Consider the following 57,027-nt stretch of genomic DNA (forward strand, 5'->3'; position numbering starts at 1 on the left):
ACCACCAATCACTAGGCTCGCTCTTACCCAGGACAACCTGTTGAGGCTCCACATCTAGTCGCTGCCGGAGAGGATTGAGTGCTAGGTCAGCGGGTCCACTGATCGAGGTTTTTCGCCAGACTCTGCTGTCGTGGGCCAGCAAGTCTTTTGGGGTGGGACGCACTGCCAACAGCTGCTTTTCCGGTGGTCAGCTGACCACAGCTACAACACTCTGAAAAGAAGCGACATTTTCGGGCGCTACTATGGACGGCGCATGACCCGCTCCTCGCGCCACCTCTCACAAGATCGGTTGTGTAGAGATAGGTACCGTCCTGTCGCCGCCATGGGTCGCGGGGTCTTGGCGGTCATTTTTGATCGTACATGACGTTCTAAGGGCATTGGTCATGGTTGCCCGGGTAGAATGGCCGACAGCCCTTCTATGCGGCTGGTGTAGTAAGGTCAGTTGATGCACGGAGCCGATTGAGCGGCTTCGTGTTCGAACGAACAATCGCGGTGTTTGTCACGACTGAAAGGAGACATTGCTTTGTAATCTTAACGGCGGTCTCCGCAGGATGCTTCAGGACGAAGACCTCCCAGGCTTCGAGGACAGTCGAAATTTGCTGGTCGTAAAACGAATGTTTGCAGATCTTCGGCCGTAATCATTCTTGTAGGAAATATAGCTGGCGGCGCGGACAAATGGCTCAATCAAATTGTCGAGCATCCTTGAAAGAACGCCGAAACGCGGACGGATTGTAAAAGAAACAAATACTGTCTGACTGAGTTCCGGCTCGCGCCCGAATTCGTCGTGCAGCCGAGACGGCTTTTTGGTAGCGAGGGGAGCGGCTGTCCTCTGCTTTTACCCGCGCCGCCGAGGGTCATGGCCCGCGCGCCTCTGCGGATCATAATCACCGCGGCTGAAGCCTTCAGCACGTTCCGGGGGAGGGGGCGAGCAGGCGGAGGAAGCCGGCTCCGCGGCGAGGATGTAGGCGCTGAGCTGAAACCGCGGAGCGATAGCGACTAGCGGTCCTGGCGCTACAGATCCCCAAAGGCCGGACCTGACGGCTATGCAGTCGAATAGCGACAAGAAAAGACTCTCTGCCATCGGGCGTCGGATGAACCATGCCCTCAACGGCGAATGAGGCCAAATCGGTGGGCTTCGTCCAGCAGGACCCGCACCGAGGACGGTTGCCAGTTCTTGCCGCTGCGCACAGGCCGTTCTCCCATCTGGTCCAGTTGCGCGGCAATGTCGCGCAGCGACAGGTTGGGATCGGCAATGGCAATTGCCGCCACCAGCTTCATCAGATAGTCTTCGGGAGCCCGGCGAGGGGATCGAGCAAGGAGTTCCTTCTCCGCGAGCTTTTCGCGTACCATGCGATGAACAGCGCGACGAAGGCGTTCGACGGTCCAGTCGTGGCCACGGCGATTGAGAACCCGCACGACATTGTCCCAACTGTGCTGCGGCCGGAGTTGACGCACCATCGGCAGCCACGTCTGCGCCGATGCAATGAGTTCATCGAGATAGAGCTTCTCCCGTGCCTGCGAGATTGCCTTGATCGCCTCCGGCCGTCGTTCTCGCAGACCGGGATTTCCAGGAAGCTTGCCGCGTGCCTTCGCCGCCTTAATGCCGGCTTTGGTACGCTCAGCGATTAGCGCCCGCTCGAGCTGCGCGACGGCGCCGAGGACCTGAAGGGAAAACATGCCCTGCGGGGTCGACGTATCGATTGGATCGCGGATCGACCGGAAATGCACGCCGCGGGCCTCGAGGTCCTCGATCACCGACAAGAGATGACTGACGGATCGGGCCAGTCGATCGAGGCGCACGACAATGAGGACGTCGCCGGCGCTAAGTTCAGCGAGTAATCGCGTCAGCACCGGTCGAGCCCGCGATGCTCCGGAACCATGCTCCTGATGGATCCGATCGCAGCCGGCTGCACGCAGCTCGTCCAACTGGGCATCGTGGACCTGTTCATCCGTCGACACCCGGGCATAACCGATCAGCCGCTTGGGAGATTGTTGGTTGTCAAATGTTTGTGGCTTTGCCATCGCGCTTGTAACGGCCCTGTCTCGAAGTAGTTTGTACAGATAAGGCATGCGTTAGAAATCGAATAGTTGCAAGCGTGTTTTAGCCATTGAATAGCGGCCCGTCAGACTCAAAATGCTACCGCGGACGAGCAACGGAGCGTCCGCGGTGGCAAATGCGCGTCAGCGGGCTTCCAGGGCGGAAATGCTGGAAAAACAGCGGCTTTGGTGATGGCTGCGGGCGGAGAAGCCTGCTGAAGGGCGCCGGCGCTCAATTCCGGAAATGAGGACCGGCCATGTGTGCCGACGGCGGCCGTCGAATTTTGCGATTGAGAGTCCGGTCATCCCGGGCGAAATTGCCCTAAATGCCCGGATTTCCGGGCGAATCCGCCGATCCAGGACGACCGACATCGCTGATTTGCGGCGTTATAGCAATCGCTTCCGATAAGCAATACTTATCGGAAGTGAAGCGCTCAACTTTCGACCATACCAAGTGAGGAACCATAATGTTTTGATAGAGTTCGTGTAAGAAATCATTTACCATGATTTCAATGCCTTACGATTTTGCAAGATTGCCGATATCGAGCTTGATGGACCCGGCTTTTCGAGCCGGCATCGAGTTGGCGCGTCTCGACGAGCGCATCGCCCGCTCGCCGGTCGGACAGGGGTGGATCGAACGATCGCACTTTGCCGACGCCTGCGCCTCGCTGTGGATCGACGGCGAACTTGTTCACCTTGAAGACCTCGTGCTCCACGACGCTTTCCGAGACACCCGCACCCCAACCCACGAACTCACCATCGCCCGCGACGTGCTACACAGCCGCCGGCGCATTTCTGGCCAGCAACCGCACTGGGCGCTGTCGGCCGACGGCATCCGTACACTGCGGCAGACCTCGGAGATCATGCCGGCTGACGCGGCGGAGGCGACCGGCGCCAAGCAGCCTGTCGATGTCGAGCCGATAGGGGAGGGGGACGATGCTGGCGGCGGCGAAGGCCTTCCCGGTGTCGACTATGCAGCCATCGATGCTGTACTGGCCCGGTCGGAAGCGGCGATCGAGAACGCACGGTCCGGACGAGCCGGCGCGCAAGAAAAAGATCCGATGATCTACGATCTCGACTGGGACGAGGACGAGCGGCTCGACGAATGGCGTGGCGTCCTGCGTCAGGCCGAACACCTGCCGGCGATGCTACAGGCGATCGTCGCCCTCGACGCCTGGAACGAATTGTCTGTGCTGCAGCATGCGCCTTGGCTCGGCCGGCTGTTTGCCGCTTCGATCCTGCGCCAGGCCGGTGTCACCACCGGCGCCCATCTCGCAGCCATCAATCTCGGCCTGAAAACCATTGCCGTCGATCGGCGCCGTCATCGTCACCGGGAAACCCGGTTGCTCGCCATCGCCCACGGCCTGATCGTGGCCGCCGAGATCGGCATGAAAGAGCATGACCGACTGGCATTGGCCCGAACCATGATGGAACGTAAATTGTCGGGAAAGCGAACGTCTTCAAAACTGCCGGAGCTGGTCGAGCTGGTCATGGCAAAACCGCTGGTCTCGGCAAAAATGGTTGTGAAGACGCTCGGCGTCACGCCGCAGTCGGCGCGGCGGATTGTGGGCGAGCTGGGGCTGCGGGAGATGACGGGGAGGGGGAGGTTTCGGGCGTGGGGGGTGACCTGAGATCACCGGCGAGTGTTGGCATTCGTTGCAGGGTGCGGGGCGCTATTGTGAGCGACTGAGCCTGTTTACTCCTGGCGAGACCGTCGGTCCCTAAAATGTCAAACCGATCATCGGCAGGATGATGCTCGTGCGACAACGCGGGTACGGCAAAGGCCGATGTGGAAGACGAGGCCGGTGTTGCGAATGTTACAGCGTAAAGATTCCAGGTGGACACGCGTCGTGAGCGACCGAGGCAAAGGAGGAATGGAGTGCGTCTAACAAAGGCAGATGTCATCGAGTGCTTCGAAAAGCGCGATAGATCTTATCGGCTGGCACTCATGTGCACTCACTGGCTACGCGATAGTTCGCAGTATGCTCCATGTGCAATTGAAGAGGCAAAGAGCTTACAGATGGAAGCTCGCGGCCTCTGGATTTCCTACTCGGACCTCGCCCAGGCGCTCGAGCAGCAAGATCTGCGCGAAGCCCTTTTGGCAGAATTTGCCCTTACACATCTCTATGCGCTGATTTGCCCTCCGTTCGAATTTCTCAACGACTTTTGCGAAGACTACGACAAGGAGAGCCCAAAAATTTCATTGTTGCGAGATCTGAAAGCGGCGGGATGGTACCAGTTTGCCAGAATCGTAAGAAACACGCTCTCACATAATTTCCGCTTCGACTTTGATGCTGGGACTAAGGCAAGGCTGCCGATCAGCTGGAACGGGATGACGATATCGGAAGCAATGAACGGGCAAGAAATTACCTACCTGACCCTGTGGCACAAGACAGGGTACGACCTCTTTCTGGAGATGAGGGCATTCGCCGAGGCGTTGCCGACTGATCATTAGGCGCTGCGAGGGGTAGTGAAATGGAACAACGCGTTAGGGAATTCCTTGAAAGTCGTCAGGCGGCTCATCCCCGCTCGCTTGCTTATTATCTTCAGCTTTGGGATGGCCATTTGTCCGCGGGCTTGGCGAATAACCACTTCATCCTTGAACTGACAAGCGGGAACGATTCAAAGTTTTTTCAGCGCGTCTGGGAGATGTTGCTCGCGCGGCACCTGCTCGCTTGCGGCCACACCATTAGCTCCCGTCCGGAGGGAGAGCCGGACTTTCGATTTGAAAGTGGCGGCCGGGTCGTGTGGGTGGAGGCCGTTTCACCCGAACCAGGTCCGGACCTATCTAGGGATCCACCCATCACCGGTCCAAAAGTTCCACATAGGGAAACGCTACTGAGATGGACCACCGCCTTCGCTGCCAAATCGAAAAAAGGTCTGGAGTATCGGAGCAAGGGCGTTGTGAAGCCCGATGACGCTTACGTCGTTGCGATTGATGGAAGTCAACTCGGATGGTTTCCTCTCACGCATGGGGCGTCCCAGCGCATGCCCTACGTGGTGGAGGCCACCTTCGCCGTAGGCCCGTTGGCATTCAGGGTGGATGAAGAATCTAGTCGATTTCTTGGAGCCACCACGACAGTAAGTCCCGCAGTGCTCAACCGCAACAGCGCCTCAGTTCCGACGGCAGTGTTCTTTGACCCAAGTTACTCCCACGTAAGCGCTGTCATCGGGTGTGTGCCGCCAATGTTCTGTCCTCCGGAATTGCCGGTTCAAATCGCCTATAATCCGCTGGCGGCTGTTCCGGTGGAGCCCGGATTGTTTGGACGATTGGCTGAAGAGTGGGGCGCGGTGCTCGTGGAAAGCGACGCGGAATGGCAGGACTGGGATCTTGTGCGCTGGGATTCGCGTAACGGCTGAAAGTGCGTCTTTGGTTGCCGGAACTGGTCGAGATCGTCAGGGAAAAATCGCTGATGTCGGCCGGCATGGTGATCGGTACACTTGAGGTAGGTGCCCAAGCGGTGGGGCGGATTGTCTTTGAGCTATCTAGGCCTTCGCAAGACGATGGGAGGTTTCAGATGCGGCACGAGTATTGAGTTGGCAAGCTTGCATTTTTGGTCCTTTCTATTCTAGATAGTTATTGCGGGGGAACATCACACGCTACGAATCTTGATTGTAAGCTCGAGGCAGCTGTCGCGCCCGCGACCGGACAAATAAATCGACAGGCGCTCATGCTTCTTTTGCATATATCTGACATTCACTTCAGATCGCCGGATTGCCTCAATCCGGACCTCGATCCCGATCGCCCTTACCGAACGCGTCTCATTCATGACGTCCGAGACCGCGTTGCAGAGCTTGGCTCCGTTGGGGCAATCCTGATTGGTGGTGACATCGCGTTCAAGGGCGCGCCCGAAGAATATTCTACGGCGATGATTTGGATAAAGGAATTAGCTGCTGTGGCCGGCTGTCCTCCAGAGCGGATATTCGTTATTCCAGGCAACCACGATGTCGACCGATCGCTAATCGGCCGGACGCCGGCCATTCGCAACGCGCAGTCGGCTATTTCGAAAGCAGAACCTCAACGGCGAGAACGCGAATTTAGAACGCAAATTAGCGATGCTGATACGGCGAGATCGCTCGTCACCCCGATTTCTGCTTACAACGATTTTGCGAAAGTCTTCAATTGTCAGGTTTACCTTCCTGATCACCTTTATTGGAAGCAAGATCTTGATCTTGAAGACGGTGTAACTCTCCGCATCTTTGGCATGACTTCAACCATATTGTCGGGCGAGGGCGGGAGGGATGATACTCGGGAAAGCCTGTATCTAAGCCCGCTTCAGACGGTGCTCGATCCCCTCGACAACGTAGTGAACCTCGCGTTCTGCCACCATCCTCCGGATTGGTTGATGGATCAGGACGACGTTAACGACGCGATCTGCGGTCGATCCACAATTCATATGTTTGGTCACAAACATCGGCAGCGCATCACGCGTGAAGAAGGATATATCAGGTTCAGCGCAGGTGCGGTGAATCCAGATCGCAATGAACAAGGCTGGATGCCTGGTTACAACCTTGTAAGGGTGAATATATTAGGGTTCGGCCAAGACCGCCGCATCGCCATAGAAGCTCACCTGCGCCAATGGCAATCGAACCCCGACCGGTTCCGCGCGGTATTGACTGCTCAAGATGAGAATGTCTTCAGTCACTCCATCAGATTCCCTGGTGATGCCAGAGGAAAAGTTCATTTGTCGGAGACTTCCGTAGGAGTAACCTCGCAGGCGAGTGCAGTTGCCGCGGCAACAGCCGAGACTGTCAACGAAGTCGATGCGGAGGCCGCCATGGGTGACCCAAGCACACGAAATCTGGTTTTTCGGTTCTGGGGTCTCACATCCAGCGCCCGCCGCGAAATTACAATGAAGCTGGGGCTTATCACCAAGGACGAGCTAACTATCCCCGAGCCAGAGCGATACGGCCGAGCACTTATTCGCGCAGGCGAGAGAGATAAGGTGGGTGAACTGGCCACTGAAATTGCCAAGAGGGAGACTAAGTAGGGTGGATACCGGGACAATGCACACAGATTTCCCTCGGTGGTATAGCTCTCTCGAGATTGGCAACGATCAATCTCGGCGCCAATCTCGATGGGAAGCCATCTACAAGATCGCAACTGAAGCGGCCACGGAGATGATCGAGCCACTCCTTCGATTGGCTTTCAAGACGAGGGTCGCGCCCCAGGCTTCATTGGAAGCCGAGATCCGAAAGTTTTTCAAAGCGACCGACGATACTTTCGAAATGCAAGGCAACGATCGAGAAATTCAAATACTCGCCGCTGCTTGCCTGGCGGTGATGATGGAAGTCAATGAAGATCTAGGGGCGAGAGCGGCGCTCTCCGTTACAACCGCCGAATTTGGCGGGGCCCGGAAACCGAAATTACCAATTGACCTCGGAAATCTTGGTGAAGCAGCGATTGCTCAATGGGCAAAATCCAACAGTGACCGGCCAAACCTGAACAAGTATCGATCTTCCGATGCCCCGAAATTCGATTTCGAAAAAGCGACGGCAAAGATCACTGAAACCCCAGATTTCAGTAGTGTGATAGCCGCGTTTACCCTCGCAGCTGATGCCACGAGAGGAGCGTTGAGGCAGCTTGCCATTCGCCAATCTAACGCCCTCTATGCCGTGGATCGATTTCTGAAGGTGCAGGATGAGGAATTGCAATTGCTTTGGTGGCTGACTGGACAGCGAAGCTTCGATTATGATTGCAGCTTCGATGCTGTACCTACTGATGCCCAACCTCTTGTTCTCGCGCATGAAGTCGCTGGCATGACCGAGTTTTCTCCCGGCCCTGTATCCGTAAAAGCGATTCTTTCGCGCGCTGGATTGAAGGAGCGCAAGAAACTCGCTGTTGTCACGGCTATCAATGCGGTAGACGGCGAGTGGCTCAAAAGGACAGTAGGGGAGACGGATCCTTCTCCTCTGGCGACCCCTCTTCACGCTGCAGCAAAACGGCAGCTCGAGACGGGCGCGGGTGATGCGTGGGTGGCAGGATGGGCCGCAGCAGCCTCTGTTGATGCCGAACATAGCTTGACGCCGTTATCTCTAGCGATGCAGTTTTATCGTGAGCGATTGCTCATCCGGTTTGCGTGATAAAATGACGGCGGAAACCGACGTTCAAATAATCTGCGCGAATCGCGATTGCCGTATTGCGGAAGGTGGGCGATGCGTGGAAGGTCTCGAATCCGCAAACTGTCCTTATTTCGGCAGGATAGCCCAAGAAGAAGAGGCCGAGACTGAAAGTGGCGCGACCGACGACGAGGAAAGCGTTTATTTGCCGGCCTCTGGTTTGCTCCGAGCCTTTGATGCCAACCGGTTTTTGCGTGCCGGTGACGCCCGCCTCATAGCGATCCTCGGCCCAGGTGATACTGGCAAGACAAGCCTGATCGCAAGCCTGTACGATTTGTTTCAGATGGCTCCCATCGCGACGCTCGATTTTGCGGGGTCAGATACGCTCCACGCGTTCGAACAGGCATGCCACGACGCGCGAGCAGAATCGCGAAGAGACGTTCCCTTTACAGAGCGCACACCCCGCGGGGACGTGCGATTCTATCACATTGATCTCGCGACAGCTCATGGTGAAAAGACTGCAATATTGCTTGGAGATCGTGCTGGCGAAGAATATCGGGAAGCTGCAGACGATGTTGGCCTCACGGTCAATTTCAAAGAAGTTTCGCGTGCGGATTGTCTCACTATCCTCGTCGATGGCGAACGACTTCTGGACTCAGGACATCGTCACAACCTCAAAAGCAGCATTTTGATGATGATGCAGGCGATGCACGACGGCGGCATTCTCCCAATCGGCGTCAGTCTTGCAATCGTGCTAACCAAACTCGATCTTATTAAGGGGGCGGAGAAGCAGCTCCGAGTCGAGCGTGATTTCCAGAACTTATGTCAGACGCTACAAGAGACCTTTGGCGAAATTTTTTCTCGTGTAGGAATATTCGAAGTTGCTGCTGCTCCTAAATCGACGGCGCTACCGCGAGGAACCGGAGTTTCCGCTCTCTTACAGTTTTGGATGTTGCCGACCTATCAGGCTGCTATTGTCACCCCACCAACGCTAACGTTCGGAAGAGCTTTTTCTCGACTTCGGGTGTATGATGATGGGAACGAATAGCCGATGAACGAACACTCAGTTGTAATCATCGGCTTGCCAGGGTCCGGTAAAACCACTTTCCTTGCTGCCCTATGGCATCTTGTCACCTCGCGAGAAGTGGCAACGCTTCTTCGTTTCGCCAATCTGCGGGTGGGAGACGCTACACATCTTAACGCCATTGCAGCTCGATGGCGCGACGCCGTGGAGCAAGACCGGACCGGACTGACCGGAACTCGGCTGGTGAGCATGAATTTGGGTGACGATACCGGACAGCAAATCCGAATTTCCTTTCCAGACGTCCCCGGAGAGGCATATCGACGTATCTGGGAAGACCGCGAGTGCAGCCCCGCAGTTGCTGATCTCCTTCAAGCAAATGGGGTCATGCTTTTCATTCATGCAGACACCATCCGGGCCCCAAGTTGGGTCGTTGACGAAGTTGATCTTGCTCGCAAACTTGGGCTTGAGGTTGATCAAAATACCCCGGTTTCCTGGCATCCTCGCTTGGCGCCGACCCAGGTTCAACTCGTGGGGTTGCTGCAATCGCTGCTGGCTTCGCCGCTTGACGTCGGTGAGAGGCGACTGGCCGTGCTTTTTTCTGCTTGGGACAAAGTTGATGCGGAGGGTCTCGATCCAAACTCATTCCTCCACCAAAAGCTGCCATTGCTCGCGCAGTATCTTCGGCAAAGTCCAAAGTGGCTGACGAGGGTTTACGGTATTAGCGCACAGGGCGGCGACTACGACTCGGTCGAGGTTGGTGCTCTTCCAAGAGAAGAAGCGGAAGAATTGAGGAACCTCGATGATGCCTCCACCCGGATTAAACTGGTCGGGCCAATCCCTGCTACACACGACCTAACCGAGCCGTTGACATGGCTGGGAGGTTCGACATCCTGAAACTCGATCAAGCGTTACATGGATACGCAGACGGGCACCGCGAACTTGCCCTCTCGGCAGCGCTGAAGCCGCGTGACCAAAAAACGCTTCTTTCCTTGAGTGACATTTCAGGGCCCGGCGCGAAACTCGATGAAATCGGTTATCTCACCGGTTACCCGCTGACCGAGTCTGGATTCTACGCCTTGGCGCGCACCTGGCCAGCACCCGAAATGCCTCGGCCCGGATGCGTCTGGACGCACACTCTCCTCATCGATTTCGCAGACCTGGCTTCGCTTAGCCAACCCGAACAGCTTCTGGAGTTGTTCCATCGGCCGGAAGGAAGCTTTCCGATTGCGAAGTACTCGAAGCGTATGTCCCGGCTTTCGTTGGGCGGTGGCGGCACCGTCGACGTCGATGATAGCTGGGTCCGACCGATTCTTGCTGCACTTTACGGTCACGCGCCTAAAACGGTAGTGGCACGACGTCCTGATGACGCCACTTGTGATCGCACTGTCGTTGCGCTTTGGGGGCAACAGTGGCCACGGTTGAGGAGATCGTTCCGTTTTTGCACTCTGTCTTTTAGTGATCGGTCGTCTGATAACAATGTGTTCGATCTTCAGCTTGTTCCGCCCCATGACCGAAGCGGCAGGACCCGCTTTTCCGGGGCTTTAAATGTCGAGATAATGCCCCCGTCGCAAGAATCTTGGATCGACGACGCCGTAACGGACTTGCGGCGGCCAAACTCCGACGGGCTTCGGGATTTTCTTCTCCGCTCTGGATCTGACGTCACTTCGGGTCGCAAAGGCTTCTCCGCGCTCTGCCGTCTGTTTCGCGCGCTCGGTGTTGTTGATAGCGAGGTTTCGATCGAGAGGGCGATTGCAATTCTGCAAAACGAGCTTGGGACCAACGAGGCGGGTTCACTGCGAGCCGCTGTGATCAACCAGGCATTTACTCACGTCGATAGCCTTAACGATCAAACTTTTGAGTTTCTTTGGTCACAGAGGGCAGCAATCGAACATGGCGCTGTCCGATCACATGCAGCTGCCTTTGGCTCTGCGATATGGCGGCGGAATCCTGCTCTTCTCCAGACGCTCTCTAGTGAGCCAGGAATCTTCAATGAAGTCGTGGATCGTACCATCGGCTCGATCGACATTTCGCAACTGATCGGAGGTCTTCCGGCCGCACCCAAGTTGCTGAACCAGGCGCTAATGACTCGCCCAGAAATAGTTCGAGTACCAGCGTTCTGGAAACAAAACGATGAACCGCTCGCGTTCGAGTGCGCGTTGACGAACAAGATAGAAGCCTCCGCCGTCGAGGCGATGATGCGAACTACTCGGACTGATCTCGCCGGCCGCGCAGTGGCTAATTTCGGCGCAAGGACCGTCCTGGATCAAGTTCGCATCCGAACCGAAATCGGAGATAGCCCCGATCCTGCTTGGGTTCGAGCCTGTATTCAGGACCCGGTTGCGATCGCAGAGTTTCTTTCAGGCACCAGCGGTATACCGCGAAATATCCTTGTGCAGCTTGCTCGATATCTCGCGCCTGATACTGTGCCTAACGAAATTGGAGTAGATCCTTGGGTGATGGCGCTTGAAAGCGCCGTGGGCACGATATCGCCAGAAGAGGAGCTGTCGCTCAGCGCTTTCCTTCTCAGCCGTGCGCTTGGCAGCCGGTCACGTGCGAAAGCCCAGCTAATGCGCATGAGTTTGCAGCGAGTTTACGAGGCCGCAGCAGAAAATCGGCTGACAGCCAGTGAGTGGCAACTTTTGGAAGGCCGACTTCCGGCTTCGTTGTTCTGGTTTAGCTGGGACCGCTGCAAAAGATTGCGCGCCGGTGCAGCAGACCTTTTTTTGGATGGCGTTGTCAACCCCGAGGCTTTCGCGTGGGTCGTTCGGGATAATCAGCTGTTTCACCTTCTAGCCGAAGAAATCGCCAGCAAGGCCGGTGGACGTCGTTTCCTAAAGGGTGTTCGGCAAGTACTGAAAACTGCCGGAAACGACCTCGGTAGGCACCGACTTGATATTATAGACCGAATCCTTGACTGAATGGCTGCCCATCTCGTCTTTGGCCGCTGCGGCTGGGCGTTGCATGCGGGCCAAGATCAGCGCAGCGGGCATGTCACTTCTCGCCCTTCTGGAAGCACTCCTCCAGAACACACCGCGGGTTGGTACGGTGAATTGTGGTCGAGCCAACTGAGGCCGTGCAAGGAGCGACGGAATGATCGCGTGCTCTCACCGGCTGCGAGTGTAGTCAATGAGCTGATTGGTGAAGCCATCCTTGGCGTTATCGGCTTGTGGGATATCCGTCGTCGGATCGAAGAAGGCTTTTAGCACATAGTAGCTTATCTCCAGGGCGAGGCTCTCTGTCGGGATGTTTCCAAAATTGTTGAAGGCATCGGCGAAGCGCTGGGCGGCGGGCGGATGAGTAGACGTGGCCCGCCGAACGTCGTCGATAAGCCCGATCCAGATGAACGCTACGCAAATCGCCAGCGTTCGGAACTCGCGATGGGTACGGCTTGGTACTTTCTCGAGAATCCAAGAGACTGCCCACGCGTCCGCCTCGCGCTCTTGCTGGTGCATTAGCGCCGTAAATTCCTGATGCCCAAGTGCAAGGTGCGCGCATTCGTGTAGAATTACGAAACTCGCCGCTGCAAGAAATAGATTGTTGGTCAGGCCACCCTGAGAAGAGGCATCGGCCGTCGGGTCTGGCTCCATGGGAGCATCGCTCCACGAAAATCTCTCGTTTCGTATGAGCGCCAAGGCAGCGTTCTTCAGTTCGATCGCCGCTGAGCCGGGGCCACCCGGTTTGATGACCACCCGTGAAAGGTTTGTTTCGGCGGCCGTTTGTGTAAGGGCCCATAGGTCACGTACGGAAGCAGCAACGGCCCAAAGGCTTAGCAACGCCGCGTAGGTGCCCTCAATCTCTTTGATTTTCGGAAAGGCCTCGAAATTTGCCGGCCCATCGACAATTTCAAGGACCCATGTCTCTCCTCCCATTTGCGCCAACAATTCATCAGCGCGCTCCGGCGCAATTTTGAAGGGACTTTCCCGGAGCGAGGGGACAAAACCAAGCATTAGTCGTTCGGCATCGGTCATTCATAGAAGCTCCGGTTGTCGACGCTGATGTTGAGATTATCAGCCCGAATTGCCATGGGCCTAGCCACGGCACATGTGACGGTCACGACGTAGGGGTAGGAATCGTCCTGCACGAGTCCAATGTCGTTTCTTATGTCCGAGCTGGATCCATATTGCAGCTCGACCTCAACCTCGCCTTCAACACGATAGCTAATCTCGTGCGAATCCAATTTGGTTACGCTCACGCTGTTGATGTTGTGCCCATCGACCGTCGTGTGGGTCGAAAGCTCGTCAAGTTCATCAATCGTCTCCGAAATGAGCTTATCGAAAACCGCTTCTTGCATCACGTCAGCCACGGCATGGGTGATAGCCTCGCGGTTTTCAACTGCGGCTTGGAGCAACTGATCAAGGCCGAGCAAAACGTCCTGGATCATCACACGGATCTTCCGTCCTTTGGAGAGGATGGTTTCGGCGCGAACATGCGTTGCCTTGTTGAGACCATCCATCACTTCGATGACGGGATCGGTATAGTCGCGCACATCTATCCTGAGAGTGTCGCTGACGAAATCATCCGGCAGCCCTGCCTTTACGATGTAGCTTGCACGCTGCTGTCGAGTGACAGTCTTGGTGTCCTTGGCCTGCACGAACCAAACGCAGGCTCGAACTGCCTCATCAGGAGCGAGGCTGTGGAGTACATGCCCAATCGCTTCCCGCAGGCCGCTTGCCACGAAGTTTCCCCGCAACGGGTTATCTCGATCTCGAGCCACGCGGAAACAGCCTTCGAGCACCGTATCGAAGAACTTGTCCATCGGCATTCGTGCCTGGAGTTCGCGACGGATCTTCCTGAGTTGGCTCCAACGTGGGGGATTGTTATCCGATGTCATGTAATTCCGAAAGTCATTGTGGCCGGGGGATTCGTTCCCTTGCAGATATTGGATACGGAACTTGAATGTCAGAAAAAGATGCACTATTTTCTGACATATGAAAAGCTCTATGACATCAGTACCGGATCAGATTATGAAGCGTGCCCGCACTGGCGGGCGCGGCGGCGTTTTCACACCTAGTGATTTCCTGAGTATCGCTGGACGCGCCGCGGTTGATCAGGCGCTGTCTCGACTGGTGAAAGGCGGCAAGCTCCGGCGCCTCGCGCGAGGCCTGTACGATTTCCCGAAGGTCCATCCCCAGTTCGGGATGCTTTCGCCCGCCCCAGATGATATCGCGCAAGCATTAGCACGTGAGACTGGTTCCCAGCTGCAGATTTCTGGCGCGCGCGCTGCGAACGCGCTGGGCCTCTCCACTCAGGTTCCGGCGAAGAACACCTACCTCACGGATGGTCCCTCCCGCCGTGTCGTTTTGGGCAAGCGGGTCGTCGATCTCCGTCATGCATCGCCCAAGCATTTGATCGCTCCTGGCAGTGCGGCGGGCACAGTCGTACAAGCGCTTCGCCATGTTGGAGCGATGCGTGCCGGCGACGTTGCACAGATCGCAGCGCGTCGCCTGTCGGCCAGTGACAAGAAGACGCTCGCTTCCTCTGCGGTCCAGGCCCCAGCTTGGATGAGGCCGACGCTCGTATCAATCGCCAACACAGCGTCCGGTGAAATCGATGGATAGGGTAGCTCTTCTTCCGGTCGAGGATCGAGCTGCCCTTTTTGGCGAAACAGGAGCCGTCCGAGGGGTCGCCAATACAATCATCGAAAAGGACTTCTGGGTCTGCTGGACCCTGAGGCGTCTTTTCGGCCTGCAGGAGAGGGATGCAGCCACTCTTGTCTTCAAGGGCGGAACGTCCCTTTCCAAGGCGTTCGGCGCCATCCGACGATTTTCCGAGGATATCGACCTTTCGTTCGATCGAGCGGAGCTTGGCTACACGGGCGATCGCGATCCCGAGAAGGAAGGCATCAGCAAGAAACAGGCGAACAAACTCATCGAGGCCCTGGTTGGGGATGTCGAGAGGCATATTGCCGAGAAGTTGCTTCCCGCGCTTCGGCTCGCCATCATCGAACAATTGGATGAGCCGGCCAAAGGCAATTGGTCGCTGGAAATAGACGCCAACGACGCGCGGACGGTGAACTTTCATTATCCGACGGCGCTCCCCACCTCCGAATATCAAGGTATGGCCTACATCACCCCTCGCGTGAAGCTGGAGCTCGGCGCACGCGGTGATCCATGGCCTACCGAGCGGAAAGTCATTCGTCCTTACGCGGCGGACGATTTTCCGGACTTTTTCCAAGATCCGGAAAGCACCGTGACTGTTCTCTCGGCGCAGCGAACCTTCTGGGAGAAGGTAACTGCGCTTCATGCCGAGGCGCACCGTCCTCAGGAAACAGCCACCCCTCAATATTTCTCACGGCACTATTATGACCTCGCGATGCTTCTCGACACCGCGGAGGGAAAAGCCGCAGCAAGCGATTTCGATCTTCTGGCAACCGTGGCAAAGCACAAGGCAACGTACTTTCGGTCCAGCTGGGCCAGCTACGACACAGCGAAGCCTGGTACTTTGAGCTTGATGCCGAGCGAATCTCGTATCAAAGATTTGCGCGGCGACTATCGTGCCATGGCGCCGATGATGTTTGATGAAAAGCCGCTTTCATTCGACGACATACTTGCCAAAATCAAAGAGCTCCAAGAAACAATTAACAGCTAACTCGTTGCTGCATGCCGGGGGGAAGTCATTAGTTCGATACGGTCCATCGATCTACGTCTCGTAGATGATCTCGTTGACTTCGTCCGGGGGCAGGGCTTCGTGCTGGACTTTTCCGACAAGAGCTTTTCCGACTTCTTCGCCTCGGAGCTCAAGGTCAACATCGACGACCCTAAATATGCCGTGAACGGAGGTTCGAAGGGAAAACGACTTCGCTATTTCCTGCAACACTGCGACGATACCACCGCCGTTCGTACTCTCGCGGCGCTTTGGGAACATCGTTCGGAATATCTCGCGCGCACCGCCAGCAAAGACCCGGTCGTCAATGCTGAAACCCGCTACCAAGGGCTGATCAATCGACTTTCGGGCAATTCCGCTCCGCAAGCAGCCGCACCCGGAGCCACGGCAACCGCCATCGATCGTCAGAAAATCGAGAGGGCCAAGTCTGATCTTCTGCAAATCACCGCGCTCACCGCACAGGCGCGTGGTTATGCCTTCGAGGGTTTTCTCAAGGACCTCTTCGATGCCTTTGGATTAGCCGCCCAGGAACCCTTCCGTCTCCGTGGCGAACAGATCGATGGCAGCTTCCAGCTTGGCAGTGAAATCTATTTGCTTGAGGCCAAGTGGCAGAGTCAACCCATCGGTGTTGCCGAGCTGCACACCTTTCATGGCAAGATCGAGCAGAAGGCAGCGTGGACTCGCGGACTATTCGTCAGCAACAGCAGCTTCACCGAAGATGGCCTTGTTGCCTTCGGACGAGGCAAGCGGGTCATTTGTATGGATGGTCTCGACCTTTATGAGATGCTGGATCGCGAGCTTCCGCTCACCCAGGTTCTCGAGCGCAAAGTTCGCCGTGCCGCGGAGACGGGCTCGCCGTTCATCCGCGTGCGTGACCTCTTTCCGCGTTGATCAGGGGAGAAGTCGCAAATGGTACAGTTCAACGATTGGTGCGATTCTGCCGACGGCGAAGTTGGGGCGCACTTTCGCAGGGTGATAACCGGAAGAGCAGCCGACCTCGGCACCGGTATACAAGCAACAGCGGCAGTCGTTCCCACCCACTACGCTTCTGAAGAACATGTCGCCCGAGCCCTACGCCGACTTGGAAAACCCGCTGCTGCGGCTTTGATCGAGGGCAAACTTCCGACAACCAAGGCAATTCGCTCCGGCGACCTCGGCGAAATTTATGCGACCGAGTGGATCGATGCCCATAGCGGCGGCTATCACGCGCCGATCAAGAGACTGCGTTGGAAGGACCATCGCAACATGGCCATGCGCGGTGAGGATGTCATCGCGCTCCTCCAGGATGCGGAGACGCAGCGGTTGCGGTTCTTGAAAACCGAAGCCAAGAGCCGTGCGGCCCTGACGGCGCAGGTCGTCGCCGAAGCGCGCGAGAATCTGAACAAGGATGGTGGGCTGCCTTCCGGTCATGCCCTTTCGTTCATTTCGGCACGCCTGCTTGAACTCGGCAATGAACCTTTGGCCGACGCAATCGACGACGCGCTTTTGAAACACGGAATTCCACCCGCGAGCGTGAAGCATCTTCTTTTCACATTCTCTGGAAATTCACCGGAGGCAATGTTGACCGCCTCGTTGCAAGCCTATCCCGGTGAGGTTCATCAGTGGGGGATCGGTCTTCGCGTGGATGGCCATGCCGCCTTTATCGGCGCCGTCTATGATCAGGTGATCGTCAATGCCAACAACGCCTGAAGCGATAATCGCCGATATCAACGAAGCTGCAACCGCGGGGTTTCGCGGGCGCCTGATCGCCCGCGGCCAAGCCAGGGCGATTATATGGCGTGATGGCGTATTGCCTCCGGATGCGCCAGCGTTCGCGCCCCAACTGACCTATGATTTGCACACCTACGGATACGCCCTTCTCGGGCTCGGCCTACGTCTCCTCGAACTCGGCGGCGACGCGGCGCAAGCGCGTATCGCATTCGAGCAGGCGGCAACCGCTCTTGAAGCTGTCATAGCCAAGGGTAATCCTGTGGAGGTCGATCGCGATTTCCACTTTGTCATGGCAGCCGCCAGTTATCATCTCGCGCATCTTTCCGCCCGCGCCTACTCTCTCCTTTCAGTTGTCAGCACAGACGAGAACTTTTCGTTGATCGAACGGGTGCTGGCGCAGTTGATGCGGCGGGATTTCAGTGCTCTTCGCGCTGCAGTGTTCGACTACAGGGCTTCCGGCGAGGGCAGCGATGCCCGAATCGCGACCAATGTTCAGGTAGGTCTCGATCAGGCCGAGCTCGCGGCGGTCCCGAGTGACGGCGGCAACGACTTCTTGTTCGATGGTCTCGACACTGCGCTAATAGATGCTTTTCTTGCGGCCATGTCCCTCTTTCTTCTCGCGCTCGAAAGAGGCGAGCGGCCGCTGCTCGATCAGGCGCTGGAGCGGCTCCGAACAAGCCTCTCCATTTGCAGTGAGCTGAATTTGCTACCACAATGGTGGGCGCACCGCATTGCTATCCATCTCCTGTCGGATCTGTGGTCGAGTACGTTTCACGAGAAGGTGCCGCTCCAACCGGCGGGCGGGGAAGCCGCCGACTGGCCGCGTCTTCGCGAGCTGTTCATCGCCTTGCTTCAGCGCCGCCCCAAATCGGAGATCGACCTTTGGCCGTCGCAGATTGAGGCTGCGGCCCGCGCCGCCGATCAGTCTGACGACCTCGTGGTTTCTCTGCCTACTAGCGCCGGAAAGACGCGCGTCGCCGAGCTGTGTATCCTGCGATGTCTTGCCGGCGGCAAGCGGGTGGTCTTTGTCACACCTCTGCGTGCCCTCTCTGCTCAGACAGAGACCAACCTACAGAGAACCTTCGGGCCTCTCGGCAAGACGATTTCTGCGCTCTATGGCAGCATCGGGGTGAGCGGCTTCGACGAGGACGCGATCCGGGAGCGCGATATCGTGGTGGCAACCCCGGAGAAGCTCGACTTTGCGCTGCGCAACGATCCCACTCTTCTCGATGATGTCGGCCTACTCGTCTTCGACGAAGGCCATATGATCGGTCTCAACGAGCGCGAAGTTCGGTATGAAGTGCAGATCCAGCGGCTTCTTCGCCGCCCGGATGCGCACGAGCGGCGGATCGTATGCCTGTCGGCAATTCTACCCGATGGAGATCAGCTTGACGATTTTGCTGCATGGCTCCGACGCGATCACCCAGGAGGCCTTATCAAGAATGACTGGCATCCAACCCGGTTGCGGTTCGGCGAGGTGGTGTGGACTTCGTCCACCGCGCGATTGAATTTGCGCGTCGGTGAGGAACGTCCATGGGTGGCCCGCTTCCTCACTGGTGCCGAGCCGCCGAGGTGGGTCCCGCCAAAGCGTCGCCGAACACGTCTCTTTCCTGACAATCAACGCGAGCTCTGCCTTGCGACGGCTTGGCGGCTGGCCGACGAGGGACAGACGGTCTTGATCTTCTGCCCGGAGCGGCGGAGTGTCGAGCCGTTCGCGGACGTGATCGTCGACCTTCATGAGCGCGGGGCACTGCGCTCCCTGCTTGACGCCGATCCAGCGGTCCTCAACACCGCGATTGCGCTTGGAGAGGAATGGCTGGGGCCGAACAGCGCAATCCTCAAATGCCTTCGCCTAGGCGTGGCGCTGCATCATGGCGCCTTGCCGACGGCCTACCGCAAGGAGGCTGAGCGATTGTTGCGCGAGAACGTGCTGAAGGTGACCATCTCGTCGCCGACTTTGGCGCAGGGACTCAACTTATCCGCTACCGCAGTCGTCATGCACTCGCTTTATCGCAGCGGCGAGATGATCGAGATTTCTGAGTTCAAGAACGTCATCGGTCGCGCCGGCCGGGCCTATGTCGATGTCGAAGGCATTGTGCTTTTCCCGATGTTCGACGACATCGCCAAGAAGCGGCGCAACTGGGAGAAGCTCATCAACGATCTCGGTGCTAGAAACATGGAAAGCGGTCTAGCGCTTCTCGTTTCGGCGCTTTTATCTCGGATGCACGCGTGCATTGGCGGCGATCTCAATCAGCTCATCGACTATGTCGTCAACAACGCGGCCGCCTGGAATTTCCCGGAAATCGCGAACGAGAATCCCGAGGATCGGGAACGTGCGCTTGCCGACTGGGAGCGGCATGTTGCGACGCTTGACACGGCGATCCTCAGCCTGATCGGTGAAAATGACGTTCCCGACGAGGGAATCGAGGCGACGCTGGACACGATCCTTCAATCGTCCCTCTGGCACCGGCGCCTCTTGCGCCAGAATGAGCAGGTCCAGCAGGTCTTGAAGGCCGGCCTCCTTTCCCGAAGCCGGCTGATCTGGAGTCAATCGACGGCCGCGCGCCGGCGTGGTTACTTCCTTGCCGGAGTTGGACTGACGACCGGGCATGCCATCGATGCGATAGCGGCAGAGGCCAATCTTCTCCTGATCCAGGCAAACGGAGGGATTCTCGAAGGTGACGCAGAGGCGACAATCGCCGCAATCACAGCCATCGCCGAGCGGGTTTTCGCGTTCTTTCCTTTCTCCCCCGACCCGATGCCCGCAAACTGGCGAGACGTCCTGCGGACATGGCTTCTGGGCCAGCCAGTCGCCGATATCGCCGCCGGACAGGAGTCAGAAACGCTGCAATTCATCGAGGGAGGTCTAGTTTATCGCCTTCCTTGGGCTATGGAGGCGATCCGCGTGCGCGCAGCCGCGAACGGCGATACGATCGGCGTCTTTGGTGCTCTGCTCGATGACCATGAGCTGGGCCTCGCTGTTCCCGCCGTCGAAACGGGTACGCTCAATCGCTCGGCTTCGATCCTTATCCAGGCGGGCTTCAATTCGAGGCTAGCGGCAATCAAGGCCGTCGTTGACACAGGCGCGGCCTTCCAGACCGGCCAAGAGCTTAGGCAATGGCTCAGTTCGGAGGCTGTCACGGCGTGGAGCGCGTTGCCAGACTGGCCGACTCTTGAGACGAAGGCAATGTGGACGGAATTCGTGCAGAGCTTTACGCCGCGCGAAAACCGCACTTGGGCAGACCGTCGATATTGGGCAAACGTGGCGTGGTTCGGTGAGCCACCACCACCAGGCACTCTCGTGCAGGTTCATCATTGGGAAGGTCAACCTCGGGTGCTTGCCGCCGACGGTACCATGCTCGGCAATTTGCAGGCCGCACTTAATCCTGGGAGAGCGGGCCTGTTGCGCGCCCAGGTCGCCCAGGACGTCGGCCGAATCGACATCACCTATCTAGGGCCGGCCGACCTGTCTGGCGCATGACCTGCTTGACGGAACGGGTTCGGGCCGAATGAGGACCGGGCCGTTAAGACGTGTACCTTTACTGATCGAAAGCCGGGGCCGAATGACGGATTGGGTTGTAGAGCTGAATGCAGATTCCGATACCGCAAAGCGCTGGATGAAGCTCTTTCCTAATACGTCCGATATGCCGGCGGTTATCACCTGGAAGCACAACGAGATAGAGCGCGTTGTTTTGAGCGCAAAGGAGATTGGCGAGGCATCAAAGCCCGTCGAAGCCCACGCCGTTGCATCTGCGATCATCAGTTTGATGAACTCAATTGCAACTGTGCGAGGAGCGGCAGCCGTCACCGCGGGGATTGTTTACGATCGCGCCAACCCAAATTACAAAGGGATGATCACAGCTTCTATTTCGCTGACAATGCCGTCTCTCTTCGTCTCGGCGGTAATATACACCCATGGTGCCGCCCCTTCGGAGCGCTCGCCTTCTCCTACGAGTGCGCAAATGCAATACAAAGCAGCGGAGAGAAATAATCACTATCGTGATGCGCTTCGCTATTTAAGCGAAAGCGACGACTGGCAAAGCCTCTACAAAGTCCAGGAAGCCCTGGCCAAGATTAGGTCAGAAGACAGTTGGCGATGCATTTCCAAGAGTGAGTGGAATCGGCTAAAACGAACCGCGAACGAGCCGCGGCATCACGAAAACAAGGTCCGAACGCCTCAGCCAATGCTGCATCATCAAGCCGTCGACTATGTAGTCAAAATGCTCGACGAAGCCGCTAGTGTTGTGGCGGCCGTCGAAGTATCGAGCTTATAGTCGAATTTCGGGCCAGGGGCCGGCTACCGTTCGGTGATAGAGGCAGCCGATCACCATGGCGTCGATCGCCACTTCGACATACCAGCTGTGGCTGTCGTCGGGATCGCCGGGAAGCCCGCGACGCGTTTCGCGCGGCTCTTTACCACGGGCGAGGATGGCCACGCCGTTCCAGGGTTTTTCTGGTCGGGCCAAATGGCGCCCTAGCCGGCGCCCTCAATCTCGCGGACGGAAACTTGTCGTCCGGCGCCTTCAGTTCCTGCAGCCAGACGACGACATCGGGTTTCGCCTCGTCCAGCCACCGAAGCAGCACGTTGAGGCGGCCGTTGATGCCGTTGACATTGTAGGTGGCGAGCTTCACCGGCTTTGATCAGCGCTTGTGGTCGCCCTTGTCGCCCTGGCCAGGTTTCGCATCGTTCTTCGCGTCATGCCGAGCATCCGCCGATAGCGATCGGGAGACGTCAACGCTCTCCTTGAACTTGCCTTCCTCATCACGCCGGACGTAACGTTTGTCGGTACCGGTATCGATCAGTTCGCGCTTGCTCATGACAGGACTCCTTTATGGTTGCTGCATGGCTAAACGCGCGTCGCTTCCAAAAGATGCATGGGAATCAGGCGTCTACCGACGACTGGCAATGCGGGCAGGGGCGAACGGCTAAGTCATTTCGTTTAAACGAAGGCATCGCAGGTGCCGCAGCGTCGACATAGGCCGCCGGGGCCGCAGTCGATTGCCGAGGGCATGTAGAAGGGGCGCAGCCCAAGCCGCTCGAAGCCTGTCGCCACGCGGCTGATGACAGGCTCGTGGGGAACCGGCCCGTGCGTGTAGAGTGCAGAGCGCGGAGGCTCCGTCGGGTCGTCTCCCGCCTTGCCCCTGACGCCGAAGAGATGTTCGGCCTCGGTATAAAACGGTTCCAAATCCGAATAGGAGACGGGCCATGAGGGCGAAACGCCATCTTCATGCGCGACTTCGCTGAAGTCGCGCTCACGGAAACGGAACATTGCGGTTCCGTAGAATTTCGTGTGGCCGCCGACGTAATAATATTGTCCGGGGCGATAGCTGCGTCCGGTCTCGTCGCGGTAAAGATCGGTCGTGCGATACCGGTTCTCAACGAAAACTGCTTGCGCGTCGGCGCTCCGATGAGGGCGGAGTTGATCGCGCCTGCCGAGAGTACGAAAAGCGACACGCGCGTGCAGTCATGCGTGATGAGCTCGCTTTAAGTGACACTCGGCTTGTCCACCAGCTTCTCGACCAATCGCCTGAGTTCCGACGGCGTCGTTTGACCAGCCACCACCTCATAATAACCGATCCCGGCGCGTCGCAGCGCCTCCTTCTTGACCGCGTCACGCGCGGCCGCGGTGCCTTTATGATGCGCGCCCCCCTGATATTCGATGACGTGCCGCGGCTGGCAATTGCCGTCGACGAGGAGCAAGTCGACACGTTTGGAATTGATGCAGCTGTAGGCGTTTGGGTCGGCACTGCGCAGGATCTCGCCCAGTGAAACCTGAGCCATCACCTGCCAGGACGAATTGCAGCCGATCACGACACTGTCGAGTTCCCGAAACACACGGGCTTCGCTCTTGTTCAGCAATGGCTGAACGGTGAAGTCCGAACGCATCACGATACGCAGTTGATCCGTGGCATCGATTGGCCGAGATGGCTGAGCAGCTGCGATCTGAAGCCAGGGGCCCTGTATGACGCGCTCGTTCCAGCGCCTTTCCTCCGATCGCGACCTGTTTCTCTCTCGCCACGCCCGTCTGCTCGTCGCGGTTAGGAACTGCTCAACGGCCATGCCGATGATAATGCCGACAAACAGGGCGGCGATTAGCAGTTCCGGCTTTTCGAAGTCTGCAATGGTTATGCCGCCCGAAGCGCCGACTGCGGCAGCTCCGATGATCACCCAAGGTGCTGCGAACAGCACCGACCTTTGGCGATATTGCATGCCCCTCTCCGGATTTCCCGCCAAGATAGTACAACGCGTGTACGATGCGCGGAAAGTCATCCAAAAGAATGAGGGCTCGCACGCAAGGCGAACCGATATTGGCTCGGCGGTCAGTCACAATCCGCTCGGGCCAGGACATTCCTACGTCGCTGGCACCGGGAGAGCTTTCGAGGCCAGCGGGTCGGCTTGTTGCCATGGTGTTCACGTTCTGGGCTAAAAAGATCGCATAATGGATCGAAGGGAACTGGCCCGGCAGGCGAGCAAAGAAAGACAAGGTTGACAGGCGCATTGCTTCTTCGATTGAGGGTTCGGCAGTTCATGCGTGACGACGGTGGTGCCGATCGATCGGGCCTTCGCCCGTGCGCGCTGGCAACGCCGGCGCTCTGGATGCGCTACATAGACCGCGTCGGGGTTGGCGGAAAATCTTTTAAAACTCCGGCGATGCACAACAAGGAAGCTCGCCGATAAGTTGCCCACGTGCAACTTTTGAATCAGTACGGTTTGACTTCGTTCAGGGCCAATGTAGCCTCACCCGTCTCATCCCCCATTCGACTGGCCACGAATTCTGCTCCTGGAAAGGTGAGGTGGACATTTGAGCGTGGCTATAGACGGGCAGTCCGGTAATCGTTATTTCGGATATACCACCCCATCACCAAATCATCCCGTGAATTTTCAAGGGCTTTTATATTGAAAAAAGTGCAACGCAGTTTTGCCGTCGAGTACAAAAGCGGCAGACGAAAACTCGATACTAGGTCGAACTCGATCTGGGGCAACGTGGACCTAAAATCCGTCGCTCGCGACCTAGACAAAGAGGCAATGCCGTTTCTGTCGGATAGCTCTCAGAGTGGCAAATCCAACAGCGAAATTTCTCTACCAAAACCAGATCAGGCTGAGTCGTTGTTGACACCGCCTCTTGAGCCGTCGACAACTGCATCAGATACACAGGAGACGAGCATGGCCGACGAGACTGATACTGCAACCAGTGCCGATGTGCCGGCCGTTGTCGAAACGCCAATTACGCCGAAGAAACAGCGCAAACCCAGGGCCAAGAAAGCCGCGACACTCGAAACCGCGTCAGCTGACACTACGGCAGAGCCAGCAGCTGCTCTGGCCGGCGCCGGTGGTGTGAAGAGGAGAGGGCGCAAGACAAAGGTGGTCGAAGCTGCGGCGAGTGCCAAACGCGCACCGGTGCGCCGCGCTCCAAAGGCTGTGCAGCCGGCGCCTGCCGCGCCGATGACCGCGATCGATGAGATGGCAGACCTATTGCAGTTGGAAGAGGAAAATCAACGGCTGCGCAAGCTTCTGGCTGAAAAACTTCGCGCTGAAAATGCCGATCTGCGCAAACGGCTGAAGCTCGATTGATAAAGGCAGCCGGTCAACCGCCGGGCGCATTTCCATGCTTATCAAGATACACATTTTGGCGGCGGTGGATGCTGTTGCCAGAAGTAAAACACACTGCCTGCTTGCGGGATAACACGCGAGGTCGGATAGATGGCGTCTCCCTGGAAATTCCTTGCCCGACTGATCTCACCGGGACGCGAACAAAAGCGAAAAAACGGCTCGACCGAGAAGGTTTCGCCGGAGGCGTTGCCTAGTTCTGGTCCGACTGAAACGCCTGCCGAGGACAGCCTGACCAGCGCTGCTCGACCGGCAAGCGAGGAGCCACCTCGTCACGATGAAGCCGCTGCAATCTCCGCAGTGCCAGTGCAATCCGAAGAAGCCGAAAACGATGTCCACGACAAGGTCGACGGCGAAGTTGCCGAAATCGTGGAGGTCGCTGATCCCGCTATATCAGGTGGTACTGGTTTCGACGTCACCGCTGCGAATGATGCCGCTAGGCTCAAGCGAATTGCCGAGTCGCACCGCGCGAGCAAAGGAGCCGCAGCAAGGAAGCGGTGGCGATTGCAAACGATCCCCAATTTATCCAAACTGCAAACGGGATGAGCCTCGATGACTAGATCAGGATGCTCAGGGATCAGCTGGCCAGAAAGCTAACGTTGCAAAACGCGCAGTTGAGAAAAATGCTGGAGCGGTTTGAACCATGAGCGTGACGCGCTGCCTGCCTTTTAAGCTTGTTGCAGGTGTCCTTTCAAGGCGATAGAGGCGGCATCCTATCTTGCGACCTATCCTCACGACGGTTATACTGTTTTTGAAAAACAGTATAACCCTGGAGTCGAGCTATGAAGTCCATCGACCTCATGTATCAGACGATGCTCGCTGAGCTCGGTCAGCGCTCGCTCGACGCCGCTTGGACGGCCGATTTCCCTCCGGAGGGTCGGTTCACCCCGGCAAACATCAAGGGGCGCAAGTACTGGTATTTCGACATCCCGGATGGACATGGTGGTACGAAACGTCGTTACGTCGGTTCCGCTGATGATCCGGTTATCGCACAGCGCGTAGCTGATCATAAGCGGGACAAGGACGATCTACGCGCTCGCAGGCGCTTGGTAAATACCCTGACCCGCGAAGGCGGGATGATCGCCCCTGACGCCATGTCGGGCGATATCGTCGAGGCTCTTGCCGATGGCGGTCTCTTTCGGCTCCGGGGTATTCTCATAGGCACGGTGGCCTTTCAGTGCTATTCAGGACTGCTCGGTGTCCGTCTTCCCATGGCTGCGATCCTGACCGGCGATGCTGACATCGCCCAGGACTATGCCATCAGTCGGGAGGTCGAAGATAGTCTGCCTTCGATCCTTGAGTTGCTGCAGGGCGTCGACGCCAGCTTTCGTCCAGTTCCACATCGATCGGGAGCCGCGGTCTCGTCAGCGTTTCAGAATGCCGACGGCTACAGGGTTGAGTTCCTGACGTCGAACCGTGGTTCGGATGACTACATCGATCAGCCGGCGAAGATGCCCGCTCTTGGTGGCGCCAGCGCGGATCCACTGCGCTTTCTCGACTTCCTCATAAGGGAACCCGTCAGGACAATGCTGCTCCACCGAAGCGGTGTTCCGGTCGTCGTCCCTGATCCGTCCCGGTATGCCGTCCACAAGCTAATAGTCGCCAGCCGCCGAAACACGGACGGGCAGGGGCCGGCGAAGCGTGAGAAGGACATCCGACAAGCTGCGCTGCTCTTCGAAGCGCTGCAGCAGACAAGGCGATCTACTGACTTGGCGCTCGTCTACAACGAAGCATGGAGGCGCGGGCCTACATGGCGAGAAGGTATTCGAACCGGGGCGGGAATGCTGCCAGCACAAGATGCCGAGCGGCTCAACACGGTCCTGACCGAGGGCGGAAAAAGAAACGGCGAAGAAATTGAACTTCCGTTTGGAGAATAGGCCGTCTTTCAAGGCTAAGCAGTTGATTTGATTCGAAGTCGTGAAGACAATGAAGATGAATATGGTCCTGCGGGGTCCTGTGCCGAATATCTGCATCGCACGGTCTCAGATCTGGCCCCGGCCAGCGCCGGGCAGGCGAAGCGCTGATCTACATAGCAAGGGGGTCAATCGAGAAGATCGCGGTCGGCGACGTGCTCCTGATACGCAAGGGCGACGTCGTACCGGCCGACGGGGCTCTCGTCAGCGAAGTCGCGACGATCGACCAGGCGGTCCTGACCGGAGAGCCCTTAAGGGTGCGCATCGCGAGGGATGGCAACATTTCAAGTGGCGCTACGAACGAGGGGGACGTGATCGAAATCCGCGTTCTAAGTCGCGCCGAGACAGCACCTATGCCGGAATACCGGAATAGTGAGGCTCGTGGAAGCATCGAGGCGCTCCAAGGCGAAGCTGATGCGACTGGCCGACCGGTTCTCGGTGTGGTTCTTGTTCGCCACGGTAGCGATTGCAGGCGTCTCGGCGTTCATGTCCGGAGACCTGTCAAGGATCGTGGCCGTGCTGGTCGTCGCCACGCCCTGTCCGTTGATCCTGGCCGTACCCGTCGCACTTGCGAAGGAGGGCGTTCTGGTGAAGGGTGCGGGACCTCTCGAGGCACTCGTCCAGGCCACCGTGGCGGTGTTCGACAAGACGGGGACGCTCACCGCGGGACAGCCCGAAGTCGGCCACATCGAGGGATCGGAGCATCCTAACAGGATCCTGCGGCTGGCCGCCTCGCTGGACCAGGCGTCGGGCCATGTGGTCGGACGCGCGCTGGTGGACGAGGCGCATAGACGTGGGTTGGTAGTGAGCCGCCCATCGGAGGTGACCGAGACCGCGGGATCCGGAATCGTCGATGGCGTGCGCGTCGGCGTCGGAGGAGACGCCTATTTCGCAGAGGCGCCGCCGTCCGGGCCTAACGGGTCAGGCAGCGCAATGCGTGTCAAGGTAGTGTTTGACGGCACGCCGGCTGGCACGATCACGCTCGAAGACCGGCTTCAATACCTTCCGCCAGTCGGCGGGGCATTGCTTCAGGAGGCCATCGACGTCGCGGTCATTCTAACGCCCTTCGCGCCCTCTAATGGGCGAGAAGCACTAGTAGCTCGGCCTTGACGAGAAGTTCTCGAGTGACGCCGCCGAGGATGAACTCACGAAGCCGCGAATGGCCAAATCCGCCCGCGACCAGAAGGTCCGCCTTTCGTTCCAGCGCGGCCGATTGGATGGCGCCTGTCGCGGTCTCGCCGCCTGCCTGGATCGATACGTCATCCACGTCGAGTCCCGAATGCTTCAACGAAGAGATCAGGAGGGCGCGGTTCGCCTCGTCGATCTCCTTGTCGTCGGTGATCGAGATGACCTGCACCTTGATCGCGCGTTCGATGAAGACCCGTGCGCTGGAAAGGGCGCGCGCTGCGGTGGCGCTGCCGTCCCAGGCGACGGCGATCGTGTCCACACGAGAGTAGACGCTGGTGGCTGGAAATAGCACGAGCGGACGGCCGCTTCCGAATAGCAGCGTTTCGGAGAGTTGCCGGGAGAGCTCCGAGGCTTCGACGATGGAAAGGTCGTAGCACTTGGCAATTTCAGAAAAGCGTTCATAGACGAACGGTTCCCTGACCTCGAATCCGTGGATTCGCACCTCGAAGCCAGTTTCCGAAATAGCGTCGGCGATGTGTCCCCGCAGCGAAGTCCCGCTGTCCCGGCTATACCGTTCTGCTTGTCCCCGCCATGTCTCGACATCGATAACGGTGGGAAAGGGCGGATGGACCTGGGGGATCCGGACTTGTGGAATACTGGCGACGAGATGGGCGTCATTCTGCCTAGCGAGGCCGATAGCATTGTCGATTATGGCGAAGGAACTCGCGTCGGGATAGGTCGACAACGGGAGATGGAACTGCGGCTTCATGCTTGCCTCCTGAGGTTAAACTTCCGTCATGATGCATGCCGCTGAGAGAGTTCGCATTGCGCTTGGTCAAGGCCGCGGCGCAATGAAGCTCCTATAATCGCGCCTTCATCGAAGCTGGAGGATACGGCCATGACGATCAATCTGACGGAGATCAACCCCGGTGAGTGCTACCGCATCCTGGAGAACGAGCGTTTCGGTCATCTGGCATGCTGCAAGGATGGGCAGCTCTACGTGGCGGCGATCTATTTCGCCTTTTCCAACGGCGTCGCCTATAGCTTCACCATGCCCGGCAAAAAGCTCGACTGGATGCGGGGAACGACAAGGTCTGCCTACACATCGAGCAGCGTTCGAGCGCCGGCGGGTGGACGAGCATCGTCGTCGAAGGCAGGTTCGAGGAATTTCCTGACAGCGAGGCGCGACAAAGCGAACGGCTCCACGCGTGGTCTTCTCCAAAAGTATTCGGACTGGTGGGAAATCGGCTCTATGAAGCCCCAGGAGTTCCCCATGCCCGATGGCTCTCCTCATGTCTTCTACGGCATTGCCGTCACGGCCGTGTCGGGACGCAGTGCAGTCAGAACGGAATGACCGTCGATGCTCGAGCCGAACCCGCATCCCACAATCGGAGCACCACATGCCATATCTACGCGGCCTATATCCAAGCGCCACATCTAATTTCACCTCGCACCCGCGTTTCGCGCGGGCGCTCTGATTCAAGACGAGATCTTTGCCGGTCGGCCGCGGTCACTGCGGATTTGACGGCGTCCGCCGCCCGGCGAGGGCTTCGATGCTTTGAATTTCCGACTCGACTTGCCCGCAGTATCGACCACGGTGATGCGGTCGAGGTTCTTTCGGACTATGTCGAGGGCGAGCTGGAGGAGTATCCTAGAGAGGTGGCGCGACTGTGTGAGGCCGGGTCACGAACGTTGTCGCACGCCGCCGAAATGTGTCGCGACGTCGCCGCCGGTCAGGCCAACGAGGCTGAAGCGAAGACGGTCGTGTGAAGCCCGCGGCTCATCGGATGGTTCGCAAGACGAGCACGGTGCATGGTGCGCGCTGCACGACGTGGTCCACGACCGAGGCGAAGACGCGGTCGAGCACGTCGTCGCGGCGAGAGGCGATCACGGCGAGATCGGCGGCATCTCCTTTGCGATGGCGACGATGAGCTGCGACGGGTTGCCCGCTCGGACGTGTATAGAAGCAGGAGTCTCGGTCGACCGCGGGGCTTCCGAAAGCCTGGTCTCGGAGGCTCCCATCACCTCAACCGCCCAATCGTTCGGCGAGGCCGACGAGGGCAGGCCCTCCACCGCGTGAACGAGGTGGAGGCTTCCGTTGGGCGCGATCTGCGCGTGGGCCGTTTCGACGAGGTGGAGCATGCGTTGCCGGGATCCTCGGCCGATGGCGCCGTGGCGAACATGTCAGTATATGTCCTTGCCAGACAGGCTAACGAACTCGGTCGTCAGTCCGTCGTCATGCGCTTCCTTGAGAAGCCGATCGGCGCTCATGATGTCGAGACACATGGTGCCCGTGAAGGATTGCCGCAGGGCGCAGCAGAAGTGATCTCTCGCCCATGCCTGGCCTCGCGGCGTCGCCGCCGTCACTTCCCAGCGATCCTCGTCCCGACGTCCGAGAACAAGGTCTGCGGACGTTCGCTCGACGGGAGGAATGGTCGTGGCAGCGTTCGTTTCTGTCTTGCCGGTCTTTTCTTGTTCGCGCATGTCCGTCTCCTTTGGATGAGGTCGTGGCGCTGTGTCCAGGAGCCTATCTGTCCCCGGGCGTTTGTCTTTGACGAGCATCAATCCGGATGTTTGACCGGGATCAAGCCAAGGTGGGGAAGGTGGCGATACGACTGTGGCCTGCGGCGTCTGCCGGACGGACCTTCACGTCTGCGAAGGAGACCTCTCCCAGCCAAAGCTTCCTCTCGTTCCAGGGCATGAGATTGTCGGAACCGTGATCGCAACGGGCGAGGGCCTTCCTCGTCGCCTTGTCGGTCAAAAAGTCGGGGTACCTTGGCTGGGCCATACCTGCGGGCACTGCGCATATTGCCGAGAGGGTCGCGAGAACCTGTGCAACGATCCTGGCTTCACGGGTACACAATCGACGGCGGCTTTGCGGCCCATGCGGCGGCCGAGGCGGGCTACGCGTTCGAACTGCCTGAAGATGCGGACCCGGTGGCGACCGCGCCTCTTCTCTGCGCGGGCCTCATCGGGTGGCAATCCCTGAAGATGGCGGGCGAGGGGAGGACGATCGGCATCTATGGGTTCGGCGCGGCCGCCCACATCCTCGTGCAGGTGTGCAAGCATCGAGGCCAGAGCGTCTATGCGTTTGTGCTTCCCGGTGACGAGGCCGGACGGAAGTTCACGCTTGATCTTGGCGCCGTCTGGGCCGGGTTTTCCGGTGAAAAGCCGCCGGTGCCGCTCGACGCCGCCATCATCTTCGCGCCGGCCGGCGAGCTCGTGCCAATGGCGCTCGACGTGGTGCGGAAGGGCGGAACGGTGGTCTGCGGCGGCATCGACATGTCAGACATTCCGAGCATGCCCTATCGTCTGCTCTGGGGCGAGCGGCGGGTCGTCTCGGTGGCGAACCTGACGCGGAGCGACGGGGCGGAATTCTTCTCGATCGGGAAGGCGGCAGGGGTCAGATGCTTCACCAGCGTCTACCCCCTCGAGCATGCGAACGAGGCTCTCGACGATCTGCGCGCAGGCCGTGTCTCTGGAGCCGCCGTGATCGTTCCGTAGCCGATGTTCCCCTTGACAAGGATCAATGCGCTTTGCTTGCGCTACACAAAAGCTTCTTCGTCAAGACGTCCGCCGACAACCGGCGGCGCTTCCGCAAGGAGATCAGAGATGTCGCGTTCGTTGCTCGCCTTGGCGGCGCTCTTCATCGCAGGTGAGAGCCTATTGTCGGCTCCAGCCGTTGCAGACAGCCTGTCGCTCGCGCCGATGCTCCAGCGTGTCGTGCCGAGCGTCGTCAGCATCTCGGTGCAGGGCAGGGAACTCGACGACGCGGATGCAACGCTTGCTGATCCCTTCTACAGAAAGTTCTTCGGACTACCTGACGACGCTGCGCCGGCAGAGCACAGCTTCCAATCGGCCGGATCGGGTGTCGTCATCGACGAGGTCCACGGCTACATCGTCACCAACCAGCATGTCATAGCAAGCGCCTCAAAAATCGAGGTGGCGCTCTCCGACGGCCGACGCTTCCAAGCGAAACTTGTCGGCGCCGATCCCGAGACGGATGTCGCTGTCGTTCAAATTCCACCTGATCATCTTGTTCAAGCCGAGTTTGGAAGCGCGTCCTCGCTTCACGTCGGCGACGTCGTCGTGGCGATCGGGAATCCCTTCGGCCTGGGCCAGACCGCGACGATGGGCATCGTAAGCGCGCTTGGGCGCCGTGCCGTGGGATCGGAGGGGTACGAAGGATTCATTCAGACGGACGCGTCGACCAATCCCGGCAATTCGGGCGGCGCGCTTGTAAGCGAGGACGGCGTCGTGGTCGGGATCAATAGCGCGATCATCGGCCCCGCCGGAGGAAGCATCGGCATCGGTTTTGCGGTCCCAGCCGAGACTGTCGGCATCGTGATGCGGCAGCTCATCCTGACCGGCAAGTTGGTACGCGGCGAGGTGGGAATTTTAACGCAGGACCTGACGCCCGGTCTCGCAAAGGCGTTCGGCATCGATGAAGGGGCGGGCGCGCTGGTCAGCGAAGTCCTTCCGGGTTCACCGGCGGCAAATGCAGGAATTCAGCCGGGCGACGTCATTCGGATGGTCGACGGAAGGACGGTGCGCGGCGCGTCCGACGTTCGAAGGCTTGTGGGATCGCTACCGTTGCAGTCCAAGCCGTCCTTCCAGATCGACCGCGCGAGCCGAAGGATAGAAGCATTTCCCGTGGTGTCCGACGCACCGGTTGCCGAACCGGCTGCTCCGCGTACCATTCATATCGGCCGCGGCCCTCTCGCCGACGCCGAGATGGCGAACTCTCCCGATGGTCCCGGCGCCCGCGTCGTCGTCGTCGCCGAGGGTTCGGTCGCGGCACAGGCCGGCCTGCAGCCGGACGACGTTATCGTCGCTCTCGACCAGCAGCCGGTGACGGACGTCGGGCAACTCCTCTCAATACTCGTGAAGGAGCATGCCCGTGCTCTCATCACCGTCGTGAGGAACGGCCACCGCCTCTTCGTGGCCGCTGACGTGCAGACCCAGTAGCAGCCCGCAGACCGTGTTCTGTCCGCTGAAATTCCAAGGTCGCTCTCGTGCTTGATGAAGATCAACGGCGAAAATCTGCGGCGCTGTCACGATCGGCACGTCGCAAACCTGAAGGAGGTTGTCATGAACGACATTCAACTCAGACAGAACATTCTCGACGAAATGGAATTCGAGCCCAGTATCGACGCGGCTGATATCGGCGTCGCGGTCGAAAGCGGGATCGTCACACTGACTGGTCACGCGCGCACCTACGCGGAGAAAGACGCCGCAGAGCGCGTGGTTAGTCGCGTCAAGGGCGTGCGCGGAATAGCTGCCGATATCGAGGTCCGGATTTTCGGGCCGAAGGAAACAGACGACGACGACATCGCCCGGCGAGCTGTCAAAATGCTCGACTGGAACGTTTCCGTGCCAAAGGATTCGGTGCAGGTGCGGGTCCTCAAAGGGTGGATCACCTTGCGGGGAGAGGTCGAGTGGCAATATCAAAAGAACGCTGCCTACGACGCCGTGCGGCATCTCGCCGGCGTAGTAGGGGTGTCCAACCTAGTGGAGCTGAAGCCGCATATTACGGCGGTGGATGTCAAGAAACGCATCGAGGATGCTTTCCAACGCGACGCCGCTCTTGAGGCCGATGCAATCAGAATCGACGTCCAAGGCAGAAAGGTAATCCTCTCCGGCAAGGTGAAGACCTGGTCGGAACGGCAGGCGGCGGAGCGCGCTGCATGGTCCGCTCCAGGGATCAGCACTCTCGACGACCGACTGACGGTCGGGTGATCGAATATCGGGATTGGCTAGACGTTACTGCTCTGCCCACACTCAGCAGCAAGGGCGCCGCTGAGCGCCCTTCGCATAGAGCCCAATTTCCTTGATCGACTTGCGCGCAGATCTCGTCTTCGGAATGAAATTCCGCACCACCCGTTGCAGAGCCTCCGTCGCGAGCACAAGGCGACCATTGTTGTTGTTGGAGAGCGACCTTGGGTGGCGACGTAGGCTGGGATCTTCCGCGAAGAAAGATATGAGTCCCCGCAACGGCAGCGCGATTGAGGTTCGGGTTTGATTTTTCTAAATTGAAATCCTGCTGTCGAGCAGAATCGCTATTAGGCCTCGCGGCGAGCAGCAGCCTGAGACGGGTCGACATCTCCGATGCAGTGTACGGCTTCTTCAGCCAGCCGGCGCCCGCTTCGATCTCCTTTTCCGCGGCATGGGGTTCAGAAAAGCCCGACGTCAGGAGAATTTTCACCCTCGGCCAGCGCTCCCGGACATTCCGGGCCAGTTCGTCGTCGTTCATTCCCGGCATGGCCACATCACTGAACAGGAGCGCTACGTCATGCCCCGCCTCCAGCTCCTTCAACGCGTCGATCCCGTTCGTAGCTTCGATCACGAAGTAGGCAAGCGTCTGCAGGCGGCTGACCGTCACTCGGCGAACTCTCGCGTCGTCCTCGACCACCGGGATAGTTTCCGTGCCCCGAGGCGGGGCTTCCTCAGCCCGCTGCTCGTTCGGATGAGAATCCTTTCCGGCGTCGGCGCGTGGAAGAAAGAGGCGCACCGTCGTCCCTTCGCCAAGTTCGCTGTAGAGCTGCAGGTGCCCTGCGGATTGCTTTGCGAAACCGTAGACCATGCTCAGCCCAAGCCCCGTTCCCGAGCCCGTCGGTTTCGCGGTGAAGAACGGTCGAAAGCCCTCTCCATCACATCGGACGTCATTCCGGTGCCGGTGTCGGTCACGGAAATGAGGACGTAGCTGCCGGGGCGGATCGCCGGGGTACATCCCGACATAGTCGAAGTCGATCTTGCAACAGAGCCCTTGCAGGCGGGCACCTCAAAGCAGACAGGAGCTGCGATGGAGGACAAGGCTTCGCAGGTTCTATCGAGCACGAAATACAGCACTGCTATCAAGCAGTTGGCAGGATCCGTGCTCTCACAATCCAACAAAAAGCGCTGATGAACGAACAAAAACTTTCGAACCAGTTTCTGTTGTTTTTCCCGGGCTTCTCGTCAACCAGTCTTATTCCGTTTCCTGCCACCTTAACTCATCATCTTCCGGAAAAGCGGCAGTTGGTTGCGAACATCCAGTGCCTCGGTCGGTGGACTCCGCTGAAGCGCCTATTTGAAGTCACTCTGCCCCAGATACGCTTCAATGCAGCTAGGAATGGGAAGCGATGAGCAAAGTGCGTAGGAGATCAAAGTTTCCCACTCCTTGTGGCCTGCCGAGGTCGGCGATCGATGACAGGCGTAATCGAGAGACACTGGCCTCCGAGACATCAATGCCGCTTGGGGGAGACGTATCTGACAACGTTGGTTGTAAATCCGCTTTTGTTTGCCGATGCACATTCAGTGCCATGGCTGGATCGCATGGTTCAGATACACGCAGATAGACATCGCGACCGATCGCGCGCGTGCCCGGCCTCGCCGAAAAGGTGCCAGATGTGACGGCAGCCTTGCATGCAAAGCTCGACGAGCACCGGGCGTTCGTGCGGGAGCGTGGAGAAGACTTGCCGGAAATCCAGAATTGGCGCTGGGCACGCTCCTCCTAGTGCGACAGAGGACCGGATTGGGTAGCGACTACCACCAGCCATACTGCCGCAGCTACGCCGGCACGCAGGAGAAAGGATTCGAGTGCGAGGTGGCAACCTCGCCTTCGACTTGGGGTGTCCCACGGCAATCGCAGCCTTTGCAGCGTCAGCTACCTGTTTCGAGTCCTGTTCGTTCTGCAAACGATGCGATCTTAAAACGTCCTGGAGAATGATCGCCGGGTCATGCTGCAGCCGTCAACGAGAGGCAGCTAAGGGTGAAGCCCGGTCCCATCGCCGTCAGGACAGTTCTCCTGGGTAGTCCTTGCGCAAGAAGCTTCTCGAGTACGAACAGCGCGGTTGGCGAGGACATGTTCCCATAGTCCGAGAGAACCTCACGTTCCTGGTCGAGGGTTCCCTGGCTTAGTTTAAGCGCCGATTCCAAGGCGGTGATAACCTTTGATCCACCGGGGTGGCACGCAAACCGGTCAACGTCGGCAGGAGCAAGATCTGATCGGGCGAGTATGGACGTTACGCCCTTCAGCACATGAGTTTCGGCGAACGGTGGTATCGCACGATCGAAGATCACGCCCAGACCCTCCGGATCGACGCTCCATCCCATGATGTCTAGCGTGTCGGGCCACGTATGCTGGCCTGCAAGTTCGACCTCGGCCAGACCGGTCTCACTAGCACGCACCACGCAGGCGGCGGCCCCGTCGCCGAAGAGGGCGGTCGCCACGATGTTCGCCTTCGTAAGCTTGTCCATGCGAAATGCCAACGTGCAGGTCTCGACGGCGACCACCAGCACGACTGAGCCTGGCCGGGATGCCGCCAGCCGTGACCCGATTGAAAGCCCAGAGACTCCGCCGGCACAGCCGAGGCCAAACACGGGAACCCGTTCGACATCGTCCCGGAAGCCCAGTTCTCGGCTTACCCTCGCTTCCAGACTAGGTGTCGCAGTACCAGTCGAGGAGACGGTTACGATCGTGTCGACATCGCCTGCTGCAATGCCCGCCGACACGAGAGCCTTGCTGGCGGCGGCGACGAACATTGCACCCGCGCCCTCGATATGAGCGAGGTTTCGTTCGGGCCATCCCGACGTCTCGAGATACCACTCGATCGGCCGGACGGCATAGCGGCGCCGAATTCCCGAGGTTTCGAACACCCTTGCCAGCTTTTCGAAATCGCCAAATCGCGATGAGAACGCGGTGTGCGAGGCTCGCGCCGCGTCACGCTGGTCGATGACATGTGGCGGAACGGCGGTGCCGACGGATACCAGCTTGACGGGTTGCTGCATAAGACTCCTTGCGACGGCGCGGGAAGAATTTGGTACGCCGCGCGAGGACGAGACCGAACCGTAACGCCTCGATCCTCAATAAGTTGCAATGCGGGCGAGCCTGACGCCGCACTTCGTCGGAAGGCTTCAGAGACGACGACGCGTGAAGAATGCCTCCCGCGGCTTCGTGTCTGCCTTGATCCACGTCAATGCGCTCAACAAGTTGGCTCCGTAATTGTCCGATCGAAAAGGAGACAGCGCGATGCTTGCTAGAGACATCATGACGACCCCGTGACGACGCTCGACGAGGGACACAACGTCAGGGAAGCCGTCGAGATCGTCAACGCCAGCAAGATCGGCGCGGTGCCCGTCATCGATGGCGAAGGGCGGCTCACCGGCATCGTCACCGGGGAGACCTGCTGCGCCGGGTGGCGTCATCCTGGGCGAGACGGGCGGTACCGCATACGCGCGACCGCGAAGATGCACTGGCGGACTATGTGAAGGCCCGAAGCTGGCGCGTCAAGGACGTGATGTCGACGCCCGTCGTCAGCGCCGCCCCGAGCGCAACCGCGAGCCAGCTCGCAGAACTCCTGCAGGCCCACGACATCAAACACCGAACGGCAGACTCGCCGGCATAATCAGCCGTCACGACTTGATGCGAGCGCTTCTCGATGTTCGACGGCAGTGTACTGCTTCCGGCGACGAGGCCCTAGGGACGGCCGTTCGTGGCCGCCTGGAAACCGAGTTCGAAATAAGGTTCCCCATCGTCAATGCGACCGTCTCCGACGGGGCAGTGACCCTGAGGGGAGAGGTCGAGACGGAGCTGGAATGCTCGGCGGCCAGGGTGGCGGCGGAAAGCATCCGCGGCGTCGGCGGCGTGGTAAACAACATCACCCTGGCTACCGCATGGTGAGCTCTCTCAAACTATGAAATCGTCCCTGGAGTTTCCGTCATGTTTGTCAGGGTCATCGCAGACGCCGTCGCGTCGAGGTTTCTCCTCGTCATCCTGATCCTCATGGTGGGGACGGTCGTGAGCGTCCTACTGGTGAGGCCATCCGACGACTCCCGAACCGGGCGCGTCGAGCGCTCTCTCTGACCCGTGAGTGCGCGATGAACATCTGGCCCTCCAGGATTTAATTGTCCGGCCGCGTCCCGCAAATGGCGCGACGGATTCGATGCTCTCCGAACTATTCGGCTTCATCTGGCTGATGGGAAGGCGTCATCAGGCGTTGGTCGCAGGGCTGTCCCTGGCTCTTTTCGTTATCGGCGCGGCGCCTCTCGAACTCCAGCGCCGGATCGTCAATGAGGCGACCGAGCAAGCGTCATACCGGTCTCTTCTCTTTCTCGTCTCCCTCTATCTCGCGGTCGCAGTGTTGAAGGGCGCGATAAATTCACCTCCAACCTCTAAAGAAGCTGGGTGGGCGAAAAAAGCACGCTTTGGCTCGGGGCGCGCGTTCTGCATCGGGCCGAGACGCCGCCATCGGAATCCACGCTCGAGGGGGTTGAGCTGTCGATCGTCTTTGCGGAAGCGGAACCGGTGGGCAGTTTCGTTGGGACCAGCATCTCCGAGCCGCTACTCCAGATCGGCATCCTTGTCACCGTGGGCGGTTATCTGATCTATCTCCAGCCGCTGATGAGGATGGCCGTCGCAGCCACCTTCGCCCCGCAGATTGCGTTCGTCCCGATGTTAGGCTGCTCACCTGGCTTTTGGAGATGCCGCTCATACCCATGGCCTTGACCAAGTCGTCGACAGAACGAGTCGAGATTCCCTGGATATACGCTTCCTGGATAACGGCCGTCAGAGCTTTCTCTGCCATGCGGCGCGGTTCAAGGAAGCTCGGAAAGTAGCTGCCTTTGCGCAGCTTCGGAATGCGAAGCTCGACGGTGCCAGCCCGCGTCTCCCGATGTCACGGTAGCCATTGCGTTGTGCGAGCCGCATCGAGTTCTTCACACCGAAGTCTGCACCCGTAGCCGAGCCTACTTCCAGCTCCATCAGCCGCTCGGCAGCAAGACCGATCATCTCACGCAACAAATCTGCATCGGCACTCTTCTCAACAAGGGAGCGCACGTTCATCATGTCATTGGTCCTCGGTGATCTTTCCGTCAGGTTGGTCTTGAACAACCCGACCCTAGCGGAAAAACACTGATGGCCGCCCGCAAAGCCGATCACCCGCTACAGCGCAACGAGAAGCGCGCGGGCGCTCGGCTTTACTCCCTACCGTCACCTACGCCACGTACTGGGACACGATCCGATAGAACGGCCACCTTTTCCCGCGTGCAAGTGGCCATATGGGGGTGGCGTAATAACCAGGCATACGCGAGGTCGGTATGGCAGGTTTGATCTCTCCTTCCAGGTCGCTCGCGTTATAGATCGCGACGACGCCGGGCACCGAGAACGCATCGCCGACATCGATGTTCAGGATTCGGGCATGTGGCTGGTCGGAGCGTCGCAATGCGATATGCAACATACCGCGGCGCCATGTCATCGACATACTGACCAACACCCGTCAGCAGACGTGGATCTTCGGTGCGCTTGTCCCGCTTGCCGACAAGTTTGGGCCGCAGCTCGACGGAATGGTCCTGCTGGCTCATTCGTAGAACTCCACACCCTTTCGCAACTCTTGCCATTGCGCGTCGTCGTGGCCGAAAATGATAGAAGCTCCCCGCTCCCGAAGAGCTTTCAGGCGAGCGAGTGCCTCTGCGGCGAGTTCGATGTTCCAAGTATTTCTCGGAGCGATACCGGTGTCGACGCTCGCCTGGAGCGGGGCAGCATCTGAAGCGAGTATAAATGAACCATCTTTTTCCAGCTCGACACGGGCGACGGTCATTCCGGGGGTATGACCCGGCATGGGCAGCAAGACGATGCGCCCGTCGCCAAAGACGTCATGCTCGGCATTGAAGGTCTGGAAACCCTGGGGCTGGTCCCATTCTCCTCGAAGATAGCCTTGATTTTCTGCACCGCTTGCCGTGGCGGCCTGCGCCTCCGCTTCGTGGCAGAGGATCGTTGCGCGCCGAAAGTACGCGTTGCAGCCGCAATGATCGGGATGCAGATGTGAACAGATCACAACATCTATGTCCTCGGGATCGAGAGCAAGAGTCTTCAACTGATGAACGACCGTCCGCTCTGGCGAAAAGATCGGGGTCATAACCTTGCTTAACCCACCCCATCGCGCGCCTGGATCGATGGCGGCCTCTGGATTGCATCCGCTATCGAACAGCGCGTTGCCTTGGGGATGGCGCATCAGGGTGGCGTGAACCGGCAATTCAATCGCTTCTTCCTTCAGCGCCCCAGGGACGTAGATGGACCGGCGCATACGAAGGCGGCCGGCCTCGAGAAAATGCATCTTCATCTTAAAGGTCCTCTCTTGCTAGCCAGTTCGCGGACGGCGTTGACGATGTTTTCATAGCCCGTACAACGACAGATGTTTCCTGAGAGCGCTTCCCTGATCTTATCATCGGTTTCCAGCGGATGGTGGCGAAGAAGGTCGATGATCGCCAACGATGAAACTGGGCCTACAAATTCGCATTGCAGGCCATGATGCTGGCGGAACGCTTCTTGGATTCGTCCGAGTATCGACGCTTCCCTGGCCATGGTTTCGATTTCGCTTCCGTCTGCCTGCACTGCAAGCATCAGACAGGAGCGTGCGCTCCTTCCATCGAGAATGACGGTGCAGGCACCGCAAACGCCATGTTCGCACCCGACATGGGTTCCGGTCAGGCAAAGGATCCTGGCGCAGGAAGTGGCTCAGCAGCGTTCGTGCTTCGATCGTGCGCGTCATATACGCTTCGTTGACGCTGACGGTGATCGTCTTCTCACTCATCTTGCTTGAAGCCTTTCGTGGTTCGCGCGGCTCCAGGCGGCGCGACGGGCCCGTTTGGCAAGGACGCCTGAGAGATGCCTGCGGTAATCTGCAGAGGCATGGATATCCGTGTTGGGCGTGAGGATTCCAGCCAGGCGATCCGCCACCGTATCGAGAGCCGGCTCGGAAACATCCGTCCCCTCGATGATGCCCTCGATCTCTTCAAGCCGCAGCGGGGTTTCACCAACGCCCATCATGCCAACGCGAACGTCAGACGCCCTGCCATCTACACAATGCAGCGTCGTCGCAAAGCAAGCGAGTGCGAAGTCCCCGTGGCGTTTTGCAAACTCCTCAAATCCCCATCCGGCATCCGGTCTCATCGCGTCGAGCTCGACGCGAATTACAAACTCGTCCGGTTCCAACGAGTTGACCAGCGATCCGACAAAAAAATCGGCTGCAGGTATTTCGCGTCTGCCGCGCTGAGAGGAGGCGATGACCGTCCCACCGAGGAACCGTGTCATCATCGGCATCTCGGTCGCTGGATCCGCATGCGCGACGCTGCCGCCGAAGGTGCCGCGGTTGCGCACGGTCATATGGGTGACGTGATGCATCGCCTCATGCACGATCGGCAAGTGTTGGCGGATGATCGGGTCTGTCGCGGTCAAGTGATGGCGTACCGTCGGCGCCGATTCTCACCCGATCTCCGTGCAGTTCGATCCGATCTCCATGAACCGACGTTACTACGCGCGGCGCCCAAAATCCCGCGGCCCTGCTCGGATGGATACGATCTCTCTGAGCAGTTCGAGGTTCTCGCCGGTCATGGTGGCCACGTCTTCGATCGTGCAGATATGCATCGAACGAGCCATCAGGCGGCCTTTTGCGCAGTGGAGACCGTCGGAAGCATATTCCACGGCAACAGGTCTTCAAGCCTATCTACCGGTTAATCTTTGATCTGGGTTAGGACGTCCGTGAGGTAGCTCTCGGGGTTGCGGCCATGCAGTTTGTCCGTTCCAATGATGGTCAAGATATTAGCGTTGCGCTATCCCGTTCGTAATTTGCATCGTGTAAGTCTTCACTCCTGATGCTCGTTCTCGGGCCGCGCCACGCAACGCGCGGCCCGTCTTTCGGTTTTCTCAACCCGGGAAATTGCTACTCGGATTGATTGATTATTACGAGTTTATATGCAACCTTCGGTACGATCGCCGACGGTCGGCGCACATCAGGAGGAAAAACCATGATCCGTACTAATGCAGTTGCAGCACTTGTGTTTGCTGTAGCAACCTCAGCTCTTGCTTTCGATGCAAGCAACTTCAAGGATTTTTCAAGCATCGCATCGGCTTCCAGCAGTTGGCAGAACCAGTCCGGCTCGACGATGATCATTCAAGTCGACTCGTTCGGAAATGTCTCCGGCCAATATGTAAACAGAGCCCAGGGCACCGGATGCCAGAACTCGCCCTATCCGCTAACAGGAAGGGTAAACGGGACGTTCATCGCATTTTCGGTCGGCTGGAACAATTCGACGGAGAACTGCAATTCCGCAACCGGATGGACCGGCTACGCACAGGTCAACGGCAACAACACTGAGATAGTCACGAGCTGGAACCTCGCTTACGAAGGCGGCTCCGGTCCGGCCATTGAGCAAGGACAAGACACTTTCCAGTACGTGCCGACGACTGAGAACAAAAGCCTCTTGAAGGATTAATCTCCTCTGCCCTGCCGGCGCTGGCCCGTCAGAGATTGTGGAGCAAGAATTCATCGAATATGGCCAAAGGCTTAGACGAAGCTGCTTTCCCTGCCGAATAAAAGCGCCGCGTGCTCGTCCGCGCGGCGCAAATCCTTATTTGATGAGTTCAATGCGGCCAAAACGGCAAGCTTTCCGGACAAAAGTAAGCATCCGAGGATGCGCCGCCTTGGGGCAAACGCGGCGATCTGATCAAGGTCGTTTGGCACGATGGCCAGGGGGCCTGCCTGTTCACGAAAAAATTGGAGCGAGGAAGGTTTATCTAGCGTGACGGCCAGGGCGCTTGTCTGTTCACGAAGAAGCTGGAGCGCGGCCGCTTCATCTGGCCGTCAGCCGCTGACGGCACGGTGGTGATCACACCGGCGCAGCTCGGTTATCTGCTCGAAGGTCTACAGAAATATCCCTGCTTGTGAGTCTGACGAATCATCACCGGACAAGATCGGGGTGCTGGATCCGAGCCATCCGTTATTTGGACGCTCCTTTAATGTGATGCGTGAGGTGGGACGTAGAGGCGGCAACTTCGCGCCGTCGTATGAGGTTGAACATCGTGGTGGATCGACCTTGCTGATACCCGTGTCTGCGACACAGGGATATGTCGAAGCCTGAAATACTGACGCGCGAAGGACACCATTCGCCCAATTGTGAGGAGAAGGTTTTGCCAATCACTGTGCAACGCCTCCGCCTTGCAGCGGGCATCTAGGTAAAGGCACAGCGCAACAGATGGACACACGAACCTAGTTTGCTCAGCGCCGTACAACTTGCCGCCAGGCTCGATATTCCCGTCAATTGGATTTACGTTCAAATCAGGCGGAAGCGCCTGCTCATCGACCAGCAATCAACCGGAGCATATTTGTTCCAAAATTCCCCAGCGGTCGTCAACGCGGTTCGCGACCTTCGCAACCGTACCATTCATCAACTCGATCTGAGAATCATTCAGCCTCACCAGGAGGGGCATCAACATGCGTTGTCGCTGGAGGGAATTGACTGGCGCGCACGGCAGGAAACCTGGCGCCCCAGCCGGGTTTGACTCAATTTTTGCATTGAGATTGTTGAGAAATCTGATTCAATGTCGTTATGACATTGCCGCCGCTTACCCTGCCATCGGACCTTGCCAGCGCTCATCCGGCGCTGCTGGCCGAACGTGCTGCGCGGCTGCAAGCTGAGGCGGACGCGGCCAACGCGAAGGCGCGGCTGTCGAGCATTGAGGCGCTCAACGTGCATTTGCAGTTGCTGATCGGCAAGCTGGAGCGCGAGAAGCACGGGCCGCGCCGCGAGCGCACGCAGCGGCTGATCGATCAGTTGGAATTTGCAGCTCGAAGAGCTCGTGGCGTAGGCCGCCGAGGACGAACTGAGCGTCCAAGAGGCCGCGGCCAGAACGCAGTCCGTGCGCGCCTTCGCCCGCAAGCGTCCAGTGCGCAAGGCGTCGCCCAAAGACGTCGAGCGCGCACGCATCGTCATCGAAGCGCCGACGGCATGTGCCTGCTGTGGCGGCTCGCGGCTGTCGAAGCTGGGCGAGGATGTGACGGAAACGCTGGAGGATATCCCGCGCCGATTCAAGGTGATCGAGACGGTGCGCGAGAAATTTACCTGCCGCGATTGCGAGGCGATCAGTCAGGCTCCCGCACCGTTCCATGCGACGCCCGCGCGGCTTCATCGGCCCTCAGTTGCTGGCGACGATCGTGTTCGACAAGTTCGGGCAGCACATCCCGCTGAACCGCCAGAGCACGCGGTTCAAATGTGAGGCATCGGTCCGTCGACCCAGACCCTGGCCGGTGAATGTTGATCCGAATGTCTTCGAGCTGCGGCAAATGCTGGAGCATCACTGTCGCACGGCATACCAGGAGGCAACGTAGCCGGCTGCGGCGACCCCATGCGAATGCGGGACGTCGCGGACGATGCTACCGACAATGGCGTCCCTTTGATCGACGCCATTCGGCCAGTTCGGCACGATGTAGCCGCGATAGCTGTAGATCCAGGTCTCGCCGGCCACATCGCCCTTTCCAGTGAATTGCAGCTCGACAGGGTCTCCCGGACGCACCGTACCGGTCAATTCCAGCGACCACCCGGGCCCACCAATGGTTCCGCCGACCTTGCGCCGAGCCAACTCGGTCAGCACCAGCGTTCCCTGGCCAAATTCCAGTGCATTGAAATCAACCGATAAATCGGGATTGTTGATCAGGCTGCGATAACTCCAAGTGCCAGTGAAGCTCATAGTTCCTCCCAATGGCGATCGACGCCCTAATGATGGCCGGAAACGGTGCCACCCTGGCCGTCCGGCAGGGTGATCCTGATGTTCTGCATCATGCCCTGGTCCTCATGATCGAGGATGTGGCAATGCAGAACGAACTCGCCGATATAGCGCTGGTAGTGCGTCCGCACGGTGATCGTGTAGCGCGCCGACGGATCGGTGCCGGGATTCTTGATCCACAGCGTGTCCTTCCAGACATTTTTCAAGCCTGGATATTGCGGATCGCCGTCGTCATCGGCGCCAAGCGCGCTGACATCGTTGCCGGCCGCATCGACAATTTTGATGATCTGAAACGGATTGACATGGATATGGAATGGGTGGCTGACGAAATCCGAGCGGAGCGTCCATTCGTCGACTCCGCTCAGCGGCAACGTCCGGTCGATGCGGTTGGGATCATAAGGTTTGCCGTCAACCTCGAAGAAGGTGGCACCCGGCTGTTTCACATCGATGTTAAACACCAGTTGCTGCTCGCCGGTGACCTCGCCCGCGTCGATGTCCGGATGGGGAATAAAGCTTGAGAGCGACATCTCGTTCTTGAGGTCATCGATAACCTTGCCGGCGACATTCTGTGACATCGTGCGCTCAGCCGCCGAAATCAGCCAATCCTGCAGATAGGTGCCGATCTCGCCATTGACGGCATGGCCGCCTACTGCAGTGACTATGCCGAGAAGCCGTCGGCTTGGAGCCTCCTGGTTGACGCTGGCCGCTGCCGGTGCGGCGCCATCGATGATGCAGTAGTCACCCGCTCCTGGCAACACCACCAGCGCGTCAACGCGGTAGCCCGGTTGCAGGATCGCTTGCTGCCGCATCTGCACCTGCGCCATTGTCAGCCCGTCCTGGGCCACCACCCCATACGGAATAGTATCCTTGCCGCAATTCTGATCGATCCATCTGTCGGTGTCCGCTGCCGCAAGCGTGCGGAACGCGGTCGTCCCGGTCTTGCGCCGGATTTCGAAATTGATGGTGTCGCGAACCCCGGCGTGTATCATCCGCCACCGCTCGACCGAGCCAGCCTCCGCTAATGCCAACTGACCAAGCACCTGGCCGTTGACGCTGGTGAAGCGGCCCGAAGCCGGCCAACTGCCAGGTCCGAACTGATCGTAGCTTTCGATGCCGCCCACCTGTCCTGGCTGGCAATCATAAGTGATGTCGCCATTGTTATCGGTGCAAGCATATTGAATCTGCTGTAGCACCAAAACCCGTTCGGCGATATCGGAGCCGCCCGGCTGCTTCAATAGGCGGTCGATATCGCCAGTCTCGGTCGGTGTCGGCATGCGATCGCCACGGATGATCAACGCCCCGGACATGCCACTCGACACCTGCAATGCGGTTGATCCGTGTAGGTGTGGGTGATACCAGAAGGTGCCGGCGGGATGCTCAACGGCGATGTTGTATTCATATTGGAACGAAACGCCGGGACGGATTGAGATCAGCACATTATCGCCATTGCCAGACGGATTTACCCAGAGACCGTGCGAATGCAGGTTGGTACCGTTGAAGCAATGGGGGGTATTGGCACTGCCACCGCCGATGCCGCAGGTGGAATCCTGAGGGAACAGGTTGTGAAGCGTTACCCGCACCGTCTGACCGGGCCGTAGATCGATGGTCGGTCCAACCAATGGCGTGTCGGCACCGGATAAGCCGGTCTGGCGGGCGTCTTGATAGCCGCGCAGTTTAACGTGGTCGTAGCGCGCCGTGGCCGGATTGTAGATCTGTCGGTCGAGATAGGTAGCGTTCATATCGAGCAGAACCTCGCCCGGAAATGTCTCCCGGCTTTGTTCGAAGGTTTTCAGCATCCCCTGGGATTTTGTGATAGGTTGCAGCATATAGGCCAGGGGGTTAGTCACGGCCCTGGCCTCTTGAGCGACTGCGAATAGCGCATGGGTGACCGAAAAAACGCTCGCCATACCGAAGATCGCAATTTTGTCAGACACAGACAAACAACCCTCCCAAACCTCTGCCCGGAGTTTTGTTCTCCCCGGGTCGAACCGCATCCACAAAGTTCTACTGCGTCACCATGCGTTCACCTGCAATTCGACTTTGACTCGCGCGCTTTCTCGGGAGAAGACAGCTGCCGCCGCGCGACGAGAAAGTTTCAAGACTCATGCCACTCTGGCCGGATCGAGCCTCAGAAGGAATCTTGTGCCTATGCTTCAAGGACTTCCACGAGAGCGCGGTAGGAAGTCGGGCGGAACAGCACCATGGCGCGCACCTGACAAACCTGACAGCAGGTGTAGTAGGCCCGACATTTTTGTGGGGAGCATCGTTACGTGCGGCAATACGCGTCTCACCTTGTTTGTTTGTCGAGCTGCACTCGAGCAACGCCTTGACGCTCATATCGCGGTCACCGCCGCGGGCATTAATGTCGGCGTCACATACCGTTCATCACACCGCCTAATCGGAGAGACACCACGGGCAGACTACGCCAGTTCTTCCGGCTCTCTGCGCTGCGCGATGATCTCGAAACAAGGTTGCTTGCTCAGGAGTATCGCGCCCTGCTCCTCGACGATCATTTCGACGACGGCAGGAGGGAGCCCTTCCACAATCTTCTCCTATGGACGTCTCTTATGGACGTCCAACGCGATATCTCAGATGCACGGAGCCGAGGCCAGCGGCTTCGGCGCTGATAAACGTGAGCCTCGCCCTGCCGGCAAGCCCATCCTCGCCGCCCTCGAATATGGCCGGTGTATTCGACTTGCCTCCGATCGCAGGGAAGATGACCAGGCTGACCTCGTCAACAAGACCCGCCTTCAAGAAATGGCCATTGGTTTGCGCCCCGCCTTCCAGCATCAAGCGCTTCACACCGAACTCGGTTCCAAGAAGGTCAAGCGCGTTTTTCAGATCGACGCCATCTTTCTCCGAGACGATATAGGAAACGCCAGCCTGGGTGAGGCCCGCCAGGTAAGCATCATCCACGTCAGATCCTGTCAGGACCACAAGGTGAGCTCCCTCAATGTCGCTCTTGTCCCAGCGTAGCCGACCGTCCTTATCCACGATGACAGCGAACTCGCCGGCGTCCGGGTTGGCGATATGGATCGGTCGCGCGGCTGTGCCGGTTGCTTGATAGGGGCGGTCGACGGCGTCCGCGAACTCTTCTCCCGTCGCTCTTCCCGAAAGCCAGGCGTCGGCACCGATCTTCTCATGCAGGCCGTCATAGATCTTCACGAGCTCATCGACCGAATGGCCGGTTGCCTCGGCCCAATCATTGACGATCAATCGGCCATCCAGCGGCGACATCATGTGACAGATTACATAGGGTCTGGGCATTGGATTACTCTCCTCTACAAACATTCCACCGTCAGTGACCTGACTTCAACCAGGCTGCGAATTTATCCATCCAGTCGGGGTGCCAGCGTGAAAGCGCCGGCCGGTTCAGGATCATGTCGTCGGCCGCCCAGCGGATCCTTCTGGCATCGATCGCAGACGTAACCGCGTTATCCGGACAGATGATGTAAAAATTCTCGTCGAGCAGACGGACCAGGAAGTATTCCACCAGTTGCTCTGCGGTCCATGCCTCATCGGGTTTCGCAATGCCCTGCGGCTTGAGTGCGATGTTCATGGGTGTCCACGTGTAGCCAGGGACGAGGAGATGAGCCGAAACACGACCTCCCGTCTCCTTCAGAAGCTCGTGCGACAGCTGTTCGGTCAGGACTTTGACAGCTGCCTTTGCCACCGAATATGCGGCGTTACCTGGAGGAGTCGTAATACCTTCCTTGGAGCCGAGGTTGACAACGGCCGACTGGCGACCGGCTTCGATCATGTAGGGCACGAAGACGTGTTGCGCGGCCAGAACACCTCCGAAGTTTACATCGATCTGGCGTCGCCACTTTGCAGGATTGTCCCAAGGGCCGGCTCCTTGCGTTATGCCCGCGTTGTTTACTAGGACGGCCACGTCGCCAAACCGCGAAATCGTTTCGTCCCGCAACCTGGTCAGTGCCGACAAATCTGATACGTCGCCGCTCACGATCAGGATGTCCGTGTCGAGTGTCGAAGTAACATCCTCAAGTGCGTCGGCGTCGAGATCCAGCAGCGCGAGCTTCATGCCGCGGGCCGCGAGAGCCCTCGCGATTGCCAAGCCGATGCCCTTCGCAGCTCCCGTGATGACCGCAACGCGGCCAGGAGCAACGACGCTGTTCATTCTCTCGCTCATTTTTTGTCTTTCCCGTCATTGGACCGTCACCGCTGGAAGGTGTGCCGGACAAGCCGTCGCCGTGGAATTTTTCTCCGAGAAGCGTGCCGGCCGATGGCACCAGCGCAGAGAAGTCCATCAACGCTACTCGGGCGCTTGGGTCGTCGGATCATATCCGCGGGCTGCGAACGACCGTTCGATCGCACTATAAGAATAGGGTAGCGCGACGGCTACTTGAAGTGAGCGGGATCGCACGCACCGATGAGCCGTGTTCACTCAAGGGCCTTCGTGACGTAGGGAATGCCTGGCCAGTTCGACCGCGGACGGGACCAAAAAGGTAACGCACTCCTGGTCCCTGCCAGATCGGTGGATGATTTTCACTCGCCGCCCCGATCAATTTTGCTCATGTAACCAATCGGCTCCACGGGCATTTGGTCACCAGCGCCTCGAGACGATCGTGGTGCTGACCAAACCAAAGGAGTGAAATCATGACAGGGAATAAACCACTCGCAATGATCACGGGCGGCTCATCTGGAATAGGCTTCGAGCTTGCCAAACAATTCGCCAAGAATGGATTCGATGTCGCCATTTCAGGCTCAAGCGACAAGGTGAACGAGGCCGCCGATGCGCTACGAAGCCTTGATGCCGAAGCATATCCGTTCAAAGCGGATGCCTCGACGTACGATGGCGTCGAGAGGTTCTGGACCTTTACGCAGGGGCTGGGGCGCCCCTTGGAAGCCGCGGCTCTGAACGTCGGTATCGGTATTGGCGGCGCCTTTGTCGATAACGATCTCGAGGATGAGCTTCGCCTGCTTGCGATCAATGTAACCGGGACCGTCCATATGGCCAAACGCGTCGTCCAACATATGGTCAAGAACGGCCGCGGCAGGATTCTCATCACCTCCTCGGTTTCGGCGACCCTGCCCACGCCATACGAAACCGTTTACGGCCCGTCGAAGGCATTCGGTTACATGTTCGCGGAATCTCTGCGCGAGGAGTTGCGCTCGACCGGGGTCACGGTGACGGCACTCCTTCCGGGCGCCACCAACAGCGACTTCCACGCGAACGCTGGAATGGGCGGTACGAAGCTCGGTGGCCAACAAAAAAACGACAAGACGCTCGTCGCCAAGCAGGGCTTCGAGGCCCTCATGAACGGCATCGACCATATCGTCGGCGGAGATCAGAAAACCAAGCGGCAGGTGTTGGAAAACCGGACGACCCCCGAGCCCGTCAAAGCCGCGCGGCAAGCCGAATTGACCCAACCGCAGTGAAGGAGCACGTCATGTCACATCTGAAAAACAAGGTCGCCATCGTCACAGGGGCTTCCTCGGGCATTGGAGCGGCGACCGCCAGAGGATTGGCGGAAAAAGGTGCGCGCGTCGTCCTTGCCGGCCGCAATGAGGAACGCCTCAGTCAGATCGTCGAAGACATCACCGGTTCGGGAGGTATTGCCAGCTACAAGGTTGCTGATGCCACGGATTTTGAGAGTACCAAGGCCCTCGTCGCGTTCGCCACAACGACGTACGGCCCGGTCGATATATTGGTCAACAATGCCGGCCTCATGCTCTTTTCCTATTGGAAGGATGCCGCCGTCGGCGATTGGAACAAGATGATCGATACCAACCTGCGTGGCTATCTGCATGCGATCGCCGCGGTGCTGCCGTCGATGTTGGAGCGCCGGTCCGGCCGCATCCTGAATATGAGCTCTATCGCCGGCGTTCATGTCGGCGAGGCGGCAGGGGTTTACGGAGCCACGAAGTTCTTCATACGCGGTATTACCGAAGCCTCAGGAAGGAGGTGGGCGTGGGTAGCGGGATCCAAGTGTCTATGATCAGCCCTGGCGTGATCGATACCGGCTGGGCCGACAAGGTTCATGACGAGACGGGCAGAAAGATCGCCGGAGAGCTCAACAAGCAGGGTATTCCGCCGTCGTCGGTGGCTGAAGCCGTGGTCTATGCACTAGACCAGCCCCCGGAGATCACGATCAACGACATTTCGTCCATCCAACCCGGCAGGACTGGTAGCCCGCGTTTTCGAGAGCTCAGAACTAGAACCTCCGGGACTGTTAGACCGCCTCGCGGAACCAACCGGTGCCGTCTCTCGTGGCTGTGGACACGAAGATCTTCATTGCATGACGATCTAATCCCGGACGTTTTCGTTTTTCAGCGACCGGGCCATCTCCGCCGTCCTTCGCAGGATCCAACATGGATCACTAGGTCAAATTTTTGACTGCTTCCTCGGCCATCACATACCAAATACAGGGCCAGTTAAATAAGGATTGAAGGTGCCGGCCGGCCTGAAGCAAGGTCGGCGCCGGCAAGGGCGATCTTTTTCAGTACAAGTGCGAGTATCCATAACTCATGGTATCAACGCGGGCCGATCTGGCCGACCTTGAAACTTTCGTCGCGATCGCGCGTGCGGGGGGGTTCCGAAAGGCCGCCGCGCTTCGCGGCGTTTCCGGGTCTGCCCTCAGCCACTCGATCAGGGGTTTGGAGGCCCGTCTGGGCGTCCGTCTGTTTCATCGGACAAGCAGGAGCATCAGTCTCACCGCCGCCGGCGAAGTGCTGCTTGCCGAACTGGAGCCCCGTTTCCTCGGCATTCAAGCTGCGATGGATCTCCTAGACAGTTTCAGGAGCGGGCCTACGGGCAGAGTGAGAGTGACCACCCTGCGTGACGCCGCCGAGCTGCTGATCGCTCCTCGACTGCACAGTTTTCGCAAGAGCTACCCAGATGTCGAGGTCGAAGTCAGCGTCGAGGATCGCTTCATCGATATGGTCGCCGAAGGTTTTGACGCGGGCATCCGTTATGGGGGAACGGTTCCCGAGGGGATGATCGCGTCGCGTCTGACATCCGAACTCGAATGGATCGTAGTCGGTTCTCCGGCCTATCTCAACGAACGAGGGCGGCCCGCGCGGCCGGAAGATCTCTTGACGCACGAGTGCATCCGGATCCGAACCGGTACGGATCACCTCTGCAAATGGGAACTTGGCGACGGCGATCGCATGGTTTCTCTCGACGTTCCGGGACTTCTCACGCTCGGAGATTCGGAACTATCTATCCGCATGGCGGAGGAGGGAGGCGGTCTCTTTTATTGCCTGCAGGCCCGGGTCGAGGACAAACTTGCGGCCGGTTCACTCGAAGTCGTGCTGCCGGACTGGACCTCTACCGGGCCGGGTTTTCATGCATACTACGTTTCGCATCGACAGGTGCCGTCCGCTCTCCGGACGTTTCTCGACTACCTTAAGGCGCCGGTTGCGGGCGATTGAAGTGACGGCCAGACGAGACAGCTTCACCAGGCAGGAGAATCGCATATGGATGGTAAGGAGTTGTTTTGCTGAGGCAAATCGACTCAAGAACTCTCCGATAATTTGGAGGTACGGATGAATCGATTTGCCACCTGTTTTAAAGATCTGCCCGACCCTCGGGGCGCAACACACGTCATCCGCTGATGTCGATCCTGTTCATTGCCATTGCCGCGATCGTTTGCGGCGCCGAAAGCTGCGCCGACATGGCCGATTCGGCGTTTCCAAAAAGAAGTGGCTCAAGACGATCGTGCCGCTGCCCTATGGCATCGCCGGCCATGGCACCTTCTCCACCGTTTTCCGCTGCCTCAATCAGGTTGCCTTCGAAGCCGCTTTACCGAAGCCTTTGCAAAGGGCATGGAAGGCGTGGTGGCGGTCGACGGCAAGGCGGTACGAGGCGACGCCGCTGCCCCTCGTCAAGGTCTGGGCTGCCGGTTGCGGCCTGGTCATCGGCCAACAGACCGCGCCGGGCCGCAACGAGGTCCAAGGGGCGCTCGATGCGCTTGCGCTTTTGTCGCTGGAAGGTGCCATCGTCACCGCCGATGCCCTGCATTGCCGCGCCGATACCGCTCATGCCATCCTTTCCGCCGGCGGCGACTATGCCCTGGCGTTGAAGGCCAATCAGCCCGGCCTCCTGGCACAGACGATTGCTCGTCTGGACGACGTCGAGCCACTCGGCGTCCAGACCGCCGCCGAGAATGACCATGACCGCTGCGAAAGACGCCGTGCCTGCATCGTCGCCGTCAATGACATCGACTTCCCCGGCCTGCAGGCCATCGGCTCCGTCGAGGCCACAAGCCGTCATGCCGATGGCCGTCTGACCAGCCATGTCCGCTACTTCCTGCTCTCCACCGTCATGTCGGCTGCCGCCCTGATCGAGGTAACCAGAACTCATTGGCAGATCGAAAACAAACTGCACTGGGTGCTCGACGTCCAGTTCCGCGAGGATGCCGCCAGAAACCGTAAGGATCACGGACCGGCAAACATTGCTCTGTTACGAAAGATTGCCCTCAACCTCATCCGGGCCCATCCAGATAAGGCCTCCATTCGTCGAAAGATCAAGAAGGCAGGGTGGGACGATCAGTTCCTCATCTCTATCATCGCTCATATGCGATAGCCCTGCTTCACCAGGGGAATTTGAGTGCCGGCAGAAAGCGGTCGCTCGCAGCCAGAAAAATAATTGGCAGCAAGATCGCCTGGCATCCTTTAACATGCCGAAAGCGGAAAAAAATACGTGACAGCCTCCGATCCCTCTCTGAGCCGAGGCCATCCATGATGGTAGAGAATCCGCAAGTCTTCGGCTGTCTGACACGACCAGCCGGTACGAATGCGGTACTGCCACGGCTCTCCTCCAGGCGCCCGTTTTTGATCTCTCGATATCTAAATTTGTGCAGACGAGCAGGCAAAGCTATAACGGCAGGATCAACGAATACTGGTAGCTCTCAGACAATCTGGATCGATATCAACCGGGAATGCCTGCATATGTAGGGAGGATTCAAGCACGGCGTGAGGGCGATGCAGACGGACGAGGCGGAGACGTCACGGAAACCCGAGAGCACCTGCATCACCTCGCTCGAGGTTTCCAGGCGGCCTTGTAGGAGACCCGCGGCGTAGTGCCCCGAAAACCCCACCGCGCAAATGCTGATTATGAAAGACAGTACGAAAATGATTACTCTGTAGCCGGAAACGGGACAACAGCCTGTCCATTGTGGTCGATCCTTGTCCATAGGCGGTGAAGAAACTTCATCAATCGGGATCCGCCTCCGAGGGAAGCATCGAATCATCAATGACGACACGAAAGCTGCGCGACCGAGGTTGTCTGTCAACAGATTGTCTGATAAAGCTTGCTAAGGTTCGAACTGTCTCACAAACTTGCGGAGGAATAACTCCGTAACAGAACCGGCGCTGCCGCAGCCGGCACAACTTTCACTGCTGAAATCGATTGCCGCGATGTTCCTTGTTTTCAATGGAAAGCGGTGACCGCATCTCGGCTATGTGAAGGCTTCGAACATGTCGTCGTCCTCGCGACGGCGGGACGCGACGCCTTGATGAACAAACGGGCGTCCTTTTTATGGATGGACGGCTCCATGGCGCCGAGATCACCAGCTTCCCCGATATGCATCTTGAGATGTTGATCTGGGACAGGTAAGTATTGAGATTCAAGAAGCAGAGAAGATGATTGATAAGAAAGCATTGCTCGATAATATGACCTTGGCGGAGCAGGTCTCGCTACTTTCCGGCGATACGTTCTGGTCTTTACCGCCCATCGACCGCCTAGGGATAGGGAGATTGCGCTTGACCGACGGCCCCAACGGCGCCCGCGGGGCGGGGTCTTTTGTCGGAGGTGTGACTGCAGCGGCTTTCCCGGTGGGCATCGCCATCGGAGCGAGTTGGAACCCGGATCTAGCCAAGGAAATCGGCAGTGCCCTAGGTGACGAGGTTCTTTCAAAAGGTGCCCACGTCTCGTTAGCCCCCACCGTTAACATCCAGCGTAGCGTCACAAACGGCCGCAACTTTGAGTGCTTCTCTGAGGATCCGATCCTGACGGCGGAACTTGCAGTCGGCTATATCGAAGGTCTGCAGTCCACGAAAGTCGGTGCCACGATAAAACATTTCGTCGGCAACGAGTCCGAGATTGAACGTACAACCATCTCTTCAGATATCGATGAACGCACGCTGCGCGAAGTCTACCTGATACCCTTTGAGACGGCGGTGAAGCGGGCAAAGGTCTGGGCCGTGATGTCTTCGTATAACAAGCTAAACGGTACTTACACGGCGGAAAGCCATTGGCTGTTGAACGAGGTTCTGCGCGGTGACTGGGGTTTTAACGGCGTGGTGATGTCGGACTGGTTCGGCTCGCGTTCGACCGCACCCACCGTGAATGCCGGGCTGGATCTGGAGATGCCGGGCCCGACTCGCGATCGCGGCTCCAAGCTACTGGCTGCGGTCGAAGGCGGCGAGGTTAGTGTCGAGACGATCCGCGCCTGTGTGCGCAATATCCTGACTTTGATGGAACGCACCGGCGCTATCAACGATCATCGCGAGTTTAAGGAGTACGCCATTGATCAACCGAAACATAGGGCATTGATCAGGCGCGCGGGAGCGGAAAGCGCAGTTCTGCTACAGAATGACGGGATCCTGCCATTGGCTCAGCAAGGTATGGTCGCCATCATTGGACCCAATGCCAAGGTCGCGCAGGTGATGGGAGGCGGCTCGGCGCAGTTGAACCCTCACTATGTCATCAGTCCGTGGCAGGGGCTGGTGGACGCGCTGGGTGAGGAGAATCTGTGCTACGCTCAGGGCTGCAACAATTATCGGTTTCAGCCGCTAATCGAAAACCCCACAACCTTCGAGTTTTTCCAAGGAAGGGAGCTAGCTGGCGAACCGGTGAAGGTCGTCGAGGAACCGTCGAGCCTTGGTGTATGGTTGCCCCCCGTGGCCGAGGGCTTTGTCGATCCCCTTCGCTTTTCGGCTAGAATGCGCACCATCTTCACAGCCTCGGAAGCCGGCGTCTATCGCGTCGGACTAACCTCGGCCGGGCTTGGCCGGGTCTATGTGGACGGCAGACTTGTGGTGGACGCTTGGGCTTCCTGGATACGTGGTACCACATTCTTTGAAGAAGGCTGCGAAGAGGTCGTGGGTGAAATCACGCTCGAAGCCGGCCGTACATACGAGGTCGTCGCCGAGTACGCCCGGCACGACCACGTCAACCTCTATATCGCCGCAATTCGGGTAGGAATAGGCAGATTTTCGGCCGAAGCGGAGATTGCCGAGGCAGCAGCCGTCGCGGCAAAGGCTGATCATGCGGTAGTCTTCGTGGGCAGAACGGGCGACTGGGATACCGAGGGCTCCGATCTTCGCGGTATTGCACTTCCCGGTCTGCAGAACCAGCTTGTTGAGGCGGTAATTGCGGCCAATCCGAACACGATCGTCGTACTACAAACCGGTGGACCGGTGGAAATGCCCTGGCTTTCCGGTGCTCGTGCAGTACTGCAATGCTGGTATCCCGGACAGGAGGCTGGCAACGCGATCGCCGATGTGCTCCTCGGCAAGGCCGAGCCCTCGGGCCGACTGGCACAGACCTTCCCCGTGCGCTGGGCTGACAACCCCACACATACTGAGGATGACGCCGTCTATCCAGGTAAGGACGGCCATGTGCGATATGACGAAGGTGTGTTCGTCGGTTATCGGCACTACGACCGCCACGGCATTAAGCCGCTGTTCCCGTTCGGTCATGGTCTCGGTTATTCAAGCTTTGCGATGTCGGACCTGACGGTAGGGCTACCAGACGCTGCCGGCGCGGTGACAGTGACACTGGAATTGACCAACATCAGCGAGCGGCCAGGTTCGGCAGTGGTGCAAATCTATGTCGGCGATGTTGAAGCATCTATACCCAGACCGGTTAAAGAGCTGAAAGCCTTCTCGAAAATTGCCCTGGAACCCGGTGAGAAACGAAGGTTGCGTTTCATACTTGACGCCCGAACATTTGCCTTCTTCGACACGACCGAGCGGCGTTGGCGGATAGAGGCGGGGGAATTTGCAGTGATGGCTGGGTTCTCGGCCACCGACATCCGTTTGAGTTTAACTGTCACGCAAAAGGGCGCTGTCTTGGCGCTCTGAATGGGCCGCAAATCAATGACCACATTGGGCAGTGGTCGAGTTCCAACGTATGCAGTTTTGGCGGTGAAGCTGGGTGAGTTGAGTGAGAGAATGCTTCAAAACCGGTACTTGGTTAATGGCATGGCGAAACACCGCCTGCGCCTCCAAAAACAGGCAATGTTTTCTGAACGATCGTAAGCGCGATTTTCCCCGCACCTTCTGCAATTGAGTGAGCTTTGGCATGAGGTGTCCACCAAAATAGGTGGACACCAAGGGATGGAAGAAGTGACCTGCCACTGAATTTTCATCCGGCAGCGACTAGATGTGGAGCCTCAACAGGTTGTCCTGGGTAAGAGCGAGCCTAGTGATTGGTGGT

The 57,027-nt window shown here is 58.5% G+C and carries 50 protein-coding genes and 12 pseudogenes; 37 read left to right on the plus strand and 25 right to left on the minus strand.

Annotated features, from left to right (window positions below):
- Nucleotides 1–1,104 precede the first annotated feature (1,104 nt).
- Nucleotides 1,105–2,022, minus strand: coding sequence for a recombinase family protein (locus CO671_RS29760; protein WP_008534020.1), 918 nt, complete (start codon nucleotides 2,020–2,022; stop codon nucleotides 1,105–1,107).
- A 518-nt stretch (nucleotides 2,023–2,540) separates the two neighbouring features.
- Here CO671_RS29760 and CO671_RS29765 point away from each other — a divergent pair.
- The 8 genes from CO671_RS29765 (at nucleotide 2,541) to CO671_RS29800 (ending at nucleotide 12,039) form a co-directional block, all read left to right on the plus strand.
- Nucleotides 2,541–3,668, plus strand: a complete 1,128-nt coding sequence (locus CO671_RS29765) for an RHE_PE00001 family protein (protein WP_097608917.1) — start codon at nucleotides 2,541–2,543, stop codon at nucleotides 3,666–3,668.
- Between the two features lie 389 nt (nucleotides 3,669–4,057).
- Nucleotides 4,058–4,492, plus strand: a complete 435-nt coding sequence (locus CO671_RS29770) for a hypothetical protein (RefSeq protein WP_097608918.1) — start codon at nucleotides 4,058–4,060, stop codon at nucleotides 4,490–4,492.
- A gap of 20 nt (nucleotides 4,493–4,512) precedes the next feature.
- Complete coding sequence (locus CO671_RS29775; protein WP_097608919.1) at nucleotides 4,513–5,397, plus strand: hypothetical protein; 885 nt, start codon at nucleotides 4,513–4,515, stop codon at nucleotides 5,395–5,397.
- A 311-nt stretch (nucleotides 5,398–5,708) separates the two neighbouring features.
- Nucleotides 5,709–7,028 (plus strand): metallophosphoesterase, encoded by a 1,320-nt coding sequence (locus CO671_RS29780; RefSeq protein WP_097608920.1) that lies wholly within the window; start codon nucleotides 5,709–5,711, stop codon nucleotides 7,026–7,028.
- Nucleotides 7,029–7,044: 16 nt separating this feature from the next.
- A complete protein-coding gene (locus CO671_RS29785) occupies nucleotides 7,045–8,121 on the plus strand; it encodes a GTPase-associated system all-helical protein GASH (protein WP_141514502.1) in 1,077 nt (358 codons plus the stop codon).
- A 76-nt stretch (nucleotides 8,122–8,197) separates the two neighbouring features.
- Nucleotides 8,198–9,145: a hypothetical protein gene (locus tag CO671_RS29790; protein WP_097608922.1), complete on the plus strand. Its 948-nt coding sequence runs from the start codon at nucleotides 8,198–8,200 to the stop codon at nucleotides 9,143–9,145.
- Between the two features lie 3 nt (nucleotides 9,146–9,148).
- Entirely contained in the window at nucleotides 9,149–10,015 is an 867-nt protein-coding gene (locus tag CO671_RS29795) for a hypothetical protein (protein WP_210201924.1), read from the plus strand.
- On the plus strand, nucleotides 9,991–12,039 hold the full coding sequence (locus CO671_RS29800) for a hypothetical protein (protein WP_097608923.1): 2,049 nt from the start codon (nucleotides 9,991–9,993) through the stop codon (nucleotides 12,037–12,039). Before CO671_RS29795 ends, CO671_RS29800 begins: the two co-directional genes overlap by 25 nt.
- Nucleotides 12,040–12,225: 186 nt before the next feature.
- Here the strand turns inward: CO671_RS29800 and CO671_RS29805 are convergent, their stop codons facing one another.
- Nucleotides 12,226–13,089, minus strand: a complete 864-nt coding sequence (locus CO671_RS29805; protein WP_097608924.1) for a phage exclusion protein Lit family protein — start codon at nucleotides 13,087–13,089, stop codon at nucleotides 12,226–12,228.
- Nucleotides 13,086–13,877, minus strand: a complete 792-nt coding sequence (locus CO671_RS29810) for a hypothetical protein (RefSeq protein ID WP_210201925.1) — start codon at nucleotides 13,875–13,877, stop codon at nucleotides 13,086–13,088. The genes CO671_RS29805 and CO671_RS29810 overlap by 4 nt, the downstream gene beginning before the upstream one ends.
- 208 nt (nucleotides 13,878–14,085) lie before the next feature.
- Between CO671_RS29810 and CO671_RS29815 the strand changes: the two genes are divergently transcribed.
- The 6 genes from CO671_RS29815 to CO671_RS29840 all read left to right on the plus strand — a co-directional run bounded on the left by CO671_RS29815 (nucleotide 14,086) and on the right by CO671_RS29840 (nucleotide 21,708).
- On the plus strand, nucleotides 14,086–14,679 hold the full coding sequence (locus CO671_RS29815) for a DUF6088 family protein (RefSeq protein ID WP_097608934.1): 594 nt from the start codon (nucleotides 14,086–14,088) through the stop codon (nucleotides 14,677–14,679).
- Nucleotides 14,672–15,709, plus strand: coding sequence for a nucleotidyl transferase AbiEii/AbiGii toxin family protein (locus tag CO671_RS29820; protein ID WP_097608925.1), 1,038 nt, complete (start codon nucleotides 14,672–14,674; stop codon nucleotides 15,707–15,709). The genes CO671_RS29815 and CO671_RS29820 overlap by 8 nt, the downstream gene beginning before the upstream one ends.
- Before the next feature lie 99 nt (nucleotides 15,710–15,808).
- Nucleotides 15,809–16,615, plus strand: a complete 807-nt coding sequence (locus CO671_RS29825) for a restriction endonuclease (protein WP_097608926.1) — start codon at nucleotides 15,809–15,811, stop codon at nucleotides 16,613–16,615.
- An 18-nt stretch (nucleotides 16,616–16,633) separates the two neighbouring features.
- The gene (locus CO671_RS29830; protein WP_097608927.1) at nucleotides 16,634–17,413 is read left to right on the plus strand and encodes a Hachiman antiphage defense system protein HamA; all 780 of its coding nucleotides are present in this window, start codon (nucleotides 16,634–16,636) and stop codon (nucleotides 17,411–17,413) included.
- Nucleotides 17,397–20,915 (plus strand): DEAD/DEAH box helicase, encoded by a 3,519-nt coding sequence (locus CO671_RS29835; protein ID WP_097608928.1) that lies wholly within the window; start codon nucleotides 17,397–17,399, stop codon nucleotides 20,913–20,915. The genes CO671_RS29830 and CO671_RS29835 overlap by 17 nt, the downstream gene beginning before the upstream one ends.
- A gap of 82 nt (nucleotides 20,916–20,997) precedes the next feature.
- Complete coding sequence (locus CO671_RS29840; protein ID WP_097608929.1) at nucleotides 20,998–21,708, plus strand: hypothetical protein; 711 nt, start codon at nucleotides 20,998–21,000, stop codon at nucleotides 21,706–21,708.
- Between the two features lie 26 nt (nucleotides 21,709–21,734).
- Here CO671_RS29840 and CO671_RS29845 read toward each other — a convergent pair.
- The 4 genes and pseudogenes from CO671_RS29845 to CO671_RS29860 form a co-directional block, all read right to left on the minus strand.
- Nucleotides 21,735–22,066, minus strand: a pseudogene (locus tag CO671_RS29845) (endonuclease/exonuclease/phosphatase family protein); the annotation flags it as partial.
- 9 nt (nucleotides 22,067–22,075) lie between these two features.
- On the minus strand, nucleotides 22,076–22,252 hold the full coding sequence (locus tag CO671_RS29850; RefSeq protein WP_097608930.1) for a hypothetical protein: 177 nt from the start codon (nucleotides 22,250–22,252) through the stop codon (nucleotides 22,076–22,078).
- A gap of 122 nt (nucleotides 22,253–22,374) precedes the next feature.
- Nucleotides 22,375–22,704: a hypothetical protein gene (locus CO671_RS29855; protein WP_245425045.1), complete on the minus strand. Its 330-nt coding sequence runs from the start codon at nucleotides 22,702–22,704 to the stop codon at nucleotides 22,375–22,377.
- A 215-nt stretch (nucleotides 22,705–22,919) separates the two neighbouring features.
- Nucleotides 22,920–23,645, minus strand: coding sequence for a DUF2726 domain-containing protein (locus tag CO671_RS29860; protein ID WP_097608931.1), 726 nt, complete (start codon nucleotides 23,643–23,645; stop codon nucleotides 22,920–22,922).
- 687 nt (nucleotides 23,646–24,332) lie between these two features.
- Here CO671_RS29860 and CO671_RS29865 point away from each other — a divergent pair.
- The 4 genes and pseudogenes from CO671_RS29865 to CO671_RS34335 form a co-directional block, all read left to right on the plus strand.
- Complete coding sequence (locus CO671_RS29865) at nucleotides 24,333–25,007, plus strand: transcriptional regulator (protein WP_011053291.1); 675 nt, start codon at nucleotides 24,333–24,335, stop codon at nucleotides 25,005–25,007.
- 129 nt (nucleotides 25,008–25,136) lie between these two features.
- Nucleotides 25,137–25,690: pseudogene (locus tag CO671_RS29870) on the plus strand (hypothetical protein).
- Nucleotides 25,691–25,825: 135 nt separating this feature from the next.
- Entirely contained in the window at nucleotides 25,826–26,920 is a 1,095-nt protein-coding gene (locus tag CO671_RS29875; protein WP_011053293.1) for a GSU2403 family nucleotidyltransferase fold protein, read from the plus strand.
- A 167-nt stretch (nucleotides 26,921–27,087) separates the two neighbouring features.
- A pseudogene (locus CO671_RS34335) lies at nucleotides 27,088–27,952 on the plus strand (HAD-IC family P-type ATPase); the annotation flags it as partial.
- Between the two features lie 79 nt (nucleotides 27,953–28,031).
- Here the strand turns inward: CO671_RS34335 and CO671_RS29885 are convergent.
- A complete protein-coding gene (locus tag CO671_RS29885; RefSeq protein WP_008534144.1) occupies nucleotides 28,032–28,853 on the minus strand; it encodes a universal stress protein in 822 nt (273 codons plus the stop codon).
- A 129-nt stretch (nucleotides 28,854–28,982) separates the two neighbouring features.
- On the opposite strand from CO671_RS29885, the pseudogene CO671_RS29890 reads away from it, so the two are divergent.
- Nucleotides 28,983–29,438 (plus strand): annotated as a pseudogene (locus tag CO671_RS29890) (pyridoxamine 5'-phosphate oxidase family protein).
- 426 nt (nucleotides 29,439–29,864) lie between these two features.
- On the opposite strand, the gene CO671_RS34340 reads toward CO671_RS29890, so the two are convergent.
- Genes CO671_RS34340 through CO671_RS29910 form a run of 3 tightly spaced genes read right to left on the minus strand, consistent with a single transcriptional unit; the run spans nucleotide 29,865 to nucleotide 30,568 of the window.
- Entirely contained in the window at nucleotides 29,865–29,975 is a 111-nt protein-coding gene (locus CO671_RS34340; protein ID WP_237353325.1) for a hypothetical protein, read from the minus strand.
- A complete protein-coding gene (locus tag CO671_RS29905) occupies nucleotides 29,972–30,226 on the minus strand; it encodes a hypothetical protein (RefSeq protein WP_225880286.1) in 255 nt (84 codons plus the stop codon). Before CO671_RS29905 ends, CO671_RS34340 begins: the two co-directional genes overlap by 4 nt.
- A gap of 42 nt (nucleotides 30,227–30,268) precedes the next feature.
- On the minus strand, nucleotides 30,269–30,568 hold the full coding sequence (locus CO671_RS29910; protein WP_029875516.1) for a hypothetical protein: 300 nt from the start codon (nucleotides 30,566–30,568) through the stop codon (nucleotides 30,269–30,271).
- A 136-nt stretch (nucleotides 30,569–30,704) separates the two neighbouring features.
- Here CO671_RS29910 and CO671_RS29915 point away from each other — a divergent pair.
- The 3 genes and pseudogenes from CO671_RS29915 to CO671_RS29925 all read left to right on the plus strand — a co-directional run.
- A pseudogene (locus CO671_RS29915) lies at nucleotides 30,705–31,588 on the plus strand (zinc-binding alcohol dehydrogenase family protein); the annotation flags it as partial.
- A 108-nt stretch (nucleotides 31,589–31,696) separates the two neighbouring features.
- Entirely contained in the window at nucleotides 31,697–33,052 is a 1,356-nt protein-coding gene (locus CO671_RS29920; protein WP_011053299.1) for a trypsin-like peptidase domain-containing protein, read from the plus strand.
- 123 nt (nucleotides 33,053–33,175) lie between these two features.
- Nucleotides 33,176–33,823: a BON domain-containing protein gene (locus tag CO671_RS29925; RefSeq protein ID WP_011053300.1), complete on the plus strand. Its 648-nt coding sequence runs from the start codon at nucleotides 33,176–33,178 to the stop codon at nucleotides 33,821–33,823.
- Here the strand turns inward: CO671_RS29925 and CO671_RS29930 are convergent.
- Nucleotides 33,789–34,667 carry a response regulator gene (locus CO671_RS29930; protein ID WP_029875515.1) on the minus strand — a complete coding sequence of 293 codons (879 nt, stop codon included), beginning with the start codon at nucleotides 34,665–34,667 and terminating at the stop codon, nucleotides 33,789–33,791. The genes CO671_RS29925 and CO671_RS29930 overlap by 35 nt on opposite strands.
- Nucleotides 34,668–35,442: 775 nt before the next feature.
- Between CO671_RS29930 and CO671_RS33915 the strand changes: the two genes are divergently transcribed.
- Nucleotides 35,443–35,580, plus strand: coding sequence for a hypothetical protein (locus CO671_RS33915; protein WP_257784652.1), 138 nt, complete (start codon nucleotides 35,443–35,445; stop codon nucleotides 35,578–35,580).
- A gap of 220 nt (nucleotides 35,581–35,800) precedes the next feature.
- Here the strand turns inward: CO671_RS33915 and CO671_RS29940 are convergent, their stop codons facing one another.
- Nucleotides 35,801–36,853 (minus strand): type III polyketide synthase, encoded by a 1,053-nt coding sequence (locus tag CO671_RS29940; protein ID WP_097608932.1) that lies wholly within the window; start codon nucleotides 36,851–36,853, stop codon nucleotides 35,801–35,803.
- 270 nt (nucleotides 36,854–37,123) lie between these two features.
- Between CO671_RS29940 and CO671_RS29945 the strand changes: the two genes are divergently transcribed.
- The 4 genes from CO671_RS29945 to CO671_RS29960 all read left to right on the plus strand — a co-directional run bounded on the left by CO671_RS29945 (nucleotide 37,124) and on the right by CO671_RS29960 (nucleotide 38,570).
- On the plus strand, nucleotides 37,124–37,333 hold the full coding sequence (locus CO671_RS29945; protein WP_008534154.1) for a CBS domain-containing protein: 210 nt from the start codon (nucleotides 37,124–37,126) through the stop codon (nucleotides 37,331–37,333).
- A 154-nt stretch (nucleotides 37,334–37,487) separates the two neighbouring features.
- A complete protein-coding gene (locus CO671_RS29950) occupies nucleotides 37,488–37,745 on the plus strand; it encodes a BON domain-containing protein (RefSeq protein WP_029875514.1) in 258 nt (85 codons plus the stop codon).
- Nucleotides 37,746–37,784: 39 nt separating this feature from the next.
- Complete coding sequence (locus CO671_RS33920; RefSeq protein WP_164517822.1) at nucleotides 37,785–37,928, plus strand: hypothetical protein; 144 nt, start codon at nucleotides 37,785–37,787, stop codon at nucleotides 37,926–37,928.
- A 321-nt stretch (nucleotides 37,929–38,249) separates the two neighbouring features.
- Entirely contained in the window at nucleotides 38,250–38,570 is a 321-nt protein-coding gene (locus CO671_RS29960) for a hypothetical protein (RefSeq protein WP_008534157.1), read from the plus strand.
- Here CO671_RS29960 and CO671_RS29965 read toward each other — a convergent pair.
- The 6 genes and pseudogenes from CO671_RS29965 to CO671_RS34350 form a co-directional block, all read right to left on the minus strand.
- Nucleotides 38,527–38,909 (minus strand): annotated as a pseudogene (locus tag CO671_RS29965) (transposase); the annotation flags it as partial. The gene CO671_RS29960 and the pseudogene CO671_RS29965 sit on opposite strands and share 44 nt — an antisense overlap.
- Before the next feature lie 190 nt (nucleotides 38,910–39,099).
- Nucleotides 39,100–39,424, minus strand: a pseudogene (locus tag CO671_RS29970) (xanthine dehydrogenase family protein molybdopterin-binding subunit); the annotation flags it as partial.
- Entirely contained in the window at nucleotides 39,421–40,182 is a 762-nt protein-coding gene (locus tag CO671_RS29975) for an N-acyl homoserine lactonase family protein (protein ID WP_004674371.1), read from the minus strand. The gene CO671_RS29975 and the pseudogene CO671_RS29970, both read right to left, overlap by 4 nt.
- Nucleotides 40,179–40,463 carry a 2Fe-2S iron-sulfur cluster-binding protein gene (locus tag CO671_RS34605; RefSeq protein WP_004674373.1) on the minus strand — a complete coding sequence of 95 codons (285 nt, stop codon included), beginning with the start codon at nucleotides 40,461–40,463 and terminating at the stop codon, nucleotides 40,179–40,181. The genes CO671_RS29975 and CO671_RS34605 overlap by 4 nt, the downstream gene beginning before the upstream one ends.
- Nucleotides 40,464–40,649: 186 nt before the next feature.
- Nucleotides 40,650–41,297 carry an FAD binding domain-containing protein gene (locus CO671_RS29985; protein ID WP_037145408.1) on the minus strand — a complete coding sequence of 216 codons (648 nt, stop codon included), beginning with the start codon at nucleotides 41,295–41,297 and terminating at the stop codon, nucleotides 40,650–40,652.
- Nucleotides 41,298–41,575: 278 nt separating this feature from the next.
- Nucleotides 41,576–41,683: pseudogene (locus CO671_RS34350) on the minus strand (transposase domain-containing protein); the annotation flags it as partial.
- A gap of 183 nt (nucleotides 41,684–41,866) precedes the next feature.
- On the opposite strand from CO671_RS34350, the gene CO671_RS29995 reads away from it, so the two are divergent.
- From CO671_RS29995 to CO671_RS30015, 4 genes and pseudogenes are all read left to right on the plus strand, one after another.
- A complete protein-coding gene (locus CO671_RS29995) occupies nucleotides 41,867–42,334 on the plus strand; it encodes an avidin/streptavidin family protein (protein ID WP_004674376.1) in 468 nt (155 codons plus the stop codon).
- A 224-nt stretch (nucleotides 42,335–42,558) separates the two neighbouring features.
- Nucleotides 42,559–42,786: pseudogene (tnpB, locus tag CO671_RS34550) on the plus strand (IS66 family insertion sequence element accessory protein TnpB); the annotation flags it as partial.
- A 326-nt stretch (nucleotides 42,787–43,112) separates the two neighbouring features.
- Nucleotides 43,113–43,400, plus strand: coding sequence for a hypothetical protein (locus tag CO671_RS30010; RefSeq protein ID WP_008534161.1), 288 nt, complete (start codon nucleotides 43,113–43,115; stop codon nucleotides 43,398–43,400).
- 47 nt (nucleotides 43,401–43,447) lie between these two features.
- Nucleotides 43,448–44,115 (plus strand): annotated as a pseudogene (locus CO671_RS30015) (IS66 family transposase zinc-finger binding domain-containing protein); the annotation flags it as partial.
- 77 nt (nucleotides 44,116–44,192) lie between these two features.
- Here CO671_RS30015 and CO671_RS30020 read toward each other — a convergent pair.
- The 5 genes from CO671_RS30020 to CO671_RS30035 form a co-directional block, all read right to left on the minus strand.
- A complete protein-coding gene (locus CO671_RS30020) occupies nucleotides 44,193–44,585 on the minus strand; it encodes a hypothetical protein (protein ID WP_004674379.1) in 393 nt (130 codons plus the stop codon).
- Nucleotides 44,586–44,611: 26 nt separating this feature from the next.
- Complete coding sequence (locus tag CO671_RS30025; RefSeq protein WP_018446454.1) at nucleotides 44,612–46,561, minus strand: multicopper oxidase domain-containing protein; 1,950 nt, start codon at nucleotides 46,559–46,561, stop codon at nucleotides 44,612–44,614.
- 480 nt (nucleotides 46,562–47,041) lie between these two features.
- A complete protein-coding gene (locus CO671_RS34555) occupies nucleotides 47,042–47,164 on the minus strand; it encodes a hypothetical protein (protein ID WP_009982859.1) in 123 nt (40 codons plus the stop codon).
- Nucleotides 47,165–47,186: 22 nt separating this feature from the next.
- A complete protein-coding gene (locus tag CO671_RS30030; protein ID WP_225881321.1) occupies nucleotides 47,187–47,912 on the minus strand; it encodes a RibD family protein in 726 nt (241 codons plus the stop codon).
- Between the two features lie 7 nt (nucleotides 47,913–47,919).
- On the minus strand, nucleotides 47,920–48,771 hold the full coding sequence (locus CO671_RS30035) for an SDR family NAD(P)-dependent oxidoreductase (protein WP_009991591.1): 852 nt from the start codon (nucleotides 48,769–48,771) through the stop codon (nucleotides 47,920–47,922).
- 467 nt (nucleotides 48,772–49,238) lie between these two features.
- On the opposite strand from CO671_RS30035, the gene CO671_RS30040 reads away from it, so the two are divergent.
- The 5 genes and pseudogenes from CO671_RS30040 to CO671_RS30055 all read left to right on the plus strand — a co-directional run bounded on the left by CO671_RS30040 (nucleotide 49,239) and on the right by CO671_RS30055 (nucleotide 53,169).
- Complete coding sequence (locus CO671_RS30040) at nucleotides 49,239–50,021, plus strand: SDR family NAD(P)-dependent oxidoreductase (protein WP_011053310.1); 783 nt, start codon at nucleotides 49,239–49,241, stop codon at nucleotides 50,019–50,021.
- Nucleotides 50,022–50,032: 11 nt separating this feature from the next.
- Nucleotides 50,033–50,581 carry an SDR family oxidoreductase gene (locus CO671_RS30045; protein WP_245425046.1) on the plus strand — a complete coding sequence of 183 codons (549 nt, stop codon included), beginning with the start codon at nucleotides 50,033–50,035 and terminating at the stop codon, nucleotides 50,579–50,581.
- 529 nt (nucleotides 50,582–51,110) lie between these two features.
- Nucleotides 51,111–51,299 (plus strand): annotated as a pseudogene (locus CO671_RS34355) (LysR family transcriptional regulator); the annotation flags it as partial.
- Between the two features lie 12 nt (nucleotides 51,300–51,311).
- Nucleotides 51,312–52,016 carry a LysR substrate-binding domain-containing protein gene (locus CO671_RS30050; protein ID WP_244414416.1) on the plus strand — a complete coding sequence of 235 codons (705 nt, stop codon included), beginning with the start codon at nucleotides 51,312–51,314 and terminating at the stop codon, nucleotides 52,014–52,016.
- A 286-nt stretch (nucleotides 52,017–52,302) separates the two neighbouring features.
- Nucleotides 52,303–53,169, plus strand: coding sequence for an ISAs1 family transposase (locus tag CO671_RS30055; protein ID WP_237353332.1), 867 nt, complete (start codon nucleotides 52,303–52,305; stop codon nucleotides 53,167–53,169).
- A gap of 409 nt (nucleotides 53,170–53,578) precedes the next feature.
- On the opposite strand, the pseudogene CO671_RS34360 reads toward CO671_RS30055, so the two are convergent.
- Nucleotides 53,579–53,759: pseudogene (locus tag CO671_RS34360) on the minus strand (hypothetical protein); the annotation flags it as partial.
- 468 nt (nucleotides 53,760–54,227) lie between these two features.
- On the opposite strand from CO671_RS34360, the gene CO671_RS30070 reads away from it, so the two are divergent.
- Nucleotides 54,228–56,672: a glycoside hydrolase family 3 C-terminal domain-containing protein gene (locus tag CO671_RS30070; protein WP_004674391.1), complete on the plus strand. Its 2,445-nt coding sequence runs from the start codon at nucleotides 54,228–54,230 to the stop codon at nucleotides 56,670–56,672.
- Nucleotides 56,673–57,027: the final 355 nt, after the last annotated feature.

This window comes from Rhizobium sp. M10, from assembly GCF_002531955.1.
Lineage (GTDB): Bacteria > Pseudomonadota > Alphaproteobacteria > Rhizobiales > Rhizobiaceae > Rhizobium > Rhizobium etli_C.

Excerpts from the sequence above, each read along its gene's own strand:
- CO671_RS29975 (WP_004674371.1), bottom strand. The coding sequence starts at position 40,182 with ATGAAGATGCATTTTCTCGAGGCCGGCCGCCTTCGTATGCGCCGGTCC.
- CO671_RS29765 (WP_097608917.1), top strand. The coding sequence starts at position 2,541 with ATGATTTCAATGCCTTACGATTTTGCAAGATTGCCGATATCGAGCTTG.
- CO671_RS34605 (WP_004674373.1), bottom strand. The coding sequence starts at position 40,463 with ATGCTTGCAGTGCAGGCAGACGGAAGCGAAATCGAAACCATGGCCAGG.
- CO671_RS29850 (WP_097608930.1), bottom strand. The coding sequence starts at position 22,252 with ATGAGCAAGCGCGAACTGATCGATACCGGTACCGACAAACGTTACGTC.
- CO671_RS29950 (WP_029875514.1), top strand. The coding sequence starts at position 37,488 with ATGCGAGCGCTTCTCGATGTTCGACGGCAGTGTACTGCTTCCGGCGAC.
- CO671_RS29925 (WP_011053300.1), top strand. The coding sequence starts at position 33,176 with ATGAACGACATTCAACTCAGACAGAACATTCTCGACGAAATGGAATTC.
- CO671_RS29770 (WP_097608918.1), top strand. The coding sequence starts at position 4,058 with ATGGAAGCTCGCGGCCTCTGGATTTCCTACTCGGACCTCGCCCAGGCG.
- CO671_RS30070 (WP_004674391.1), top strand. The coding sequence starts at position 54,228 with ATGATTGATAAGAAAGCATTGCTCGATAATATGACCTTGGCGGAGCAG.
- CO671_RS30035 (WP_009991591.1), bottom strand. The coding sequence starts at position 48,771 with ATGAGCGAGAGAATGAACAGCGTCGTTGCTCCTGGCCGCGTTGCGGTC.
- CO671_RS29905 (WP_225880286.1), bottom strand. The coding sequence starts at position 30,226 with ATGCTCCACCTCGTCGAAACGGCCCACGCGCAGATCGCGCCCAACGGA.
- CO671_RS29830 (WP_097608927.1), top strand. The coding sequence starts at position 16,634 with ATGGTACAGTTCAACGATTGGTGCGATTCTGCCGACGGCGAAGTTGGG.
- CO671_RS29780 (WP_097608920.1), top strand. The coding sequence starts at position 5,709 with ATGCTTCTTTTGCATATATCTGACATTCACTTCAGATCGCCGGATTGC.
- CO671_RS29785 (WP_141514502.1), top strand. The coding sequence starts at position 7,045 with ATGCACACAGATTTCCCTCGGTGGTATAGCTCTCTCGAGATTGGCAAC.
- CO671_RS33920 (WP_164517822.1), top strand. The coding sequence starts at position 37,785 with ATGTTTGTCAGGGTCATCGCAGACGCCGTCGCGTCGAGGTTTCTCCTC.
- CO671_RS29795 (WP_210201924.1), top strand. The coding sequence starts at position 9,149 with ATGAACGAACACTCAGTTGTAATCATCGGCTTGCCAGGGTCCGGTAAA.
- CO671_RS29930 (WP_029875515.1), bottom strand. The coding sequence starts at position 34,667 with ATGGTCTACGGTTTCGCAAAGCAATCCGCAGGGCACCTGCAGCTCTAC.
- CO671_RS30030 (WP_225881321.1), bottom strand. The coding sequence starts at position 47,912 with ATGTTTGTAGAGGAGAGTAATCCAATGCCCAGACCCTATGTAATCTGT.
- CO671_RS29775 (WP_097608919.1), top strand. The coding sequence starts at position 4,513 with ATGGAACAACGCGTTAGGGAATTCCTTGAAAGTCGTCAGGCGGCTCAT.
- CO671_RS29885 (WP_008534144.1), bottom strand. The coding sequence starts at position 28,853 with ATGAAGCCGCAGTTCCATCTCCCGTTGTCGACCTATCCCGACGCGAGT.
- CO671_RS29820 (WP_097608925.1), top strand. The coding sequence starts at position 14,672 with ATGGATAGGGTAGCTCTTCTTCCGGTCGAGGATCGAGCTGCCCTTTTT.
- CO671_RS30045 (WP_245425046.1), top strand. The coding sequence starts at position 50,033 with ATGTCACATCTGAAAAACAAGGTCGCCATCGTCACAGGGGCTTCCTCG.
- CO671_RS29920 (WP_011053299.1), top strand. The coding sequence starts at position 31,697 with ATGTCGCGTTCGTTGCTCGCCTTGGCGGCGCTCTTCATCGCAGGTGAG.
- CO671_RS29835 (WP_097608928.1), top strand. The coding sequence starts at position 17,397 with ATGCCAACAACGCCTGAAGCGATAATCGCCGATATCAACGAAGCTGCA.
- CO671_RS29810 (WP_210201925.1), bottom strand. The coding sequence starts at position 13,877 with ATGGACAAGTTCTTCGATACGGTGCTCGAAGGCTGTTTCCGCGTGGCT.
- CO671_RS29800 (WP_097608923.1), top strand. The coding sequence starts at position 9,991 with ATGGCTGGGAGGTTCGACATCCTGAAACTCGATCAAGCGTTACATGGA.
- CO671_RS30040 (WP_011053310.1), top strand. The coding sequence starts at position 49,239 with ATGACAGGGAATAAACCACTCGCAATGATCACGGGCGGCTCATCTGGA.
- CO671_RS29875 (WP_011053293.1), top strand. The coding sequence starts at position 25,826 with ATGAAGTCCATCGACCTCATGTATCAGACGATGCTCGCTGAGCTCGGT.
- CO671_RS29760 (WP_008534020.1), bottom strand. The coding sequence starts at position 2,022 with ATGGCAAAGCCACAAACATTTGACAACCAACAATCTCCCAAGCGGCTG.
- CO671_RS29815 (WP_097608934.1), top strand. The coding sequence starts at position 14,086 with ATGAAGCGTGCCCGCACTGGCGGGCGCGGCGGCGTTTTCACACCTAGT.
- CO671_RS30020 (WP_004674379.1), bottom strand. The coding sequence starts at position 44,585 with ATGAGCTTCACTGGCACTTGGAGTTATCGCAGCCTGATCAACAATCCC.
- CO671_RS29940 (WP_097608932.1), bottom strand. The coding sequence starts at position 36,853 with ATGCAGCAACCCGTCAAGCTGGTATCCGTCGGCACCGCCGTTCCGCCA.
- CO671_RS29805 (WP_097608924.1), bottom strand. The coding sequence starts at position 13,089 with ATGACCGATGCCGAACGACTAATGCTTGGTTTTGTCCCCTCGCTCCGG.
- CO671_RS29855 (WP_245425045.1), bottom strand. The coding sequence starts at position 22,704 with ATGTTCCGTTTCCGTGAGCGCGACTTCAGCGAAGTCGCGCATGAAGAT.
- CO671_RS29860 (WP_097608931.1), bottom strand. The coding sequence starts at position 23,645 with ATGCAATATCGCCAAAGGTCGGTGCTGTTCGCAGCACCTTGGGTGATC.
- CO671_RS29910 (WP_029875516.1), bottom strand. The coding sequence starts at position 30,568 with ATGCGCGAACAAGAAAAGACCGGCAAGACAGAAACGAACGCTGCCACG.
- CO671_RS29995 (WP_004674376.1), top strand. The coding sequence starts at position 41,867 with ATGATCCGTACTAATGCAGTTGCAGCACTTGTGTTTGCTGTAGCAACC.
- CO671_RS29840 (WP_097608929.1), top strand. The coding sequence starts at position 20,998 with ATGACGGATTGGGTTGTAGAGCTGAATGCAGATTCCGATACCGCAAAG.